This window comes from Acinetobacter sp. 24-47-67 (assembly GCF_056779735.1).
On the sequence record NZ_JBWYIK010000006.1, the window covers coordinates 57672 to 115342 of the forward strand.

Consider the following 57671-nt stretch of genomic DNA (forward strand, 5'->3'; position numbering starts at 1 on the left):
AAAATTATTGAAGCAAATACTTGGCTTTTTGGTGCTCAATACGAAATCTTAGGTGCAGAAGAAGATTCGTTTACCAAAATTGCTAAAAAGTTAAAAGAAGAAATCAAAGGTATAGATGATTATGATCTAGAAGATTTAGATTTAGATGATCGTAATGATTTGGTCATAGAGGGGCTTAATAGACAGGTTGATTTATTTCTAGCTAGAAAGAAAAGTACTCTAGATGCTTTGGGAAATCCAATTTATAAATGCGTTATTGTTGAGATCAAAAAGCCGAGTATCTCTTTAAATAAGAAACATTTAAATCAACTCACTGATTATGCCGAAATTATTGCTAAACATCCTAGCTTTGGTAGTGGAAAATTATTTTTTGAACTAATTTTAATAGGAAGAAAAATATCTAAGGATGATTTTTCAATTAAATCACACTTAGAGAATAACAAAAGTCAGGGTGAATTAGGTTTGGTACTCAAAACTGAGAAAATGAAATGTTATGTAAAAGATTGGTATACGATCTTCGATGAATTTAAATTGTCAAACAGCTACTTACTAGAAAATTTAAAATCTAAATATGAAGATTTATCAGCTGAATCGAAAATTTCGTTGGTTGACGATCTACAGGGTAAGCAATTAGCTAGTTAAAAATAACATATTAAAAAGCCCCTACATCGTAGAGGCTTTTTCCTACCTTAATCTAAAAATTAAGACACTTTATCACCCGGTTTCGCACCAGTTTCAGGTGAAATCACCCAAACACCATCGCCATTACCCGCAGCGAGTACCATACCGTTAGAAATACCAAAACGCATCTTACGTGGTGCAAGGTTTGCCACCATCACTACCAATTTGCCTTTAAGATCTTCAGGCTTATAGAACTCACGAATACCGCTAAATACGTTACGTGGCTCAGCTTCACCGACATTTAAAGTGAGTTGTAAAAGCTTATCAGAACCTTCAACGTGAGCCGCTTCAAGAACTTCAGCTACACGAAGGTCAACTTTCATAAAGTCTTCGATGCCAATAATTTCAGCTTCACCCACTTTAGGCTCAGATTTCTTCTCAGTAGCTTTCTTTTCTTTTTTCTTTTCCGCTTTTGGTGCTTCAGCAGGTACAGCTAAAGAATCTTTAGATGCATCGACCATAGCAGCAACCGCTTTCGGGTCTACACGTTGCATCAATGGTTGGAACAATGCAATTTCATGTGCAACCAAGATTTGCTTGCGAGATTCAAAGTTAAAGCTGTCTAATTGTAAGAACGCTTGAACTTGCTCTGCCAAAGTTGGCAATACAGGCGCAAGGTACACCGCCAATTGACGGAATAGGTTAATACCCACTGAACACACATCATGAACTTGTTGTTCTTCGCCTTCAATCTTCGCTAAAGCCCAAGGCTTTTTCTCATCGATGTATTGGTTGGCTTTATCTGCAAGCGCCATGATTTCACGAATGGCGGTTGAGAATTCACGTGATTCGTATGCTTGCGCAATTGAATCACCAGCATCAATAAAGCTTTGAACCAATTCAGGCTCTGCGCAAGTCGCAGACAATTTATTGTCAAATTTCGTGTTAATGAATTTCGCACAACGACTTGCGATGTTCACGACTTTACCCACCAAGTCAGAATTCACTTTTTGAACGAAATCATCAAGGTTTAAGTCAGAATCTTCAACTTTGTCAGAAAGTTTAGATGCGAAGTAGTAACGTAAATATTCAGGGTTTAAATGCTCTAAATACGTTTCCGCTTTAATGAACGTACCACGAGATTTAGACATCTTCTGACCATTTACAGTCAAGAAACCGTTTACGAATAGGCTTGTCGGTGTACGGTAGTTGGCACCTTCAAGCATTGCAGGCCAGAACAATGCGTGGAAATACACGATGTCTTTACCAATGAAGTGATACACCTCATTTTTAGAATCTTTTTTCCAATAGTCATCAAAGCTTAAGTCAGGACGTTTAGTTTTGATGTAATTTTCAAAGCTCGACATATAGCCGATTGGCGCATCCACCCAAACATAGAAGTATTTGTTTGGAGCATCAGGGATTTCAAAACCGAAGTAAGGAGCATCACGAGAAATATCCCAATCCGACAAACCTGCTTCAAACCATTCATCTAACTTGTTGGCAATCGATACAGGTAAACGACCTTCGTCACGTGTCCATTTTTGTAGGTATTCACCAAAGTTCGGTAGTTTAAAGAAGTAGTGATCTGAAGATTTCTCAACAGGAGTCGCACCGCTTAAAGTCGATTTTGGATTGAGTAATTCAGTTGCGTTGTAGGTTGTGCCGCAGACTTCGCATGAGTCGCCGTATTGATCTTCCGCTTTACATTTCGGGCAGGTGCCTTTAATAAAACGGTCAGACAAGAACATGCCTTTTTCAGGGTCAAACAATTGCGTTACAGGGCGCACCGCAATATTGCCTGCTTCACGGTTCTTAATATAAATCTCAGAAGCGCGAGCTTGGTTTTCAGCGCTGTTGGTTGAATCGTAATGATCGAAATCAACCTTGAAGCCGGCAAAGTCACGCTCATGTTCTTTTTGTACATTGGCAATTTGCTGTTCAGGAGTAATACCGTTGGCTTCAGCACGTAGCATAATTGCTGTGCCGTGAGCATCGTCCGCGCAGACATAAGTCACGTTATGACCCATTGCACGCATCGCACGTACCCAAATATCTGCTTGGATATAACCGAGTAAGTGACCCATATGGATCGGGCCATTGGCGTATGGAAGGGCGTTAGTGACTAAGATATTACGCACGGATCTGACTCTCTCATTCGTATTTTATGCAATGGGCGATAATTTTACATGAGATAGGCGAGACTTGCATAAGCCTTTTGATGAATTCTTATTTATTAACAAAGTTAGAGCACGTGGAAAGGCTACTTTGTTACAGACTTATCAGGGATAATAGGCATCCTGCTATTCACCTGAGTGTTTGACCATGTATGACGATTTTGATGATTATGAAGATGAGCAACCTGTAAAACGCATCAAATCGAATGTGCAGGGCTTACCAACTCTGGGTAAGCAAATTCTTAATCAGGCACAGGATTATCTTGATCAAATCTCGCAAGGTGAACATACACTTTTAGTCAATCATTTACGTGAACTTGCCCAGCAAGATGAATATTTTAATGTGCTTGCCGATCAGTTGGATCAACCTGTCGGTTCGAAAGTTGCCAATGATGCGTTAAACTTGATGCACTTTTGGCAACAAATTCATGCTTATGAAGATGTGCAAAGTTTTAACTTACTTGATGTTATTAACACTGAAGCTTTTCAAAAAGATGTGTTGACCGCTTTCGATGCTATGCAGATCGATGAGCAGAATAAAGCCTTGCGTCGTCCTGTGATTATCGAAGCTTTTAAAATGTATAAACTCGGCTGTTATGCAGGTTGTGTGCCTTTACTCTATGCACAGTTGGAAGGGCTGTTGACAGATGTACTGATTCAACAAGCATTCTTAAAACAAAACGGCACCAAGTTTGTCGATGTTTATAAAATTGTACCGGGTTTGAAAGGCAATGAAATTAAGAGCCTTTGGCATAAATCTAAGATAGCCATTGAGCTTAATCCATACTTTGCAGAACTCGCGGCTTATAAAATGGATTCAAGCTCGAATGTGACCGCGACACGTCATAATATTTTGCATGGCACGGATGTCGAGCATTTCACACAAGCACGAAGCTTTATTTTATTTATTTGGTTGTTTTCTGCATTGAACTTTATGTCGAGTATTCGCTCCTAAATTCATCATTTTAAACTCAAAAGTTACAGCGTAGTGTTGTTCTACATCATCATGTGAGAAATTGTAGTGATTCGAAACATTTACGATGAGCACTGCAAATCTTCGATATAACTTAGATTCACTATCAAAGCGATAAAGAGGATTGAAGATGTCGAATAATAAAATTGATGACTTAAAAAACAAAGCTTCAGAACTCGGCGATGATCTGAAATTGAAGGCGAAAGAAGCTGAGCTGAAAGGCGAGAAAGCATTGGATCAAGTGAAGCATGGTGCAGCAGAAGCCAAGCTTGAAGGTGAAAAAAAACTGAATGATCTTAAACATGATACGCAGCAAAATTCTTCTGAAGCGCATTCAACTTTAGATGATTTAAAACATAAAGCGGTAGATTTAAAAGAGCAAGCAGCAGATAAATTGCATGAACTGAAAGATCAAGCGAGTGAAAAATTTGCGGATCTTAAAGCAAAAGCATCAGAGAAAATTGATCAACTGAAAAAGTAAATTGATCACAAAAAAGCTCATCATCAGATGAGCTTTTTTTTAATTTTTTCTAATCCATTCGATTTTTCTAATTTCATTATTCACCACAGTAAAGGTGTAAATCAGATCATGAAATTCGTAGGTATAGCTATAAGCCGTAAAACGATTTTTTCCTTCTTTCCATTCATAATGTTGTGTTGAAGTCGGCGTCTGCTTCATGTGTGAGCTTAATTTTGCATAAGAGTCACCTAAGCTGATGATTTGTCCTGAAGGAGTACGAAAACTTCGGGATTCATTGGCGGCATAGCCTAAAATTGGTAGAAGGAGCATTGTGCTCATTAAGGCAGTTATTGAGCATGTTTTTAATTTAAGTTTCAGATTTCTTTGTTTTAAAGACATATCGAAGTGTTATCTTGGTTTTATATTCTTTTCAATTTTAATGTTAAAAAATTCGCTATTGTGTTGCTATTTGTTGAAAGCATGAATCACTTGCAACATGAATCAAGGCGTTTAACAGTGAAATCAAGTTTATAGAGTGTATCAATGACAGCATTCGCAATACGCCAATAAAAATAATAAAAAAGCTGACTAATTTAGTTGGAATTCGACTAACATATTTCTAATCAAACGGGGATCAATATATTGTTGCTTAACCTTGTTGATATTTCTCGTTAAACTATTCCTTTATCAGTTTCTGTCCAGACTTGGAGTACGGTATGTCGTGGCTTTCTTCACTCAAATCTGTTTTTTCACCCTCAAAGGAGGTGAATGAAGAGGCTGTACAACACGTATTACAACACTACGTTTTGCCGAATTCTGACAATTTTTTGAAAGATCGAATCACACAGGTCAATGTTGAAGGTGATGTACTGCAAATTACCATTAATACCGTGCCAAGTGAAAAAGATCAGTTACAGCAAATTCACGATGAACTCGCTGATGCTTTGGAAAAGTGTGGGATTAAAGAGCTGAATATGCATGTCATTCAGCAAAAAACAGGAAGTCATGCTCAACAACAAGGTGGTTGTGGGCACAACCATGCAGCAGGTGAAAGCTGTTCAAGCAAAAAAGCAGAAGCCCCAAAATCCAATCTGCCTCCTGTTGTAGATGCATCTGCAAGCCAAGATGCGGTAAAACAAGCGAATGCGAATTACCAACCTCAACAAGAAGAAGCACCGATTCAAAAAGCTGCACCACAGCAACGTGATGTACCTAAGCATCCACGTATCCAGAACGTGATTTTAGTTTCGTCAGGTAAGGGTGGTGTAGGGAAATCAACCACTACGGTAAATTTAGCTCTGGCATTACAAAAGCTCGGGCTGAAAGTAGGTGTGTTGGATGCAGATATCTATGGTCCAAGTATCCCAACGATGCTTGGCAATGCCGGTAAAACCCCAATGATCGAGGCAGAACATTTTGTACCGTTGGATGCTTTTGGTATGGCGGTGTTGTCAATTGGTCATCTGACAGGAGATCACAATACTCCTGTGGCTTGGCGTGGTCCAAAAGCAACAGGCGCATTGATGCAACTGTTCAACCAAACCCTTTGGCCTGATCTTGATGTATTAATGATCGACATGCCACCAGGAACAGGGGATATTCAATTAACTCTGGCACAACGTATTCCAGTGACCGGTGCAGTGATCGTGACGACACCACAAAATGTCGCATTGATGGATGCGACCAAAGGTATTGAATTGTTTAACCGTGTTCAAATTCCTGTGATGGGCGTGGTGGAAAATATGTCGACACATATTTGTTCAAACTGTGGCCATGAAGAGCAAATCTTTGGTACTGGAGGTGGCGATAAGTTATCGGAACAATACGATATTCCATTACTTGGACGTTTACCATTGAATGCGAAAATCCGAGAGCATGCCGATGAAGGTAAACCATCTGTATTGATTGGTGATGATGCAGCAGATAGTTATATTGAAATTGCACAGAAGATTGCAGCTGCATTGCCTAAAGCTGAAAGAGATCAAAGTCGGATTTTCTAAGTATTTGAAAAGACTCAATGTTAAACCTGTCTAAGTCTTACTTAGGCAGGTTTTTTTGTTGACCGTTCGTCGTTTTAGGATTATTTACTCTAATTTTTCTACCTAAAATATTTTGTGAAATTTCACGTTATATGGGTATAGAAATGCGTTCAATCACTGCAATGAAGATGGTTATGATTTCTCTCATTCTGTCAACGACAGCTTCTGCTGCCATTATTCCTTATGTTGATTATCCTGAAGAATTCCAAAAGAAATCTTTAAATATTCAGGTTCAAGAAGCTGAACAACAGTCAAATTAATGCTTGAACTCAGCATCACAGCGTGAATGGACTGTGATGCTGAATTTCATCGATGAAGAACGTGCTATAAGCATTTTTGCAAGAGTACATCATGTTTTTCGTTTCGATTACATCGTGTGACTTCAGAGTTATAATTTAAATGACAAACTAACCTGATGAAAAATATTACAAAAAAAAATTGTGTTTCATTCTTGAGAAATTTTCACACAAATAATATTTTGCCAATTGAAATAATCCTGATTAATCTGAGCGCATTATCAGCGAGGTCATCCTATGATTTCATGGCTCTTTATTGCGTTGGTTACCACGATTTTATTCACACCCGGACCAACCAATACTTTACTTGCATCTTCAGGCATACAGGTAGGTATTAAAAAGTCATTTCGCTTAATACCCGCGGAAGCATTAGGTTATCTTATTGCCATCACTGCATGGGGATTTTTAATTGGTCGTGTCACCACTCATTTGCCAATTTTGCCAGTGATATTAAAATTATTTAGTTCATTCTATATTATCTATCTGGCCATCAAATTATGGCGCACTGCCAACGTAGAACATCAGTTGAATCAGCCCACCATCAAAGCTTCTGAATTATTCTGTGCAACTTTACTAAATCCTAAAGCTTTGCTTTTTGCCTCGGCTATTTTCCCTGCAATTGTTTGGGTGAGTGTAGATTATTATATTGCGCACATGTTGATGTTTATTTTATTGATCCTACCCATCGCTTTTATTTGGACACTCATTGGGTCGCTGTTAGCCAATAATAAAATTAAGTGGGTAAACCAGTCCAATATGCAAAAAACAGCATCCTTAGTCCTGATGAGTTTCTCAATTCCAATGAGTTATTCTGCATTGTTAAGTCTTTAAGATGATTCACCGCAGCAGACTGAACAGGAATACAAATCGTGGGTTATTTCCATTGACGGGGTTTTCAGTTAAAGTACAGCGCAGTAATTGAATATGTATTCTGGGAATAAATAAATGGCTATTAAGTCTGATCGTTGGATTCGCGAAATGAGCGAAAAACACGGCATGATTGAACCGTATGCAGAAAACCAAGTTCGTTTAGATGAAAATGGTCAAAAACTCATTTCATATGGCGTTTCAAGCTATGGTTATGATGTTCGTTGTGCGCGTGAGTTCAAAGTGTTCACAAACGTTCACTCTGCTATTGTTGACCCAAAAAATTTCGATGATAAAAGTTTTATCGATATCGAAGCTGACGTGTGTATTATTCCACCTAACTCATTTGCGCTTGCTCGTACAGTAGAATACTTCCGTATCCCACGTAATGTCTTGACGGTGTGTTTAGGTAAATCAACCTATGCACGTTGCGGTATTATTGTAAACGTGACGCCACTTGAGCCAGAGTGGGAAGGTCATGTGACCTTGGAATTTTCAAATACAACCAATTTACCTGCACGTATTTATGCTGGTGAAGGTGTTGCTCAAATGTTGTTCTTTGAGTCTGATGAAGTGTGTGAAACATCTTATAAAGATCGTGGTGGAAAATATCAAGGTCAAACAGGTGTAACTTTACCTAAAACCTAAGTATTGAATTGTAAGACTTCATGCAAAAAGCAAACTCAATGAGTTTGCTTTTTTTATAAGTATTTGAAAAATTGAATTTATTCATTTATCGGAAAAAATGCCAACCCAATCGCAATTTTTTGCAAATTCTACTTCATTTATATACTATAAACTGTGATGTAATCTTAATATTAAAAGAGAAGCATGGAATTCTTCTCTGAACAATTAAAAATATAAATATGGTGCAAGGCATCGTATACGGGAAGGTCGAGATGGCACTTAATTATACGAACATATTTAATCAGACTTTACTTGCAAGTTTAATGACGCTTACTACGGTTTCGGTCTATGCATTGCAGCCTCTTTCGGATGAAAATTTAAGTGCGACGACTGGTGAGGGTGTCGCCATGATTCCTCAAGATGCTTATTTTGTTTTTCAAGGGGAAAATTCAACTGCGGCAGATTTAATGAATCGCCAAAAAGATACCGGATATATTCATCTCATTCCAGTGGGTCCTTTAACGGATGCGGCATTGGATACCAATAAAAATGGAACAGTAGGGTCAGAAGATCATTCCGTGGGTAAGGCTGATTTGTTCGTGTATGGTCTCGCATTATCTAAATCTGATAATAATCACAATACGCGCTTAGCTGCGACAGATAAAGATGCACGTATAGGATCATGGGGAACAGCAACCAATCCATGGCTACTTCGAGTCGGTACTGAAAATCAGGTTCCAAATTTTGATTTAAATAAAACATGTATAAGTAATGATCCTAGCTGTCAGGTTCCATTCTTGACGCTTGAAGCTCCATTAATGGACACAGTTCGTCCTACGGATGCAGCCAATGGTCTTGATGCTTACAGATTGAAGATGGCCATGTGGGCGGATGCTTTTGTTCTTGATCCATCTCGTAAAGAAGGGGATCCACTACTTTACCAATTGGGTGAAAAAGCAGGAACGAGTAATGCGGATCGTGCTAATCGACTTCGTTTACAGGCCATTTGGAATAATTTTTCCATTAATGGAAGTAATATAAAAATCTTTCAAACTTTAAATGGTGCAAGTAACCAAGCAGGCATGAGTGCATTTTATAACAACACCTTGGGTGTTGCTGGACTTGTGCGTTTGAACTCAGGTGATGGTCAAAATCTGACGACGGGGAATAAAACAGCCAATATTCTTAGACTGAGTACGCGTGAAACATCAGACACTCCTAATTTACAAACCCCTGCCATCAACAATACTCTGGCACCAGTATTTGATGCCAATGAGGGTATCTTTATTCATAATTTGAATGCTAATATCGTATTGGGTTCACTCTATCAGCCTTTGATTCTAGGCTCTGATGGTAAAAACTTTAGTTTGGAACTCACGCGTATTCCAAATAAACCTGAAATTTATAAAAAAATATACACAGATTATAGCAATCCAAACTCGACAGAATATGCGGGCTCAACCTGTAACTTTTATAAATGTGGTAACAATGGTTTGAATGGCTATCAAGGGACGAATGCAACACATAGCAGTATCACTATTGGAAGTACTTCTTATAACGCTGCGAATAATACTTTAAGTGCTTATAAAGGATCAGATGCAGTAGGTATAAGTTTTGGTGCAGTCAATCCAATTCCCCAAACGCCTAATGCCGCATTGCCAGCATCAAATTTTAAAAATATGGGTTCTGCGGTCATTGATGGTGTTCTTATTCAGCATATGAAAATCACCACAAAAGGATTATAGGAGAGCATTCATGAAAAATTCATTAGTCGCTGTCCTATTCAGTGTTATAGCATCAATGACTTATGCACTTGAGCCCATGTCAGATGAAGCTTTAAAAAATGTTGAAGGACAAGCTGGAGCTGATCTCTCATTAAAACTTTCTTTAAACCAAAAGTTAGTGACTGAGAATAATGTTCAACGTTATGTGTTTGATGATGCACTGTGTAAGGATGTGGAATATTGTCGTCTCGCGCTTGCTGTCAATAATCGCTATATCAAAGATGGTCAAGCAAGTAGTACAGATGGTTTTAAATTATGGCTTGTTTTTAAAGGGATTCAGGGCACTCTAAATATTCAAAAGATTGGCTTGGATGGTGTAGATCTCAGCTATAAAAATGATTCTGGTACTGATCAGCTTAAAGCAGCGATGCAACTGAGCTTTGATGCATCTAAGCCAATTCAAATTCGTAATTTTGGTTTTGATGCTTTGGCTTTTGGTCAGGATAAATTTACCAGCAATGCCACCACTGAGGGTGTAGGAACAAGTCCTGCTGACTATGGTTACCTGCAAGTGACACGTTATGATTCATCTAACGCTCCTCGTTCTGCATATGACCATGGGCGAGAAACTGGTTTTATGGGTTTAAAAATGAATGGTAATTTAGCTGTTCAGGGTAAAGTCATGATGTTTGGTTGTGACGGCAGTCACCAGCGTTGTTGAAATTAGACATGCATAAGGAAATGTGATGAACAATAAAAAATATAATCACAGCTCATTGCTGGTTATGAATGCATTAAGCCTGAGTATCTTGCTTGCAAGCGGTCATGCCATGGCTTTAGAAGTGATGCATGACGAAGCTTTGCGAAATGTCAATGGTCAAGATGGTGTGCATATCTCGACAACATTGACTGAAGCCAACATGGATCAGGTCTATTGGCAAGATCAAGCTGGTCGTGGCAGTAGTGGAGCAACCAATAATACATTGCAGGCAACAGCAGATAATGTCTCTATTCGAAAAAGTAATGTCACTAATCAAACATTAGGGGCAGATATTAAAATTAATGCTGGAAGCAATGCGAACCAAGCAGGTTTAGACTTCAATGCCAGTGTGACACCTGCTTTAGTGACCATGAATAATCTCAGAATTTGTGATAACGAGAGTTCAAGCCGTTGTAGTTTTTCAATGGGTCAATTGGCTTTACAAACCACTTCGAATACTGATTTATCGCTTAGAACGATTCACGGATTATTCAGCAAAGAGAATCTTAGCGAAATCGCACTAGGGATTAAAAATGCCAATATCTATTTAGGGCAGACTGACGCACGAAACCAACTCAACCAACTTGTTTTAAACAACTTCAATTTCAACTTCAAAGCACGTGGTGCCATGTTTGTGGATGAAGTTGAGGGATTGAGAATGCAGTCGAATACACGTACAGGGTCGACAGATAATGTTGCCGGTATGAGTAGTACGCCTAATGATAATTTGGGTTATGTGGATTTAAACCGTGTTGCAAATTCGGCTTCAAAAAAAGCAGGATTTATTAACACAGGAACCTATGGCAATGGTAAGTCAGGTGCTGAGGGTGAAACAACAAACTCAGGTCTAAATATTGAAGTAATGTTGAATAAGAACGTGAGTTCAAATGACCCATATGCTTTAAATAGCAATACGAATAATCCTCAAGGAGCTAAAGGTCTCATACGTGTAGGTGCCAGCGGGCGAATGGTCAATTCATCGTTGCAATTTCGTGGTACAAAAGGCAATGAAAGTGTTCTAGGAAATGCCAATAGTCCAACAGCTTCATCTAGTAATAGTGTAATTGGTGATTCTGGAATCGGATTCCGTATGAAAGCTGACTTTACCAAAGACAATGATTCAATGCTCGGAAGTGATGGACAAGCAACGACTTTAGAAATTGGTGGGGCAGGTCTAAATGCATACGGTTTTGAGTTTAGTAACTTAACAGGGTTAAGACCAAATACTCGAGCATCTTTTGACAGTGGTAATGTGTATCTCAATTTAGCCGATACAAAAACACTGCGCTTACCTGAAAACGAAGTGTTCCAAAAAAGTCGTTTTGGTAATGGAAGTTATTTAACCTTAGCAACTGATTATCAGCACCAAATTCATAATGCAGTAACAGGTGATAATCCATACAGCTTGATTGCTGCGATTCGTGGTGCTGAATTTCAGTCTATTTCCCGCCGTGGACGTTTTACCAATAGTGCAGGAACACCAGCAGCTAACTTGTTTGCGAATACAAATGTTAAAAATGAGTGGGGTTTGGCACTGCCTTTTTATAATCTGAATGCCAATCTTGCTCTATATGGAACATCAGTTCGTGCAGATCAAGCTTTTTATTACACTTTAGCAGGCTCCGATGTTGTTAAAAACATGATTGCTACAACGGGTAATACCTCAAGAATTGGTTTGTCTTTTGCAATGAGTACCTCTGGGGTAGACCGAGCTAATGGTCAAGCGCTAGGTAATAAAACCACGTCAATTTTAGTGGTTGATGGAGGTAAGGTAGGCAGTGGAGATACGGCAACATCAACCGATTACTATATGGGTTTACGTAATATTGATCTGTACGCGAAGGGTACAGGAAATATGGGCGTAGAAAATGGTAGTGTAAATGTCAGCTTGCGCGATATGTTGATTGTTCTATCAACAGAAGTTGCTGCGGGATATCTGCCAGGTACCATTTATAAAACCTGTAAATTAAATAGTGGAGCAGCAGGATGTGCTACGCGAAGTTCATCACCAGATAACAATTTTGCTTTAGCTGATGATGTGATGTTTGTGGTGAAATCACGTCTTGGTGGTGATGTTGATTTTTCTTTAATTCCAAATAATGCTGCTGAAGATGGTCAGAACTTATCTTTTGTAGGTGAATTAGAATTGAAAGGTGACAATAACACCTTGCAAATTACCGATCCTCATAATGGTTCAACACTTGGTTTAGACCGTTTGACAGGTAAAATTGCATTTAATAATGCATTGGTTGTTAGTAAAGATCAAAATGGTGCGGGACAATTAGGTGTGAATGCTGCCTTGATGTTCAATCCTCAAAAGACAACTTCGGGTGTTTTTAGAGCAAGAGACATCAACTTCTATCCTCCAACTGTAGGTGCTGGCGCTCGTTTAGGCGAATTGGCTATTACTGGCGGTCGCTTGAATAGTGAATTGCGCATTACACCTCGAAATTAATAAGTAAATATGGAAAGTTGAGGGATAGACTCATGAATATGATAAAAACAAAACGATTCAGTTTGCTTATTTTGACCACTGCGGTGGGATTCCCGTGTTTTGCTATGCAACCATTAGATGATCAGTCTCTTTCATCTACTACTGGTCAAGATGGGATCAGCATTGGTATTGGAATGGATAAGATCCAGTTCACACAGGCTGCGATCATTGATCAAGACGGAATTAAAGATCCAATATTAGGAAAAAATTATTCACAAGCTGCTGGCTTAGTGGTCGCAGGTCCAACTGGTAATCCAATTCAGGTTCAATTTTTAGGTCATACCCCTGGTTCGTCTACAATCAATGCAAAAATTGATACAGACGGAGGCAATGGCACGCCATATGCCAATATAGGTATCACTTTTGCGGAGCAAATTACTGGGTTTAAATTGAGTCCATTCGCACTCTATATCGCCAGCAGTAATCAGGTGTCTGGTACTACGCAAACTAAATCGATTTATAATGATCTGAAGCAATTGGTGCCTGGCGTCGCTAAAATTTTAGAAATAGGCAGTACTGATCGAAACTTTGAAATTACATTAAATCAATCCCAACGTCCTCAAATCAATGTTCAATTAGGCAATGTGCCACAAGGCTACATGGTCCAGTTTGGAGGCGCAATTCAATCAATCTGTGGCACAGGCTCAGGCTGTCCTATTGCATTTGTATCTGGTAATTCTTCTGCAAAATTCGATTTTCAGGCTAAAGCTACTGATCAAAACAATGGTTTTTCATTATCTGGTTTCCATGCAGGTGTTGCACCTTCAGGTATTTACATCGGAAATACAGGACAATCTAGTAAAATGAATGTTGGTCTCAACAATGTGATGTTGGGACGTGAGGGGGCGAGTAGTCCGACGGTCTTTAATGGTTTAGCGAATGGCTCAATGGGGAGCTTTGGGGCTATTGGTACATCTGTGAAAGATTTGAAAGTGAACATCAACGGTCTATAAAAAATCCCGCGAATAGCGGGATTTTTTATGCTCAAATTATTGGGCGATTTTAGCGAGTATTTCTTCTTTACTCAGGTTGCTTGATTCAGTATCAGAACGACCTTTGTACTCAAAAGTACCAGCATCTAAACCTTTTTCACCGATAACAATACGGTGCGGAATACCTGTTATTTCGATATCGGAGAATTTAACGCCTGGTCGTTCATCACGGTCATCTAAAAGCACGTCATAACCAGCAGCTTGAAGTTCTGTATAAAGTGCTTCAGCAGCCTCTACAGTACGAGGTGATTTATGAGCATTCATCGGAACGATTGCGACATGGAAAGGTGCGATAGCAGCAGGCCAAATAATTCCTTTTTCATCGTAATTTTGTTCAATGGCAGCCGCGACGACGCGAGTCACCCCAATTCCATAACAACCCATTGTTACAGTGAATGGTTTACCATCCTTACCTAATACTTTGCAGCCCAGAGCTTCAGAGTATTTTTGACCTAATTGGAAAATATGACCAACTTCAATACCACGTTTAATTTGAAGTACACCTTTACCATCTGGAGATGGATCACCCTCAACAACATTGCGAAGATCATAAACTTCAGTGAATTGAGCATCACGCTCCCAGTTCACACCCGTCGCATGTTTGTTTGCTTCGTTTGCACCTGCAACAAAATCAGACAAAACTGATGCTGCTCGGTCAACGATGACATTAATCCCTTTTTCGACTAAACCTTGAGGACCAACAAAACCAGCGGTTAAGCCTAAAGCACTCAGTTGTTCTTCAGTTGCAAATGCAAGTGGTGATGCAATCAGCGGATGTTTCTCAGCTTTGATTTCGTTTAGCTCATGGTCACCACGAAGGAACAGTGCCACGACAGGCGCAGTTTTACCTTCTTCAGCGACTCCTTGTACCAACAAAGCTTTGACAGACTGTTTTGCATCGGTACCTAAGAAAGCAGATACATCAGCTATAGTCTTTTGATTTGGCGTTTCAATAATTTTTAATTCTTGAGTTGGTGCAGCACGTTCACCTACAAGAATCGCTTCAGCCATTTCAATATTGGCTGCATAATCTGATTCAGTTGAGAATGCAATATCGTCTTCACCGCTTGATGCCAATACATGGAATTCATGCGAACCTGAACCGCCAATTGAACCTGTATCCGCCTGAACTGGACGGAAGTCTAAACCTAAACGAGTAAAAATACGGCAATAGGCATCGTACATCGTGTCGTAAGTTTCTTGTAATGAAGCTTGATCTGCATGGAATGAGTAAGCATCTTTCATCACGAATTCACGAGAGCGCATAACGCCAAAACGAGGACGAACTTCATCACGGAATTTAGTTTGTACTTGGTAGAAATTAGCGGGTAATTGTTTATAACTTTTGAGTTCGTTACGCGCTAAATCAGTAATGACTTCTTCATGTGTAGGGCCGAGAACAAACGGGTTGTTGTGACGGTCATTAAAGCGTAAAAGTTCTGGACCATATTGCACATAGCGACCAGATTCTTCCCATAAACTTGCCGGTTGGGTCACAGGCATCAATACTTGTAGTGAACCAGCACGGTCCATTTCTTCGCGAACAATCGCTTCGACTTTATTTAACACACGTACGCCCATTGGCAACCAAGAATATAATCCTGAAGCCAATTTACGAATCATACCCGCACGAAGCATCAGCTGATGAGAGATTACTTCAGCATCACTTGGGGTTTCTCTTAACGTTGCAAATAAAAAGCGACTCGCGCGCATGGAATTTGTCCTAATAATGAGCGTTAAAGCATAAGATTATACGATAAAAAATGAGGTGAGCATTTTGAATGACACCTCATGACAATTCTCTACATTATGACATGAATTTTCGTGTTTGACGCACCATAAAATTCTTAAAGTCATCTAAGTAAGTAAAGATAACGGGAACCACAACTAAGGTCAGCAGGGTGGATGTAATGACGCCCCCAATGACAGCATGCGCCATCGGAGCACTTTGTTCACCTCCTTCACCCAAGCCTAATGCCAATGGCACCATACCCATGACCATCGCACTCGTGGTCATCAGAATGGGTCTAAGTCGTGTTTTACCTGCAGCAATAATGGCATCAAAACGTGTCTCACCGCGATCAATAGCTTTCTTAATAAAGTCAATGAGGAGAATCGCATTCTTGGTTACTAATCCCATTAACATGATGATGCCAATAATGGAGAATAAATTCATTGTTGAGTTAAATAAGAATAATGCAAGGAATACTCCGACCAATGACAATGGTAATGAGGCCATGATCGCCGCAGGATGAATAAAACTATTGAATTGAGAGCCTAAAACAATATAGATAAATACAATAGAAAGTGTAACGGCTGTAACAGCGTACCCAATCGATTCTTCCATATCTGCGTTTGCACCTTGTGTTTCAAAACCATAGCCAGCAGGCATCTCGAAGTTATCTTGCAATGCTTTAATATCTCGACCAATATCACCTGCAGGTCGACCTGAAGTATTGGCTTCAACCATGACTTCACGTGCTAAATCACGACGGTTGATTTGAGATGCACCATAACTTTCTTGTGTGCTTGTTACGCTTGAGAGCGGAACCAAGATAGGTTGATTATTCGCATCCACTTTTTGCGATTTTAAATATAAATTATTGATGTCACTTGGAAGCGTACGTTGATCTTCAGAGAGGCGCAAATTGACATCATAGGTTTCACCTTTTTCGTCTTTCCACGTCGTTACATCATCACCAGCAAGGAGAGGGCGGATCACATTGGCAATTTGGCTGACTGATAATCCTAAATCGTTTGCAAGTACACGATTTACATGCACTTCAAGGGTAGGTTTAGGCTCTTTGAGCGAGCTTTCTAAATCGACGACACCATCAATTTTTGCCATTTCCACCATGAAACGATCAGAAATTTTTTGTAATTCATCTAGCTCAGGTCCTTTGATGGAAATCATGACAGGCTTTTGACCACCAGACACAGTTTCATCTGCTGAAGCAATAGAGGTGAGGGTAATACCCGCCACTGTTTGTAGTCGATCACGAAACTCATTGGTTAAATCAGTCAGTGTCTGAGAGCGCTCTTGACGAGGACTTAAACTGACTCGGATGCTTACATGGTTTTTCCCGCGATCAGTCACCCCATTAATAACGCCGTACGTTCCTTTAACTTCTGGATGCTGTCGAATAATAGATTCAACTTGTTTTAACTTTGCCTGAGAGTATTCGAGTGAAGCATCTACGGGCGTTTCAAATTTGATCCGAATTTCACCTTTATCTGGAACAGGTACAAACTCTGTTCCCACCATTTTCGATAGCGCTAGCGCGCCAAACAGTGAAGCAACAGCAACGACAATTGTTAGAAAGCGGAATCTTAGTGCCAGTTTTAGCAGCTTCTCGTACACTTCATTTAATGAATCAAGTTTATTTGAGATCCCATTGAAGAAGCGTTTCAATGCGCTCGGTTTTTTATTTGGATGATGACGTTCAGCCCAGTGAGCTGAGAGCATTGGATCGAGCGTAAAACTGACAAACATTGAGATCAGTACAGCGGTACTTACTGTCACGCCAAATTGGTAGAAGAAACGACCGATAATACCGCCCATGAATGCAACTGGTAAGAACACCGCAACAATGGTCAAAGTGGTTGCGAGAACTGCCAGCCCAATTTCTTTGGTTCCATCTAAAGCAGCAGTCACATGATCTTTCCCCATATCAGCATGGCGGACAATATTTTCACGTACCACAATTGCATCATCAATAAGAAGACCAATACTTAAAGACAGGGCAAGAAGAGTCATCATATTGATGGTAAAACCAAAAGCCCAAATGAACGTTAATGTGCCGAGTAGGGCGATTGGCAGGGTAAGGCCTGTAATAATCGTCGATCTAAATGAACCTAAAAACAGTAGAACGATGACAACCGCAAGTACACCACCTTCAATAATTGTACGGGCAACATCACCAATACTTGCTCGTATGCCTCGAGATGTATCGACAACTACTTTCAATGTTGTCCCTTGCGGGAGTTGTTGTTCTATACGGTTTAGTGTTTTATAAGCCGCATCTACAACATCAATTACATTTGAATCAGAGCTTCTGAGAATATCCAACGCGACAGCATTTTGACCGTTAATGAATGCACTCGACTCGAGTTCAGCTTGGCTGTCGTAAATTTCAGCTACTTGTTTTAAGTAGATTGGCGTGCCATTTTTACTCGCGACGATGAGATCCCCAAAGGATTGGGGATGAATTACTCTTGATTTAATTTCAACAACCAGCTCTGAATTTGACTGTTTGAGTGTGCCCCCAGGGACTTCAATGTTTTCGCCTTTTAGTGTGTTAATGACTTGATCAACGCCAACACCAAGACTTTGTAATTTTTGTGGATTAACTTCAATACGAATTTGACGCTGCGAGTCACCTAGCAGATTAACTGTACCTACCCCACGAACAGTTCTCAATTGAGGAACAATTTTTTGATCTAAATAAGAGCTGAGCTCTCGGAGTGACATATTCTCAGACTCAAATACCACCGACATGATGGCACCTGCGGAAGGGTCATAGCGCTCAACAATAGGATCAGTAATTTCATCACGAAATTCAGCTGTCACTGGCGCAATTTTGTCTCGAATATCTTGAGCTGCAACGGTTGAAGGAACATCCAAATTAAACTCAGTGATAATTGTAGAGAGTCCTTCACTCGACTGCGATATCACTTGTTTAACACCTGAGATCGTATTGATCTGATCTTCCATCTTTTTGGTAATTTCAGATTCAACAGTTTCAGGAGAAGCACCTGGGTAAGTGGTATACACGACCACAAATGGGAAATCGACATCAGGGAATTCTTCAACTCCCATTCGTTGCCATGATGATAAGCCCAATACCATCAGGCATAGCATCATCATGATCGTAAAGACAGGATATTTCACACTGATTCGAGTTAACCACATAGTACAGATCCTGTCTTACTTTGAAGCAATTGAGACTGTTTTATTTAAGTCATCATTATTAAACTTAATTCTACTGATGTAATCCGTTGGCTGAAGACCACTGATCATTGCAATATTCTCGTTGGGTTGTCGATCCAGAATTCGAATATTGGCTTTCTGAATTTTCTGATCACGGATGATCCACAGATAAGGTTTGCCATCTGCATCTTGAATAGTATCAAGAGGAACTTTTTGCCCCTGAATTTGTTTGTCATCTAAAATGAAACCTTCGACAAAAGCACCAATACTCAGTGAATTGATTGATTCATTCGGTTGAGCAAAAAACTCAACCTGACGACTGATTTGATCGGCCATAGGGGAAATGCGTGTTAACTTGGCAGTATAATTTTGGGTAGTCCCTTGAATTTTATATTCAATATTGTTTCCAATGTTGAGCGCATGTTGAGATTCGACAGGGAGTTTTGCTTGAATCTCTAATTTTTGTGGATCTACGATTTCAAATAGTGTTTGACCCATTGAAACGGTTTGACCAGGTTCAACTTGACGTTTGGTAATCACGCCAGAAATGGGGCTACGAATTAACCCATCAGCATCGGCTTTCAGTGCGATATCCACATTTGCTTGCTGAGCTCGTACAGTTTCGAGTTGAGCTTTATGCTCCACTTGACTTTGTTCATATTCAACCTTAGAAATAAATCCTTGATCATAAAGTCGTTTTTTTCGAGTAACCATATTTGAAGCTTGTTGTGCCTGCGCTTGTGCAGAAGCAAGATTAGCGCGAGCTTGTGCGAGTCGGGCTGCATTATCTTGATTATTTAAACGTACCAAGACTTGTCCTTTACTCACCCTTTCACCGACTTGTACATAGACTTGGCTAGCAGTGGCAGTCACTTGCGCTTGAATTGTACTTTGATTCACAGCGCGTATGGTGCCCGTGAAAGCAAATTTCAGATTTGAGACCCCATTTTCAACTTTGACTAAGTCCTGTTGTATTAATTCAATTTTTTGAGGGGTAGATGAGGTTGGCTGTACACTTTCGTCATTTTTTTGACAAGCGGCTAAAAGACAACTCGTACACAGCGTTCCTAATACGAGATATTTCTTAAACTGACTGCTGTGTCGAGTCGCATTCGGCATGTGATAATTCCTTTCCATTCAGACAAACTCTTCTTTATTCAAGAGTTTTTAAGCGCTTGATAATATTGTCGTATTGTGACTGAGTATTTCGATAGTTTGTTTGTAAAGATTCAATATTTTTTTGGATATTACTCATATTCTGCGCATTATAAGTGATTCGATCTTGTAAGTTTTTAGGGACAGGATTCCCTTTTTTGATATAGGTCTGTTCCTGCTTTTTAAACAATATTCGATCTTGCTCCAGTTGTTGGTACTGTTGTTTTTGAAAGGTGATTTGTTTGTTGATGTTTTTCAACATATCATCACGTTTGTTCGCAGCCACTTTACTAGAACCATAAGCACGTTTTAAGCGTAGATCTTGTTCATGTTGTTTGGCTTGTTGCGTACGTACACCACTTTGTTGCTGTTCTTTATCGGCATCATAAGGTCGATTTTTTTTAATCACTTGCATATTACGGTCAAGTGCTTCATAACCGTGACGAATATGCTCTGGTGTTACCGAACTACTAATATTAGCTACGCCATTTTTATCATAATAACGATACCAAGACGGTTTGGTCACTGTGGTATTAGCAATTGCTTCACTGATACATAAACCAAATGTCATCATGATCACTAAGAATGTTTTATGATGAAGATGCTTTAACCCAATTCTTGATTTGTGCGAAAGATTAAACATTGGAATTGGCCCCCGTGATATCAATTCAATTTTTTAATTTTTGCTTTTAATAACAAGCATTTTATGTGGTTTTGGTAAATTTATAAATATAAACCGTTAAATAATTTACGCTTAATCTGATTCACCCTTAAATTCTATGAAGCTTTGTGACACAATCTCTCCGCGAGTACTCAACTGCATTGAAAATCAATGTAATGTTATGTTAGAAAATAATGGTTATTCTCTAAATTAAGCGTTTCATTTTTCTTTAAATCTCATCTCAGGAAGGATCATTCAATGGATGATAATCTGCAAAATATTAAAGTGATGGTCATTGATGATTCAAAAACGATTCGTCGGACCGCAGAAACTTTATTACAGCGTGAAGGATATGACGTTGTAACTGCAGTAGATGGATTTGAAGCATTATCTAAAATTGCTGAAACTCGACCTGATATTATTTTTGTAGATATTATGATGCCGCGTTTAGATGGGTATCAAACGTGCGCATTGTTAAAAAACTCACAAAATTTCCAACATATTCCAGTGGTCATGTTATCCAGTAAAGATGGGATGTTTGATCAGGCAAAAGGACGAGTTGTTGGATCTGATGAATACCTCACGAAACCATTCAGTAAAGATGAGCTATTGAATGCGATTCGTAAACTTGTCGCTTCACGTTAAGTACTGGGAAAACAAAATATGACACGTATCTTAGTGGTAGATGACTCTCCAACAGAAATGTTTAGATTTAAAGAAATTCTGTCCAAAAATGGCTATGAAGTGCTAGAAGCAACCAATGGTGCAGATGGTGTTACCTTAGCGCAAGCAGAGCAACCAGATCTTGTACTTATGGATGTGGTGATGCCTGGTGTGAATGGATTTCAAGCGACGCGGCAAATTGCAAGAGCTGATGTAACGAAGCATATTCCAGTTGTCATTGTCAGTACCAAAGATCAGGATACGGATCGAATTTGGGGCAAAAGACAAGGCGCTGTCGACTACCTGATCAAACCTGTAGATGAATCAAGATTACTTGATGTCATTCAGCAATATTTAAATACAGGCACAGCATGATCATTCAAGATGAAAGTGATCAACAACACTGGTTAACGCAAGCCAGTAATGCTAATTCGGCTCAAGCAAATGAGTACCGTGATGTGCAAAATCAGGACCTCTGGTCTGGTGTATGTTTTAAAGTTGAGCAGCAGCAACTTATTACCCCACTTGGTGATATTGCGGAGGTTAGCCCTTTACTGAGCATTACCTCATTACCACTTACGCCGCCGTGGTATTTAGGTTTAGCGAATTTGCGAGGTCGAGTACTGTCCGTATTAGATCTAAAGCAATTTGCTTTGAGTAAATCAACACAATTACACGCTAATGTTAAAATTTTATGTTTTAACGTGGGGCAAGACTGTGTTGGATTGCTTGTGGATGAAGTCCTTGGTGTAAAACATTATAAGAATAATACCTATAGCACCAGTTCGGATTTGATCGCAGAACCATATAGATCGTTTTGCCAAGGTTATTTTCTCGATCATTCAACACCTGTAGCTGTGCTGATGATGAGTCTGCTATATGAGCATGATCGTCTAAAGCACATGTTCACATCAAATTCAATTTAATGTGTAGTCAGCAATAGTTTTTTGGGGGAGCTGAGTGAGTTTACGGTTAAAAAAGACCAGTCGGAATGTGAATGATTCAGATTCCAACACACAGGGATGGAAAGCTTCACTTAAGTTAAAACTTGAACAGTTTTCAGAGCTGTTTGGGAAATCTGCCCAAACGAAGTCTTATTTAATCATGGCTATTATTAGCCTCGTTTGTGCTTTTCTGATTTTATTGTTTCTTATGTTTAATCTCCCACGCACGGTAGAGCAAAGTCGTGGGGTGGGGGAACTGAAATATCTCAATCAAATGATGATTATTCAGACTCAACAGTTTGAGGATAATCCTACAGATTACACATTACAGATTCTCAAAAACTCTCAGCTTATTTTTAGTTCACAACTTGAAAATGTAAAATCAGTTTATTTTTATAGTCCGGCTTTAAATGAAGTAGATCGACTATGGTTAGAGTCTCAAAGCAATACCACGGAGTCTCAGTTACAAAAAATTCAAGTAGCCCTCAATGAAATTCGCACAGGTTCGACGTGGTTACTGATTTTACTGTCACTCTTATTGTTGATTAGTTTATCGAGCTTCACCTTTGCAGTGATTAGACTTTTTATTTTGAGAAGCCAAGAAGATCGTCTGCGTTTGATGGAGCTAGTGGATAAAGATAAGAAGAATCAAACCGCGATTTATCGGCTTTTAGATGAAATTGGGGATTTAGCTGAAGGCGATTTGACCAAATATGCTGCGGTTTCTGCAGATTTTACGGGGACAATCGCGGATTCAATTAATGTAGCGATAGATCATTTGCGTGATTTGGTGATGAGAATTAATCAGGCTTCTCAACAAGTTACCCAATATATTCATCAAACTCAGCACATGAGTTCACAATTGGCGCAATCTTCAGAGCTGCAAGCTCGTGAAATCCAAAATACATCGCTCGCCATTCATGACATGGCGGACTCAATTGATCACGTTTATGAAAATGCAGCGCAATCTGCAAAAGTTGCTCAGCGCGCTGTACTTATCGCAGCGAAGGGTGGGGAAGTGGTTGAACGATCAATAGATGGAATGGATCAAATACGAGGGCAGATTCAAGAAACATCTAAAAAAATTAAAAGGCTGGGTGAATCTACTCAAGAGATTGGAAACTTTGTTGCAACCATTGAAGACATTGCAGGGCAAACGCATCTGTTGGCTTTAAATGCAGCCATTCAAGCCGCAATGGCAGGCGATGCTGGACGAGGTTTCGCGAGTGTTGCTGATGAGGTGCAGCGTTTAGCTGAACGTTCAACTGCTGCGACCAAACATATTGAGATATTGGTAAAAAATATTCAATTAGATACGCATGAGGCCGTTCGCTCTATGGAGCAAACAACTTCTGAGGTGGTTAAGGGGACTGGACTTGCTCAAGATGCAGGAGCAGCACTTGCAGATATTCAGTTAATTTCAAAACAGTTGGCTCAACTGATTGCGAATATTTCAGCATCCTCAAAAGTTCAGTCAGCTGCTGCGGGTCAAATTGCGAAAACAATGTCGCTTGTGCAAGATGTCACACGAGAAAATCATGCTTCAACCTTAGATACTGCACAATCGATAGCAGAACTCACTCAAATGGCTGATTCTTTAAGGAAATCAGTTGCAAACTTTAAATTACCTGAGTGATTGAGCCATGAAAAATAATAATCCTAATAAAATACAATTATATCTTTCAGAAGCACTCTATCGTGCATATATAGATATGCAGCTTCCTCAGGATGAATCAAATTTTGAAGATGAGGAGCTTATTACCACCTTTGCTGAAGAGCTTAAGGAATTACTTCTAGAAATATCAGAAAATCTTCAAGTCTTATCGAATGATTTAGAACAGGTAAATATTTGGCAAGCATTGCGCCGTAATTTTCATACCTTAAAGGGTTCAGGTCGAATGCTTGGATTCAACTCAGTTTCTGAGCTTGCATGGACCGTTGAGACAATACTGAATATTAGGCTTGATCAGCAACGTTCATGGAGTCAACTGGTCCTTGAGTATGTTGAGGTGATCTCTCGTATATATCGCTACATCATTGTGCCTAGTTTAACAGTGAAACAAGCGATTCAATTAGATGTTAAACCTCTATTGCTTTTAGGTCGGCAATTAGAACATTCAAATATCATAGATCAATCATTGCATCCTTTGTTGGCGATCAACGCTCATCTCACACAGCTAGATCTAGATTTCAGGATTGAATGTCATTGTTTGAATGACTCAAATTCACTCTCAGCAACAGCCACAATTGAGAATACTCAAATATGGGATAACGAGGTTCTGCAAAGTTTTTATGCTGAAGCTTCAGAACAATTGAAATCCCTGCAAGATATGTTGGATAAATCCAATCAACAATTTCAGGTGGATACGCTTGCACGTGTTGTCCATTCTCTCAGGGGGAGTTCTGCAATTGTTGGACTTGAGAAAACTGAAGTATTGAGTCAGTCATTCGAAAAAATAATACAACGTAATCCATTTCTTGATACCAACAATAAAGAATTGCAAGCGCTCACAACACAGTATATTGATTTAATCCAGTATTACTTAGAAAGCTTGCAAACAACAGGTGACAACGTAACGAGACAACAACAGTTTCAGGCATTAGAGCATACTTTTTTAATCGCATTGAGAGACTTCTCAGAACAGATTACACAGAACGATCCAAATCTTGATCCGCAAGAGTTACTCAAGAAAATTGTAGATTTGGGTGTAGAAGATGTTTTCCTTATCGATACCTTTGTACAAGATGGTATTTCTAACCTATTTAGCTCTACACGTACTACTGAACGTTCGAGCTTACTGAGTCAACAACTCAGTTCAATTGCTAAAATTGCCATTAAAGTTGATTTTGATCTCCTTCAAAAAATTTCAGAAATTTTGAGTTCAATTCACTTCAACATTGCAAGAGAACCGAATTCAATTGCCTACTCAAATGTCCACCGAGTTTTACAACAAGGGCATGAAAAACTCTTAGAAATATTTGATGAACTCGCTATAGGTCAATTTGCTCAAAATAATGAAGCTTCTCAGCAGCTATTAGGTGATTTAAAACAACTTAATCATGAATACTTCAGCTTTTCCAATCAATCAAATTGCATTTCCACTATAGAGCAGGAGAGCGAAGTATCTGCTCGCTCCTTAGATGAAACAATTCTGACATTACTCAATATAGATTACGCACTCAAAGATTCAGCGAAAGCAAAACAGGGCTTAGATCGCGAAGTAAGTGGTTTTTTTGTCGAGGAAGCGGAAGAAATCTTGTCTCAAATCGAAGACTTGTTCAATACATGGTTAGAGTATCAAGAAGAGGCTACGTGTATCCAAAAAATTATGCGGCAATTGCACACGTTGAAAGGTGGTGCATACATGTTGCAAGCAGATTACTTTGCAAATCTAATCCATGAGCTTGAATCTTTATATCTTCAACTCATTTCAGAGCAACAAATTGATATAAAAAGTTTCATTATTTTGATTAAAGCCTTACAGCAGGATTTGGTACGGCGTGTCAATATCATTAAAGTTGAGTCTGTCGATTATCCGGTGGAGCAGGCATCAAGGCTTATTCAGAGTTTAATTGAGCTTGGATATTTAAATCTTAAGGGTAGTGACTCGAAGCTGAACTTAGTACATTCGATGCAAAATGATATCACTCACCACATGTCTTCGGATTTTAGTATTCATTCAACTTTATCAGCGGACCTTGAAACCAATTTAAGTGATTTAGTCACTACGCATAATAATTCATCAAAGTTTGACTCTTCTTCCATTCAGCAAAACTCACATCAGAATGAACCATCTAACGCTAATGAGAGTGTTTTACCGCCTCCAATGAGTGGTAATTTGCAAAAGTTTGTTCAATCTGCCGTAGCGAACGAGACACTTTCAGTCTCTACTGCTGTAATTGAAGCAACCCTTAATTTGATTGGGGAGGATTTGATTCAACGTTCGCAAGTCGAAGTAGAATTAAAATCATATCGGTCAAATTTGGTAGAAATGGATCAAACCATTCAGCGCCTTACTTCACAATTGAGACGGATGGAAGGGGAATTAGAATCCCAAATTTTATTACAACGTAGATCATATAATTCCGCCGAGCATGGATTTGATCCCTTAGAAATGGATCAATATTCATCACTTAATCAACTCTCAAAATCAATATCAGAGTCAACATCAGACTTGTTAGATATCAGAAACTCTCTGCATGAAAAGCTTCAATCTGCAGAAAGTATATTGATTCAGCAGGCAAGAATACAAAACAACATCCAACACTCGTTGATGCGTACTCGTGTCGTACCATTCAAGACGATACAAATGCGTCTTGAACGCTTATGCAAGCAACTTTCGATGAATCTGAATAAATCTGTTCAGTTACAGATTGAACATGCAGACATCGAATTAGATCGTAGTATTCTTGAAAAGTTGATCACCTCACTTGAGCATATTCTGCGTAATGCGATTGATCACGGAATTGAGTCAGTAGAACAGCGGTTGAAATTAAATAAACCTGAACAAGCAGTCATGCAACTGACATTGGTGAATCATCACAATGAGCTGAGTATTTTGATCAAGGATGATGGTCGAGGAATTGATTCACAAGAGATTAAGCAAAAAGCTGTTGAATTTGGTTGGCTCAATACTGAACGGGAATATTCTGAAACTGAACTATTACAATTGATTTTTAGACCAGGCTTTACCACTGCTGCAAAATTAACAACGGTTTCAGGACGTGGTGTCGGTTTAGATGTCGTAAAAAGTGAAATACAGGCACTGGGTGGGCATGTTCATGTTACTTCGGAAAGAGGACAAGGAACTTGTTTTGAAATCAGAATTCCTAAATCTTCAATTATTACTGAAGCGTTGATGGTAAAAGTTGCGCATCAATTCTTTGCCTTACCGTTACATCAAATACAACGTGTTGAAATGATTGATAGACATGATTTAAATCTCGCGAAGCAACAGAGTCAGTTGTTGAGGGTGCATGAAGCAAGTTATCAATTAAACGATTTGGCTGACTTCGTGTTGTTAAATCAAAATATAAAAAGAAACTCACCATATTCAGAAACCCAAAAAGTTCCAGTGATTTTGGTGAATATGCACCAGTCTCAACCTGTGGCTTTATTCGTTGATGAAGTCTTAGGAACTAATTCACAAATTATTGTGAAACAGACTGGGAGGCTGATCCATAAAATTGATTATCTCAGCGGTGTAACCATTATGGGTAGTGGGGAAATTTGCCCAATTTTAAATGTAAATCGTGTGGTTCAATATCTCACTCAGCAGGATTGGTCTATACATCTAGAGTCGAAGGCCTCTAATTTAGAGCATGACAATGAAGCACCTACGATTTTAGTGGTTGATGATTCGGTCACAGTTCGAAAAGTGACATCTAAACTACTTGAGCGTTATGGTTACCAGATTGTCGCAGCTACAGATGGCATTGAAGCACTTGAATATTTACAGCATTCAACACCTGCCTTAATGTTAATTGATGTTGAAATGCCAAGAATGGATGGTTTTGAAGTGATGCAATGGCTGAGAAATCAACCACATTTGCATAACTTACCTGTGGTTATGATCACTTCACGGGTGGGGGATAAGCATAAACAACATGCTCTTGAACTTGGTGTATCGGCTTATATGGGTAAACCTTTCCAAGAAGCAGTGTTGATTGAGCAGATCAATCAGCTTTTAAAACAGGATTGAAGTATTTTAAGCGAATTAAAAAAGGATGCATTCGCATCCTTTTTTATATTTCATTGCTCTTAAATTTTAATGTTATGCCAATAGCTCAATTAAGATTTTTTCATAAATTTCAGCCAAAGGTTCCAAATGTGCAATTTCAACATGCTCATTAATCTGGTGGATCGTGGCATTAAGTACTCCCAGTTCGAGTACCTGAGCTCCAGTTGGTGCGATAAAGCGGCCATCTGATGTACCACCACTGGTTGATAATTCTGTTGTCGTACCAGTCACATCCAAAATCGCTTTTTTGGCAGCATTGACGAGCTCTCCAACAGGGGTAAGGAATGGTAAACCTGATAATGTCCACTCGATATCATACTCAACGCCGTGGCGATCTAAAATTTCATGTGTACGTGCTTTTAATTCATCAGCAGTAACTTCTGTAGAATAACGGAAGTTAAATAATAAGTTCATCGTGCCAGGCACAACATTGGTTGCACCCGTTCCAGCAGAAATATTCGAGATTTGGAAAGACGTTGCGGGGAAATACTCATTGCCTTGATCCCATTCTGTCTCACATAATTCAGCAATTGCTTTTGAGGCTGTATGAATTGGGTTAATTGCCAAATGTGGATAGGCCACATGCCCTTGCTTACCTTTCACGGTTAAATTGGCATTGAGAGACCCACGACGGCCATTTTTAACAATGTCACCTAAAGTATTCGTACTTGACGGTTCACCGACCAAACACCATGTCATTTTTTCTTGGCGTGCTTCTAAAGTTTCTACAACTTTCACTGTTCCATTGATAGATGGACCTTCTTCATCTGAAGTGATCAAAAAAGCAATCGAACCTTTGTGGTCTGGATGCTTGGCAACGAAACGTTCAGAGGCAATTACCATGGCTGCCAACGCCGTTTTCATATCTGCACTACCACGCCCGTATAACTTTCCATCTCTAATTTCTGGGGCGAATGGATCGGAGTTCCACGCTTCTAGATTGCCTGTAGGAACAACATCAGTATGACCCGCAAAACAAAACACAGGTGATTCAGTGCCGCGACGAGCCCATAAGTTATCTACATCTTCAAAACGCATATTTTCAATGTTAAAACCAATCTTTGATAATCGATCAGCCATAATATTTTGACAGTTATGATCGACTGGAGTCACTGAAGGTTGGCGAAGTAATTGTAAGCTTAAATCGAGTGTTGCAGATTGGGTCATGGAAAGAAATCGAATTGGTCAAAGTCGAACTATCATAAAGTATGTTGAATTTGATGCAAAATATTAATCATTGAAGGGAATCAAATTTAAATAAAAAAAGCCCTATTAAAAAATAGGGCTTTTAGCTTCAACTTCGAATTAGTTGTTACGAATTTCGTTTGAAGTTTTTTCAGCAGTATTTGTTACAGTTTCCCCAGCTTTTGAAACGTCTTGTCCAAAACCTTTGAATGTATTACAACCAGTTAATACAAATGCAACTACGAATGAAGCGGCTAATACTTTTTTCATCATTATCTCCAATGATTGTAAATTATTTTGATGCTTAATCAGAATAAAAATTAATCATTTAGAAGAATATGAGAGTTTTATTATCAGAATGTTATTAATTGTATTCGATACATTTTTTTATTACACGAACTACACGTAAGGGAGCTTTAAAGCTGGTTGACGGTACATATAAAACTGATTTGTTTGTACATTGTGATAAAGCCCATTGCTCCACCAATGTGCTTCATTTGAAGTCTGACTTGCATTCGGACAAATCCATTCCTGTCTTTCCAGTCGATAAAAAGATGATCGTAATTGATGTCCCCATGTGCCTATACGACGATGTGGGCTGACCCAGTTAGGTAAGGTTTGAAGTTCGGTATGATACGGAAAGTAGAGTTGACCTTTCATCACCGCAATTTTTCGATCAATTTTATAAGTATTGGCTTGAGTAAATTGAAATTGCTTTTGCGTAAAATGATTGAGCTTTCTAAATAGAGTGTCGCTTCGATTTAATCCGTACCAATGTTGAAGTTGAAAGTCTTGTTCTGCTAAATAAAATTTCAGTGCAACTTCCCATTGTTCAATTTCTTGGGTGTGATGATTTAATATCACAAAGTCAATTTCACCCAAAGTATGGCGGCCGTCAATGATTTGAACACTGTGATCTAACAGCGAAAAATCAGCTTGATCGCGTTGATCATCTTGCAGCCAAAACCACATTAAATATTCAAAGCGCAAACCTAGACGCGTACTTTTAAGTTGCTGAATAAAATCAATCAGCTCTTGTGGGTTTTGATCTAGATCATGCAGTCTGGAGATATATTTTTCGTACTGAGTTTGCCAAAATTGTTCATGGTGCAATTCAAAAGGATGAACGATCGTTAATTCTTTAGGCGCAAAACGAATAATATTAGGACTTGCGATGACAAAAGCCAGTTGACGTACAATTGTATGATGAAAGTTCTGCCATGGCTCATAAAAATCAGATTGCACCGTTTCTCCAACTAGAATTCAAAACTGAAAATAAATTTACAATCAGACACTACCACAAAAGCATATATACTAGTGAGATTCAACTGAATGAGTTGCGGTATGAAAATCGTGTTTTGGCGGAGCTTAGTCATTATTTTTGTGACTCTAGGTTTTATTGGTGCGCTATTGCCAGGATTGCCAACCACAGTCTTTTTAATTCTTGCCGCATGGGCTGCTTCAAAAGGTTGGCCACAGGTTGATGATTGGCTACTCAATCATCCTAAATATGGACCAACACTGCGAAATTGGCGTGAGCATGGCACGGTTCCACGCAAAGCAAAATGGCTCGCCTCGATGATGATGTTGATCAGCGGTATTCTTATGCTTTATACCAATGCTCCTGATTTAGTAAAAATTTTTACGAATCTCACCATGCTAATTGTCGCGATTTGGTTGTGGTTAAGACCTGAATCAAAAAATATTGTTTAAATAAATGATTAAAAATAATTTAACGCTGAGTTTTGTATGAACCCAAATCTTGAAAGTTATACCCTAAGTCAGGCGGATATCCTGATTGATATGGCGAAACAAGTTCTATATGTACCATGTATGAAAAAAAGCTATTTGGTGTCTACTGGATTGAACGGTATAGGTGAACAGGAAAATTCAGGTAAAACCCCAAGAGGATGGCATCGCATTGAACAAAAAATTGGCGATGACCACCCAATCAATGCTGTTTTTAAAGCACGTCTTTGGACTGGGGAGATCTATGATGTGGAACTTGGCAAGCAATTTCCAGAACGTGACTGGATTCTAACGCGAATTCTTTGGTTAGCAGGTTTAGAACCTGGTTTTAATCAAGGGGAGGGTTGTGATACCTATAATCGATATATCTATATTCATGGTACGCCAGAGTCAGAACCTTTAGGCATTCCTAAATCACATGGATGTATTCGAATGCACAGTGCAGATGTCATTGAGCTATTTGATACATTTGACGAAGGTGCTTTAGTCTATATTTCAGAACAAGAGATCGAATTGGATCAAATTTAAATCAGAATCGTAAAATGTGTTGTGATAAAAACTTTGAATAAAAATAAAAACATATATCTAATCAGGCAAATAATAGACAAAAAAGCGATTTTTTAAGAGAAATGATCTATTTTTTAATCATTCAAACTGAAAAACTGAGAAACCTGTAGAAAAGCGTTTGACAGTATCTGAGGATTCTCTATAATGCACCACACAAACGATGAAGTCGTAAAGGGCGCTTAGCTCAGTTGGTAGAGCGTCTGCCTTACAAGCAGAATGTCGGCGGTTCGATCCCGTCAGCGCCCACCAAGCCTTTACGTTAAGTTTTAGTGCAGCGGTAGTTCAGTTGGTTAGAATATCGGCCTGTCACGCCGAGGGTCGCGGGTTCGAGTCCCGTCCGCTGCGCCACTATTAAACTTAATAGATTGTTTGTACTTTAATAGAGATATTACATAAGTGCAGCGGTAGTTCAGTTGGTTAGAATATCGGCCTGTCACGCCGAGGGTCGCGGGTTCGAGTCCCGTCCGCTGCGCCACTTTATGTAATGACCTTATTAAGGGCGCTTAGCTCAGTTGGTAGAGCGTCTGCCTTACAAGCAGAATGTCGGCGGTTCGATCCCGTCAGCGCCCACCAGATTTTTTGTGATGCAGCGGTAGTTCAGTTGGTTAGAATATCGGCCTGTCACGCCGAGGGTCGCGGGTTCGAGTCCCGTCCGCTGCGCCATCCTAAAAATCAAAGCCTAATAAGGGCGCTTAGCTCAGTTGGTAGAGCGTCTGCCTTACAAGCAGAATGTCGGCGGTTCGATCCCGTCAGCGCCCACCATATTCAAGCTGAAAAGCTTATATGACCCTAATTGCGTAAGCAGTTACCGTTGCAGCGGTAGTTCAGTTGGTTAGAATATCGGCCTGTCACGCCGAGGGTCGCGGGTTCGAGTCCCGTCCGCTGCGCCATTTTCTAGATCCCTTGTCTAGATATGATGGTTTCAATCAGCTCAGCAAGATTTCTTTCTTGCATCTTAAAAATAGCGATGCTATTTTTATTCCTCAAGGGCGCTTAGCTCAGTTGGTAGAGCGTCTGCCTTACAAGCAGAATGTCGGCGGTTCGATCCCGTCAGCGCCCACCATATTCTTTCTATAAAAAGTCTTTTAAGTTTCTATAATTTATATAAAATATGATGAATTCATGTTTATAATAGAATTATGAGAAATCCATACCAGCGTAAGCCTTCAAGTACCTCTATTGCCTCTACAGTTGTCTCTCCAAAAGAACAATACCAACAATTTATGGAAACAATTGTCGCTCAGGCTAAAGTTTATAGTTTATATAATGATGGCTGGGCATTGTGCTCCACTCCATCTGGTCAGCGCACGCTTGCTGTTTGGCAAAGTAAAGGTATGGCACAATTATTGGTTCGTGATAAGTGGGAAAAATATCATGTGGAGGAAATCCAACTGATACCATTTATTGAACAAGTTGTTCCTTATATTCGACAACACAATACTCATTTGTCACTTAACTTGATGCCAGAAGGTCAAAATGTTTTGGTATCGGGGCGACAATTTCTAATTGACCTAAAAGCTTATCTATACCAGTTATCGATCGATCAACCTGAAAAATTAAATAGAGAAGGGGTTCCTTCTCCTCGAAAAATCCGAATACATGATAAATAAAAAATTTAGTATTCTTTTAAGATCCAGCCACTAATATAAGCAAAATATTCTCTAAGCCATGCGTTATATCGTGTGGTTAAAGGAGTTTCAGCACTGACTGATGTGATTTGGGTATAACCTTGAAATCGGGCAACTGCTGCAGCACGTGGGGTATGAAAATCACTGGTGACAACCACAATATGACTATCTTGGTTTAAGCCTATTCTGTTTAGAAGCGGAACACTGTTTTTTAGATTGAGTTCGGTGTTGGTGCTTTGACTTTCTTCAACTATACGCTGTGGGTGAATACGATACTTGTCGATCAAATATGCTTTCATCACTGCAGCTTCAGTAATTTTCTGATCAAAACCTAAACCGCCAGTTACAATAATAGAACTACTGGAATATTGAGCGGCGATCGTTGCACCTTGGTCTAATCGAGCCTGAAGCGTTGGGGAGGGTTGGTTATTGATTAAACCACTACCCAAAATAATAATCGCATCAGGTGGTGTATTCATGATGGGGGAAAGATTTGATTTAGCTAAAAAATTAAAAAAAATAGCCAAGCTGATTAACCAGATGGAAAAAATTGTCCATCCCATTTTCCAAAACAAGTTAAAGTTAGAATGATTCAAACGGTAGAGTTGGATTTTCTTATTAAAAAACAGACATACAATAATCATTATGCCAATAAATGCTGGAAGTACAGTACCCAAATGAATTTTATTTTGACTCATTAAAATGATTCCATCGATTAATAGTATCAATGCTATTAACCAAGCGAAAAATTTTAAAATCCTTATATACATTCGATGTCATCACTAGTGGGAAATGAGAAAAAGTATATCGCATAAAAAAACCGAGCAGATTAAATAAAAATCGTGCTCGGTTTTGATCATAATAACCGTGTTAGTAAACGTCTCTACGGTAGCGACCAGCTTGTCTTAATTCATCTACAGTAGTTTCACCTAAGATTTCAATTAAAGCTAGATCAACATCGCTTGCCATACCATTGATACTGCCGCACACATAGATGACAGCACCTTGATGAATCCATTTAACGACTTCATCCGCATTTTGACGCAGAATATGGTGTACATAGACTTTTTCTGGTTGGTCTCGAGAGAACGCAAGATCAATACGCTTTAACATCGCTGTATTTTGCCAAGCTTCGATTGTTTCTTTATAAAAGAAATCATGTTCGCGTTGGCGTTCACCGAAGATGAGCCAGTTGTCAGTGTAGTCCAAACGTACGCGAGCTGAAATTAAGCTCATTAGCCCTGCGATTCCTGTCCCGTTACCGATACAGATAATCGGTCGATTATCATCAATTAAATGGAATGATTCATTGGTTCGAATACGAAGTTGTACCTGAGCACCAACCGTAACATGATGTGTTAACCAGCCTGAGCCTAAGCCGAGTTGCTGCTGTTCATCACGTTGTTGACGTACCACCAAGCGCATCATGCCTTGAGTTGGAATACTTGCGATCGAATATTCACGAGTAGGTAAATTTTCAAGCTGCTCAACGAGTTCCTCAGCTGTAGCAAATGGCTGAATCTCGCTATTTAAATTTTTATTCCACAGGCTTTCAACTAAGGTTTGACCTGTAGTTGCGAGAACTAAAGCCTCATCTAAGTTGTGCTGTTGTAAAAATGCTTGAATACGTTCAATGCTATTGCCGGGTTGAATTTCCGCAATATCTCCAGCTTGCCAGATCGCGTCGTGATCAGACTCAAGCTCTAAATTATAAGCTGGTTGACCCAAACTGTTTGGATTAAGCAGTGTACGTTTTTGAAGTTTCCATTGATCAAAGACTTTATCAATAGATAGTGTTGCTAATTCCAATTGAGCAGCTTGTGCGAGTGCATCTGTCCAATTTTGAATATCGTGATTATTGGCATTGTCCACTTCAATCACATTAAAGAGGGGAGTTGCACCAGATGCATTGAACCAGTCATAAATACGATGACCAAAACTACAATAAGTGTCAGGATATTCACGTGAACCAAGTGCCATAACTGCGAATTGAGCATGACTTAGATTCAGTGGATGAGACATCAATTTCTTTTCAAAGCTTGCAGCTAAGTCTGGAGCTTCACCTGTACCGTAAGTACTCGCGACCACTAGAATTTGAGATGCTGTTTGTAGCTCATTAGTGGTCAGGCTTTGCACTGATTTAACAGTGACGGGTTGGCGTGCTGCTTGCAGAATTGAAGCTGTACGCCAAGCCAATTGCTCGGATACACCAGTTTGACTTGCATAAGCGATGAGCCAAGGTTTGGCATTTGGATCAACATCAACCACTGCTAAATTTTGCTTCGCTTCACGGGTCAATTTTTTTTGCTTGCGGCGTTTGAGGTAGAGCATCCAACCCGTCACAAAGAATAACGGCATAGCGAGTGCAGCTAACATCGCGAAGAACTGGTAAATAGGACCAAAGAAGCTGCCACGGTGTACAGGTAACATGCTGCTCATGATTTTTTCATTGAGTTTTTTGTCTTCGTACAATTCAACATCTTTCAATTGATTCGTATTTAAGTCGACAGTCGCTTTGTTACGAGCACGTTCATGTTGCGGAACAGGATCAACGAAACTCAGTTCTAATTCACCGTTTGCACGTTTAGGAATGGTGAAGGTTACGGAAGAAAATTGATTTTTAAACTGTTGATTAAAAGTAGACCAAGATTGGTTGAGCGCAAAGTGAATCTGTTCTGTTTGGAGTGATTTACGCTCTTCACGTCCTTCACGTTGAGCATTTGGTCCAGCATTTGAACCAGGACCTCCCGCTTGCATTTGGGGTTGCGGGCGCTCAACACCAAGCACTTTAAACATGCCGTTGCGCCACCAGTCATATGACCAATATAAACCTGTGCAAGCCAACATGAGATAGAAAATGGCCACCCATGTTCCAATGACTGCGTGTAAATCCCAAATAAAGTTTCGACCTTTTAATTTGGGTTTAACTGAAAACCATTGTTTGAAACTGTGTTTTTTCGGCCAACGTAGATATAAGCCACTGAGGACAAAGAAAATAAGAATCAGTGTACATGCACCGGTAATTTGTTTTCCAACTGGTCCGACTGTCAAGTTACGATGTAGTTGTTGTACGAATGCGAAGAATTTTCGACCTTTAATTTCAGGTAGTAATTCAGCACTGTAGGGATTGATCATCATGGTCAAACCACGACGTTCGCCTTCTTTCGCAACATTGATACTCGATGAGTCAGTAGGTTGAGCAGCAATTGTAATGCTATTGATTTTAAGATCAGGATGCTCCTGCTGGAAATATTGATAAATTTCAGCTGGTGTTAATTTTGGGTGTTGTTCAGCAACAACTGTATAACTTTCCTGATTGATCAGCTTGATAATTTGCTGCTCATAAGAATATATCGCCCCAGTGACACCCATAAGTGCCAAAATAAGGCCTGCTGTTATTCCGAAAAACCAGTGTAACTGGAAAAATATTTTCTTGAACATAAGGGTCTGAGTGAATTGGAATTTTTGAATGGTGCGATTATAACCTAACTCAAAAAAAGTGGAATGTATTTGAAGATAATATTTATTCTCATTCTCATATAAAAAATTGTGATAAAAAAACCTCCAAAGTTGGAGGTTTTAATATAAAGCCGTATTTACAGTGATTTTGGCTCACCAACGCTTTCTTTGAGATGTTTACGGATGGTCTCGAAAGAGAAATTTTTGCTGTTCATTCGTTTTGGCAAGATATAAGCGCCTTGCTGACCTTTAACTTTAAAGTTCACCAAAATGAAATCTGGCGTGTTATACCACTCATAGATATCTTTCCAACCAATTGAACCTACACCTTCTTGTAGTCCCATTTTTTGACGCATCACGATACCATGAGGCTGAACACCTAATTTAATTCCAGTAATTTCTTGTACTGGAAACTCATTCATTTTACGTTTAGCGTACCATTCTAGTCCAAACTTTCGCACTAAAAAGTATGTCAGCACACAGACTAAAGCCACCCAGCAAAATACAGTAGAGTAATTTTTAATAAAAATTAGACCCAAAATTGCAAGCGCAGTAATTGCACCCATAATAGCCCAAGCTTTAGTTCCAATTTTATTTGTGCTGCGCCAGATTGCGAGTTGCGCATGGCGTTGTTCAGCTTCAGTAACCTCGTAAGGAACGGGTTGTAAAGTGTAGGCGTATAAGTTTTTTGCAGTCATAGTTTCGTTAACAAAATGTGTATATCTGAGCAGAGTTTAGCATTAAATTAATACAATCAGGGAGTATATTGTACTAATTTACTGCCTTGAAAATTCAACATTTACAGTGATGCCAATGCGCTGGATTGAGTATCATGTTCATGACTTAAACTTTGTTTTAAGGTACTCAATCGTCTTAATACACCAAGCATTAAAGAAAGTTGCTGTAAAACAATCAATGATTTATGTGAATCCTGATCATCTTTATTCAAACGTTCACGAATCGCGGACTCCAAATTTGTCAGATTTAGCTCAGGGAATTCATCTCGCAAAAAAGCACCTTGGATATCATTTAACGCTTGCTGAAGTAGCTCTAATGTTGACTGATCTTGAATTTTTTCACGGTGTGCACCTAGCGCAGCAATATAGCTGATAAATGTATGATTGAGACAGAGGAACTCAAATGCTAAAGCTTTTTGTGTTGGATCAAAATCAGGTTCTGTTGCTAATGTCGATATGAGTGATGCAACATCAGCATCACGATTATGTGCAGTGCGGCGGACTACGCGGTAGTTCAAACTGTTATTACGTCCATGATGGTACTGTTGGACGACTTCAGTAAGATACTGGCATTGAGCTTCAAGTGAACGTCTGATTGAATGGGGGAGTCGTCTGAATTTCCAATCTGGAAAAATAAAGCTCACCCCAAACCATGCCAATGCACAGCCAATTAAAGTATCTAACATTCGAGGAAATGCCGCTTGAAAACCTAAACCGTCCAAATTGAAATTAATTAAGGCTAAGATCGTAATAAAGGCAGTGGCTTGCGCATATTGCTTACTGCGTAATTCAAAAAATAGGACACCACTCACAATTAATAATAAAAGTTGACCTTCGACAGAAGGAACGAAATACAGAATTGCAAAACCAAGAATAATGCCACCAAGTGTTCCCATGATCCTGAGTCTCAGTCGACGTTTTGTGGCGTTGAAGTTTGGTTGACTAACAAATAGGGCTGTTAACAGTACCCAATAACCGTATTCGATATTGGTCACTTGAACAAAAACATATCCGATGAAAAGTACGATGGAAACACGAATTGCATGTCGAAAGAGTACGGATTCAGGGGTTAAATTTTGTTTGATACGAGAAACGATATCTTCCCAACCTTTCAGATCGTCATCTTTAAGTTGGTTTTCTAAATGTTTAGTGCGGTCAAATTTAATATGCCGTTCAGTTTCAAGATTTCGTAATTGAGCATCGATGGCTTTTAAGTTCTGGAGTAAGGCAAAAAGAGCATTAACCCAGATAAGATCATGTTTTTGTTCATCACGGATTTTTTCTAATGACTTTCTGAGATTACTAAATGCATGTTCAAAACGTGGATTATGCTGGTAAGTTGTGCGATTTAAGATGCTTTCACTTAAATCTTTACAGGCTTTTGCTTGCAGTGTAAGAATACGTTGGAAGCGAAATAAAATATCACTATGTTCAAAGGCTTTGGTTAATTGTTGATAATCAATATGTGCCGAGTCAGCGCGCTCGTGAATGTCCTGTGCAATAAAATAATATTGTAAGCTGCGACGGGTATCACTTTGACCACGATCTCCTTTTAATCGGGTAAGGAGTGTGGTTTTCATATCATTAAAGATACCTACTAGTTTCCCATTTTCCAGCGACAAGCTGATCATACTTTTTTGGTAGCTATTCGCTGTCATATCCACATCAAAGAGATTGGATTTAGCAAAAAGGAAATCACCGAGTGAAGAATAGCTTTTCGAGAGTTGATCTTGAACTTGTCGAGCTGGAAAAAGCAAGAAACTAAGCGTAGACAAGATCCCATACCAAATGGCACCAATCACCAAAAGACTGGGTTGCATGTACCATTCGTCAAAAATATCAACACCTAGCATGGCATAGACAGAAATTACTAAGCAACCATATGAGATGGTGGCATAACGTCTGCCTAATGAGCCTAGTAAAATGAGACCAATACAAGAGATGATCAGGCCTGAAGCAAAAAGCACAGGATATGAGAATAACAATTGAACAGAAGCTGCCGCAATAAAGAACCCAATATAGGTATAAATCAGATTCATGATACGTACTGAGAAGCGATCATCGATGTCGCTCAGCCCAGCAGCAACAACCCCTAATGTTAATGGAATCGTCATCAATTGCTGATCTAACAGATAGGGAATAAACGCGGTACCTGCGAAAGCCACAATCATCCGCAGGTTATACATGAATGAAGTATTATAGGTTGCTTTTTTAAGCTGAATCAGCCATTTGTTCAAACCAGAACCCTTTATAAATAGAGGATAGGGATAGATGAATATTAGTTGAATATTCATCTAATTTAAATTGGAATTATATGCTTGAAACTGACTGTTTGTCTGTATTAAACCACTCAAACTGGATGAGTGTTTTAATCCTTAAAAAATCAGTCTTCCAAGAAAACAGCAAACTCTTCAACTGGAACTCGAGGTGTTCTAAACGTATTTACAAGCGCATCGGTGTCGGCATAGCCTAAAGCCATTCCACAAACGAGCTCTTCGTTGGCAGGAGCTTCAAGAACATCAGTGACGATTTGATGAAAATGATTCCAGGCCGCTTGAGGGCATGTGTCTAAACCACGTGCTTTTGCTGCTAGCATAACATTTTGAATCATCATGGAAATATCCATTTTAGAGCCAATGCCCATGGCTTTATCCACGGTAAAGAAAATGCCAACAGGTGCATCAAATAATTGATAGTTTCTAAGATGTTGTGCAGCCATCTTATCCTTTTCACCTTTTTGAATGCCCAGCAATCCATAAAGTCCCCAACCATTTTCACGACGACGATCGATATACGGGGAAATCCATGTTTCTGGATAATAAGCAAAAGTCTCGTTGTATTGTTGAGCAAGTTCAGAGTTTTGATAAAGTTGCATTTGTGCATGACAAACTTGATCAATTAAACGTTGACGACGTGCGCCTGTCACCACATAGACTTTCCAGGGTTGAGTATTTGTGCCAGAAGGTGCTCTTGATGCGACTTCTAAGATTTCTTGGATAAGTTTTGTGTCTACGGGGTGATCTAAAAAGGCACGTATAGATTGGCGGCCAGTGATCACTTCATCAATGGCTTGAGTATGTTCTGTGGACATTGCAACTCCTATTTGAATAATTTTGGATGATCCATGATGTCTCTACGACTAAGGTATAATTTTGAATATGCTTTTAAATAAAGATTTTATAAATTATACAGATATAAACTTTTTTCAATTCATCATCAGAAATTGTGATTGAGAAAATTGGTTTTGACAATAAAAAACATTTAATTATGAAACATAAGTTGCTAGATTAAGTTACAACGAATACACATTATGTTACGTATTTATTTTAATCAATTCATCAAATTTTAAAAAAAGCAGTTTAGTGCATCGTTGATTATTTTAAATTAATCAAACGTTGTGATTGGGATTCAGCAGGTTGACCAAGCATATATGCACGGATGTAAGATGAAATAATTGGAGATTTTTAATGAGTCAATCAAAACATCAAACATTTTTAAAGAAAAGTTTAGCAATCGCAGTTGCAACTTTTGCAGTTTCTACTGCACAAGCAGCGACTGAAAAAGATGAAATTCAAAAATTACGCCAAGAAGTTGAGGCGTTAAAAGCTTTAATTCAACAGCAACATCAAGTACAACAACAGCAGCAAGTACAATTGGCTGAAGTTAAAGCTCAACCAGTAGCAGCAGCGCCTACAAACTTGAAAACTAAAGCAGGTGCTGAAGTGAATTTATATGGTTTTGTACGTGGGGATGCGAACTATATCATTGAAGGTGCTGACAATGACTTTAATGCTGTAAACAGCGTTGGAACGAGTAATAATCCGTTAGTTGAAGATAAATTACGTGCAACTGCAAAAACAACACGTCTTGGTTTAGATTTCAAATCTAAAGTAGAAGGGGCAGACGTTGGTGGTAAAGTAGAAGTGGACTTTGCAGGCTCAAATGAAGCATTACGTATTCGTCATGCGTATTTAACACTAAATAATTGGTTATTCGGTCAAACTACTTCAAACTTCTTGTCAAATCATGCTCCAGAAATGATCGATTTTGGTACCAACATTGGTGGCGGAACAAACCGTTTACCGCAAGTGCGTTGGTCTCACAAATTAGCGCCAACAACTCAATTATTTATTTCAGCTGAAGAGGGTAATTCTACTGGAGATGGTATTAAATACCGTCTTCCAACTTTAACTGCAAAAGTCACGCAAGCTTATGCAGAGGGTAAAGGTAATGCTTCAGCTCGTGCCTTAATCGAAAATTATAAATCTGATACCGCTGGTGATGATAAGACTGGTTTTGGTGTAGCGATCGGTACAAATTACCAAATTAGCGAACCACTCAAAGTATCTGCTGACGTGTCTTATGTAAAAGGAAACAGCAACTATTTATATGGCTCAAATAGTGCTTATGTTGTCGATGCAAATAACAACATTGAACAAAATGAGTTTATTGCAACGCAAGTGGGTGCTACATATAAGTTCTCACCTCAGTTACGCTCAACACTGGCTTATGGCGCACATTATGCTGATGACAGCACGGGATATGCTAAAACTAACCCAAGTGCAAATGAAACTGTTCAACAAGCCTGGATTAACTTCATTTACACACCTGTGAAACCTGTTGATCTAGGTGTTGAATATATCAATGGTAAGCGTGAGACTTTCGCAGGTCAGAGCTATAATGATGACCGTGTAGGCCTAATGGCGAAATACAGTTTCTAAGCATGATTTATAAAAAACCGAGCATAGTCTCGGTTTTTTTCACTTGTCATTCATCAGTTCAGACTAAAGAATATCTGAATTTTGCTGATTGAATAAACAAAAGTAATGCGAATTATAAAAAAAAGTGCATAATGTTCGGCTTAAACAGTGAGCAGTCCTGATCATCAGGAATTTCTTAATCATTTTAAGTTCACTAAAACATATTTAAGTGTTTGTTTGAGCCATAAATCAATTGTATCTAGCAAAACGCATGTCTAAGAATAGAGTGCGTTTTGTGCTACTGATTTATTTTGAAAAGTGTATGTTTTTTATTAACAAGATTGAATCCAATGAAATCGAGGAATTAATATATTGTTACTCAATTAAAAATTTTATCTATTCTTTTAGATAATCAATATTGAATAAGGATATGTTTATTTTTGGATGTGAGATTCGAAATAAATCTTATTGATTAAAAAACAAGCATAATATGAATTAACAGTCATCTGTATTTGCTGAGAATTAATGATGGAATTTACTTTTAACGCTTTTTACACGTTAATTGCTGCAGTAATAGTTTTATTGCTTGGCCGTTTTCTTGTCAACAAAATCGACTTCTTAAAAAAATATAATATCCCAGAGCCTGTAGCTGGTGGTTTGGTTGCTGCCATAGTTTCGTTAATTGTTCACAATTTGTGGGGCTACAGCATTACCACGAGTAGTGAATTGCAAACCAGTTTCATGTTGGTGTTTTTTGCCTCGATTGGTTTGAGTGCAAACTTCGCCAAACTCAAAGAAGGTGGTATGGGACTGGTGATCTTCCTGGTCTGTGTCGCATCATTTATTATCGTACAAAACTTTGTCGGTATGAGCCTTGCAACGTTACTTGGTATTGATCCACTTATTGGTTTAATTGCAGGTTCTATTACCTTAACGGGTGGTCATGGTACTGCTGGTGCATGGGGTGAGATTTTAGAAGTAGAGCATGGTATTCAAGGTGCTTTAGCACTGGGTATGGCAAGTGCGACATTTGGTTTGATTATTGGTGGTTTGATTGGTGGTCCATTAGCGAAATTATTGATTAATAAGCACCAGCTCTCATCACCAGTGACTAATTCGGTTGAAAAAGACACACGTGATGCGAATGCAATTGCAAATCCGAATGATCAAGGCGAGTTTGTGCCTTTTGAAAACCGTAATCAAGTTCGTTTAATCACTGCGGATAATGCGATTACCACATTAGGTTTATTTGCTGCGTGTTTGGCATTTGCTGAATTTATGACAGGTTATAGTAAAGGCACTTGGTTTGAGCTTCCAACTTTCGTTTGGGCATTAGGTGGTGGTGTTATCCTGCGTAACATCCTCGAAGGTCTCATGAAAGTGGAAATCTTCGATCGTGCAATTGATGTATTTGGTAATGCCTCTTTATCCTTATACCTAGCAATGGCACTTCTTTCACTTAAGTTGTGGCAATTGGCTGATCTTGCAGGCCCATTGGTTGTAATCTTAACAGCTCAAACCTTAACTATGGCTTTGTACGCAGCATTTATCACTTTCCGTGTGATGGGTAAAAACTACGATGCAGCAGTTCTTGCAGCAGGTCACTGTGGTTTCGGTATGGGAGCAACACCAACAGCTGTTGCAAACATGCAGGCGATTACAAATATGTATGGTCCTTCACATAAAGCATTCCTCATTGTACCTTTATGTGGCGCATTTTTTGTTGACTTAATTAATGCAACTGTAATTCAGATGATTTTAAAATTCTTTGCTTAACATAAAATCTTCTTAATAAAATGTCATGTACAAAAAGCCCCGCATCTGGGGCTTTTTGTCATAAAAAATTCATACAGACGACTTGTCAAAGATATGCTTTCATTCAGTTTTGATTTTTAATTTCTGATGCAATGAAGAAGTTTGTACTCCTGATTTCCCTCTTACCTTTGATTGGCTTACAAGCCTGTCAACAGGTTGTAGCCAAAGCTCAGCTTTCAAAATCTGTGTCTACACCTTTGGTGAATGCTTCATCTCATATCATTAAAAATAAGCATAAGAAAACTGATGCTCCAAGTATTGCATTGGTGCTTGGTAGTGGGGGAGCGCGAGGCTATGCGCATATTGGTGTCATTGAAGTTTTAGAGCAACGTGGAATCAAGCCTGATTTTATTGTTGGTACCAGCGCAGGGAGTATAGTCGGGTCAATATATGCCAGTGGAAAATCAGCAAAATCGTTACGTGAAGTTGCATTAAATATGCAAGTCAATGATGTACGTGATTTTAACATTGGTATTCAAGGATTTTTTGATGGCGCTAAGGTTGAGAACTATGTCAATAAACAAGTGGACTTTATGCCCTTAGAACAGCTTCCTATTCCAATGTATGTGGTGGCAACAGAGTTAAAAAATGGAAATTTAACAGTATTTAACTATGGTAATACTGGGCAAGCAGTGAGAGCTTCTATCTCTATTCCAAGTATGTTTATTCCCGTAAAAATTGCTGATAAGGATTATGTTGATGGCGGTTTAGTGAGCCCTGTACCAGTCAATGTGGCGAGAGAATTAGGGGCAGATATTGTCATTGCTGTTGATATTTTGGCCCAGCCAGAGCACACGGAAACCTCGAATGTGTGGGGGATGTTTAATCAAAATATAAATATTATGCAAAATAAGATCGCGTATAACGAGCTAAAAAATGCAGATATTGTGATACAGCCAGATCTAAGAGAAAAAGCACATATCTTTGATGTTAAGGGTCGTGAAAATACGATTCAAGCAGGTATGACTGCAGCATTGAACAAAGTTAGTTTATTAGATCAGATACGTCATCGGACGATAGGACAATATGATGCTCATCAGTATCCTGCCCATGATGATAGTAAAAGAGCTGTTTGTTTAAATTGCTAAATTGAATCAGATCTTAATTGTCTCATAAAATATATATAAAAAATAAGTAAAATCATTGTTATAAATTGAATGATTGTTATATTGGGGTCATAAAAATGAGGGTTAGTACTTTATCTAACCCTTAAAAAGATGAAATATAAATTAAGGTGTAGTGTGTCAGTTTTTCAAGTTGGTCAAATTGTTTATTTAGCGTCAAATTCAGATATTACATTCGAAATAATACGAATTAACTATGATGAAACCTATGAAATCCAAGTCAAGAATCAAGCATCGTTAAAGTTAAAATACGATAATATTTCTGCTGAGATGCTTCGTTTAGTCAAAGATGAATAAATTTTAAGCAAATTTATCATAGTTTCTGAGAGTGAATGATTTCCTCTGATACTTTTAAGCTATCAAGTCTTGAAATTATTGGAGTTTGTTTCTGATTTAAACATTTTATAATCAAGAAAAAAGTTATAATAGTGTATTAAATCTCCTGTCATGATTGAGTTCTAATATTTATGTCCGAATTTAACCAAGCGTTACCGCTTGCAGATGATCAGTCTGAATTAACGATGTCTGTATTAATGACGCCGGATATGGCGAATTTCTCAGGTAATGTACATGGTGGAACAATTTTAAAGCTGCTTGACCAAGTTGCTTATGCGTGTGCAAGTCGATATTCAGGTTCTTATGTGGTAACTTTATCTGTTGATAAAGTGAACTTTAAAGAACCAATCCACGTGGGTGAGTTGGTGACTTTTTTAGCCAGTGTGAATCATGTGGGGCGTACCTCAATGGAAATTGGGATCCGCGTTGAAGCACAAAATATTCAAAAACGTACGGTACGACATACCAATAGTTGTTATTTCACAATGGTCGCTGTGGATGAACATGGGAAACCAAAACAAATTCCACCGCTAAACCTAGATAATGACTGGAAACGCTGTCGTTTTGAAGCTGCTGAGCATCGTAAAATTGCTCGTTTGAATGAAAATCATCATCCTTCTTGCAGCATATATAAGAAATCGGTTTAAGAAAAAAGACTTCACATGGTGAAGTCTTTTTTTATGGATTTTGTAGCTTGGCGAGGGTATGTCCATTGACAATCATGTACCAATTCCCTTGTGCATCCTTGTAGGGGTGACGAGTGACAATAAATTTCGTGTTGATAGGACCTAAACCTGTTTCAAATCCAGTATCTGAAAACTGTTTAATTGGAGCTGAAACGGCGGTTTTTTTACTGAGCTGATTGTTACTATATTCTATACGACCATTAGCAGTAATATTCAATTGAACACGACTGTCAGCGCTAATCCAATGTCCTACATAATCCAGTTTATCCTCTGGTAAAGGTTTGGAACATGCAACCAGCCATAGGCTGAGTATAGCTATCCCAAGAAATTTCTTCATTTTCATGTCACGTGCTTAGAATTAAATTGGCTTTTTGGTTAAAATATGTGATTTATTTGTCATTTATATCGTTTTATAATAATTATGTATATGTGTTTATCGTAATTTATAGAGAATCATTCAAAAAAACAGGCATAAAAAAGTAGAGCTGTAGCAAAGCTCTACTTTTAATCAGATCAAGCCATCGGCGGAAGACTCGGTCTAAAATTCAGTCAATTTATTTTTGATTAATTACTGAGCAGGTTGAGCTACAGGAGCTTCAGTACCTTCTTCAGCTGCAACCTCTGTACCCGGTTGAGCAGCTGTTGGTTGACCAGCAGCAGTAGTTTCAGCATTCACTGGTTGTTCTTGAGAAGAAATCAACACTTCCTGTTTTTTTTCATCTTTTGCTTCTGTTGCAGCAAATGTTGAGAAAGCTGTGAAGGCAAGTGTAGTTGCTAATAAAGTTTTAACTAAATTCATGAGTGGCATCCTTATTCAATAAAATAAATTAGAATTTAATCTCATAAGCTTTCCGAGGAGAGAAGCGAATATGAAATTAAATCTAGATCATCGTGTAAAATGTTAAAAGCTGAATCGCCTCTAATACGGTTAGCGAGTCAACGAAATTCATCCTAAGTCCAGAAGCTCAATTGGGCAATCAATGCAACAAAGTGAAACACGATAGTTAACGCACGACTAACAAACCAAGGTGTAATGTATTTTTTTTGTCTCAATGAGAGTCAATATGCCTCATAAAGTTGTCAAAAAATATGTCATGGTGAAGAAAAAAACAGCAATTTTTTTACTTAGTTTTACATTTGAAAAGGTTCGATTAGAAAATCAAAATTGAAGTTTTGAATTAAATTCAGAGTAATGATCTGTGAAATAGATTTACATATTTTTAATTTTGATTCAACAGTTCACTTATCCTATTTAATTCCAATCATTTAGTCTTTTGAATTCATGCATTCATATACATTATGAGGAAAATTATCCTAGACTTGTTTTTTAGATAAATTCCGACAAGAATCCGTACACCTCTTCAAATTCAGAGATCCATTTTGAAAGTACTTGCAACTCAGTCAGTGCCTACACATATCATTACAGGTTTTTTAGGTGCAGGGAAAACCACGCTTTTACAACAACTTCTCAAATTTAAACCTAAAAATGAGCGATGGGCTGTATTGATGAATGAGTTTGGTCAAATTGGCGTTGATCAACAGTTATTGCCAAATAATGATGGCTATGAAATCAAAGAGCTATTGGGTGGATGTCTGTGTTGTACAAGTCAATTGCCAATGCAAATTGCATTGTCTCGGTTATTACAAGAATCTCACCCAGATCGGCTATTTATAGAGCCGACAGGGTTGGGTCATCCTGCACAGTTGGTTGAACAACTGACTGAACCACATTGGCAACATCTAGTTGCCATGCGTTCTGTAGTGACCGTGATTGATGGATCTCGTTTACATGACTCTGATTGGATGAGGCAGAGTTTATATCAAGATCAGTTAAAAGCGGCTCAAGTTGTGGTTGTGTCTCATGCTTCGGACATGAATGACATGGATCGAAAAAAATTGGCTGGTTTAAAACAACAATATTTAGCTTATATTCCACATTGGCTTGAAGCTGATCAAGGCAATATTCGCTTAGAACAAATTGATTATCCTTATGTGGGAATTCAGCGTTCAATGCAACCCTTATTCAAGGTTCAGCGACAGTTCAAAGCTGAGGAGGAAATGCCAGTTGTAAAGCAACTTCCATATCATTACGTCGAACAGGCTCAAGGGTATATTGTGGCAGGATGGAAGCTTCCAAAACGTTGGCAGTTTGATTTTTATGAATTATTAGACATCCTTTGTGAGCTAAAACACTGGGTACGTATTAAAGGCATCTTCAATACCAACCAAGGTTGGATGACATTCAATTTTAATCCTGATCAATTCAATTACAAATCTGGCGAAGAGAATACTGATAATAGGATTGAAGTGATAACCCAGCAGAATCAAGATTGGGAGCATTTAGAGCAATCAATTCTTAAGGCGCGAATCGATGATCAATAAAATCGTTAGATCATTCAACTCAGAATACAGACGGATTGAAAAGCATTTTCTCAATGTACGCTGAATCGGGTATGCTTAGCACCAAATTTGAGGATACCCCTTATGGCGTTAAAAGCGACGATTTATAAAGCAGATTTAAACATAGCCAATATGGATGTTCATCAATATGGCGACTATCAGTTAACGATGGCTCTACATCCGTCGGAAACGATTGAACGTTTGATGGTTCGAGTATTGGCATATGCTCGTTTTGCAGATGAGCATTTAGAATTTACTAAAGATTTATTTGAAACTGATGAGCCAGCATTTTGGCAGAAAGATTTAACAGGTCAGTTAGAAAAATGGATTGAAGTGGGTAGTCCAGACGAAGATAAAGTAAAAAAAGCGAGTGCGCGTTGTAAGGAAGTTGCGGTGGTCACTTATGGATCATCAGTGGATGAATGGTATAAGCGCAACAGTAAATTGAAAACATTGAAAAATGTGCAAATCTGGCAACTCAGTGAAAAAACAACGGCACAAATCCAAGCATTGTGCGAACGTACAATGCAACTGCAATTAAATGTGATGGATGGCGAGTGGACATTGATTTCAGATCAAGGTCAAGCTGAGATTGAGTGGACTCAATTACAGTAAGCCACTAAGATTTTAAAGATTAAATTTGGAGTAAGCACATGACGGCTGAATTAGAAATTATTGACTTGGTGGTAGGTGAAGGTAAAGAGGCTGTAAAAGGTGCTTTAATTACCACTCATTATACTGGTTGGTTGGAAGATGGTACGAAGTTTGATTCATCATTAGACCGTGGTAATTACTTTGAGACTGTGATTGGTACAGGTCGTGTCATTAAAGGTTGGGATCAAGGTATTATTGGAATGAAAGTTGGGGGTAAGCGTAAACTGATTGTGCCTGCACATTTGGCTTATGGTGAGCGTAAAATGGGGAATATTATCCCAGCCAATTCTAATCTAATCTTTGAAATAGAATTGTACGATGTAAAAACTCGCGATTAATTAAAGTCGATGAAAAGCCCTGCATTGCAGGGCTTTTTTATGTTACAAGAATGCTGAGCGTACAATAGATATAACAAAAAATTTCTAAAAAACGCACCGACTCAGCAGAATTAGGATTACTATTCAAAAAATTCATTCAAACAAAATTAGGGATATAAGCGCTGAATGTTTAAGTCATTTTTTCCGAACCCAAAGTGGTTTTTTCTCTCTGTTGTCTTATGGTTTTTTATTAATCTCGCTTTATGGTTTTTTGCGGATGGAAAACAATGGGGCGAATATTTAGGTTTTCCTCAAGGTTATGCAGAGGCTGAACTTGCGATTAATATCAGTCGTTTTTGGTCACCGCAATTTTTGTGGTTTTATCTATGGTTCTTGGTGGCGACCGCCTTATTTGCACTGTTTTGGAAAATAAAATCAGACAATCCGTGGCAGCGTTGGTCAGTATGGGGATCTGCATTTATCCTTTTTAATATTTGGTTAACAGTACAAGTCAGCGTTGCTGTGAATGCATGGTATGTACCATTTTGGGATTCTATTCAACAGATTTTAAATTCTGGTGGTGGTGAGGTGGATAAACTCTATGCGGAATCATGGACTTTTATCAGCTTGGCCAGTATTTCAGTGACATCAGGCGTCATCAGCGCTTTCTTTACCAGTCACTATATTTTTAGATGGCGTACAGCAATGAACGAATACTATGTTCAGCATTGGGAGAAATTACGTCATATCGAAGGTGCTTCGCAACGTGTACAGGAAGACACCATGCGTTTTGCAACGATCGTTGAGGATTTAGGAGTCGAGTTAGTCCGTGCAGTACTGATGTTAATTGCCTTTCTTCCTTTATTATTTGCATTGTCTGCGAAAGTGCCTGTTCTACCGTTTATTGGTGAGTTGCAATATTCTTTAGTATGGGCTGCGATTGGATGGGCGGTATTTGGTACTGTCTTATTAATGGTGGTGGGTATGAAACTGCCAGGATTAGAATTTAATAATCAAAAAGTGGAAGCGGCATATCGTAAAGAGTTGGTATACGGCGAAGACCATGAAAATCGTGCGCAACCTGCAACCTTAAAACAACTTTTTAAGAATATTCGTGCTAACTATTTTAAATTGTATTTCCATTATGCCTATTTCAACTTGTTTGCACGTTGGTATGGACAACTGGATAATCTCTATATGTTATTTGTGTTGTTCCCCGCGATTGCAGCAGGCCTGTTGACACTGGGATTGATCCAACAAATTATGGGTGTATTCAATCGTGTTCGTGAGTCATTCCAATACTTGGTGAGTTCGTGGAAAACGATTATTGAGCTACTTTCTATCCGTAAACGTCTAAAAGCATTTGAATCTATTTTGGATAAGTAGTGCCCATCATGGATTTAAATTATTAAAAAAAGGCTCGTATATACGAGCCTTTTTTATGTCTGAGTGAGAACTTAGAGCGTGCTGAAAATATTTTTTAGAATCTTACAAAACCACTTACGTGCGTCTAAGTCATCCTTATGGTTATACCAGTTAACACTGACATTGAATGGGCGAACTTCAAAAGGGAGTTCAAAAATTTGGATATCCGTATGCTGCTGATAAACCTTCGCGGCTCTCGAAGGCAAAGTAACCAGAAGTTCTGAGTGTTTTACCACGTTCTGCAAAACACTGAAATGTGGGACTTCAAGCATGATCTGACGAGAATGACCAAGTTCTTTTAAACGCTGATCAATTTCAATATGACCAGTACTCGATTTGATCGCAACATGTTTTTCCGATAAATACGCTTCCATGCTGAGCTTTTGCTGTATGCGCGGATGCTCTTTTTTAGCGATACAGACATAACGTTCCTCAAACAAATTTCGAGATTCAATTTTGGGCATAATGGTGTGACTGCTATTAAAAACAGCCACATCCAAAAAGCCTTCAACCAGCCATTCCTCTACTTTTTCTGAGTGAATTTCCTCAATTTCAAGTTTGATATTGGGCGCATGTTGTTCTAAATATTCAATCAGCGAGGGAAGTAAACAAATTTCTCCTAAATCAGAAATGCCTAAACGAAATACTTTTGAAGAGGTTAACGGGTCAAAATGCTTGGCAGAATCAATCGCCATATCAATTTTAACAATCGCTTCGTAAAAACTTGGATAAAGACTTTGTGCAAGCTTAGTGGGTTTAACACCAAACTTGTCACGTACAAAAAGCTGATCATTCAGCATTTTCCGCAGTCGATTTAAATTATAGGTGACGGAAGGTTGACTGAGATTCAAACGCTCTGCGGCGTGACTGATATTTTGAGTTTGATAAATAATAATAAAAACTTTAATCAGACTTAAATCGATCAACTTTACATTCCTTGTAAATATTTAGAGACAGTCGCTATATCGAATAACCACTGTAACAAAAAAAGAGAGAGTTAACTCTCTCTTTTATTTTTAATGACTTACATGTTGTTGATGAATCATCTACTCATAAGCCACGTTTTTAACGCCGTTTGCTGCGCCTGCAATTTTTTTATTGCGCAGATGGATCGCAGTCACACTGATCACTGCAATCATACAAGGGATAGATAAGGCAATGAAATTATATTGCACTGGCAAATTAAGGCTAAGTAACCATCCACATAAGATTGGACCCAAAATTGCGCCTAAACGACCTACGCCAAGTGCCATACCTAGACCTGTCGCACGTATGTTAGATGAATAATATTGTGACATATAAGCCAACAATAAAATTTGTCCGCCAATCGATGCTGCACCTGCGACTGCTACACAGAAGTAAAGCACCATGGTTGGTAAGTTATAGCTTAACAAGAATAGGGAAATTGCGCCGCTCACAAACAAGGTGCAAAGAACTTTAGGTAAACTGAATTTATCAGCAAAAAAACCACCAAAAATTGCACCCAGCATACCACCAATATTGAGCGCAAATAGGAACACTAAACTGGTTGAGAGGTTGTAGCCAGCTTCCATCATCAGTTTAGGTAACCAGTTACCAAGCGCGTATACCAATACCAATGCCATAAAGACACTTGCCCAGAATAGAACAGTGGTTACTCCACGACTTTCAGTAAATAAGTCTTTCACTGGTGATTTAGACGATTCTTGGTTTTCTTGATGCAGACTAATGCGCATATCAGCAGGAATTCTTAGATTTGTGTCAATTTGTTCTAAGATGTGAGCAGCTTCTTTATGCTTATTTTGACGAACCAAGTAATCGATGGATTCAGGCAATAACTTCCAAATGATTGGCAATAGAATGAGTGGAATACCTGCAATCATAAACATGATTTTCCAGCCAAATTGCGGTACTAGCCACATGCCTAAAATGGCAGAGCACATTCCGCCTACAGCGTAACCACTAAACATCAATGACACTAAGGTGGAGCGTAAACGTTTAGGCGCATACTCCGTCATTAGTGTAATAACGTTCGGCATCACGCCACCAAGACCTAAGCCAGCAATAAAGCGATAGATCCCGAACTCTTGAGGATTGCTCGCTAGGCCACACATCACGGTAAAACCACTAAAAATGACAATACAAACTGCAATCAGTTTCTTACGGCTAAAGCCATATTTTTCAAGTTTGTCACTCATACTGCCAAAAATGATGGCTCCAAACATCATGCCAAAGAGGGCAAGACTTCCTAAGAAGCCCGCCGTCATTGGATCGATTGCCCATTCTTGCATGAGTTTAGGCAATGCCACACCGTAGATGACTAAGTCATAGCCATCAAAAATAATAATCAATGCGCTGAGTAAGATGACTCGCCAGTGAATGGCTTTGAGTTTGGCATGATCAATAATTTCATTTGCATTTAACGTATTCATGGAGACCTCCCTGGTCAATGAATCGGTTGATAACAGTCCTGTTAGTGTTTTTGCTTATTTATATGGCTTCAGCCACAAGATTTTTCTCGATTGCTTGGCCTAAGCGTTGTTGTGCAAGTTCAACGTCTTTCTCTAAATCGTGTTGCCATAACCAATCAAAACGGTGTGCCAAATGTTGACCTACACTGTCAAAGTCTGGATACAGGGGTGAATATAATTCGTAAATCTCACCAGATTCTCTTGACGTGTTTTGTACACGGATGGCACGCTCTTTGCGCAGTTGCTCATAGACATGAGAGAGTTGTGCAAGGTCTTCAGTGCAGATTTGCGCTGAGTGATGTTCCAGATGTTTGAATAATGCAGAAAGAATTAAAGCATCTTCAAGACCCTGACCAGCACCAGCTCCTTGGTGTGGCAACATGGCATGTGCTGCATCACCAATCAAAATGACATTGTGTTCGCTGTTTTGATAGGTCTTAAGTGGCTCAATCTCATGAAGCGCCCAGATGGTAGGTTTTTCAATTAAGTTCAGTAATGCGCGACAGCTCTCACTCCAATCCGCAAAATCAGCCAGCATTTCAGTATTGGTTGTTGGTCGTGTCCAAGGAGTCCCTTCTGGCAGAGTTGTATTCTTGCGATCTGACTTAAAGGCAACAATATTGATTTCTTCACCTTTACGAATAGGGAAAGTTAAGATGTGTTTGTCTTTACCCAATAACATTTGTGGGACATCTGCAAGTTCAGGATCGTGTCCAAGTTCTGCAATGACCTGTTTAAAATCTAAATATTTGATAATGCCGCGATAAGCCCATGTTCCTGAAAATTGAGGATCGACTTTTGGAAGTTGATGCGATGCCAATACATGATCACGCACAACAGAATGGATACCATCACAACCAATCACGTAATCTGCTTCAACCACTTCACCATCTTGGAAAGTTAAATGAACACCAGCGCTTGAAGCTTCAACAGATAGTACACGTTTATTGAAATGTGCATTTTGTGAAGGAACGAATGGAATAAGTGCATCAAGAAAATCAGCACGATGCACAGAAGATTGACCGACTTGAGGTGCGATCGAAGCTGATAGGTATTCATCGGTATAGCCATTACGCCATTGGAACCAGATATCTTGATAAGGTGCAGCAACTGTATCCGCAATGGCGTGATATTCTTCACCCAAGCCTAGAAGCTCAATTGCTTTAACAGCATTGGCACCAAATGAAATGCCTGCACCAATTTCTGAAAATTGTGCTGCTGACTCATATAAATGCACATCAAATTTTTTATTTTTTACTAAGTTGGTCATTAAAGCTAATCCAGCAATACCACCACCAATGAGCGCAATCTTAATTCTTCTTTCCATGATTCAATTCCGAGTTTTTTGCCCTGAATAAGATCATTACTGATTTTTAACTACTTATCCAATTTATATATTTTGGTGAAAACTATTTAAAAAATTGATAGTTTGAATTTGACATCTATTCCCACTGGTTTTGAAGCTTTATTGTCAATATATGAACATTCATGTGCATGATTTAGCAAATTTACTACCTAAATTTTCATGTGCTTACTTGTTTTACAGTGTATCTGTAGGGAAATGCGTTCAGGATGTGATACAACAAAAACATAATGACAACGATGAAAATTGAGTTTAAGTGATGACATTAAAAATGAATAAAACTGCTTTACGTACACTGTGTGCATCGGCTTTGATCATGGGCGTATCGACATTTTCGAATGCGGGAGCAGCTGTAGATCAATTGAGTGATTGTTTGGTCAAGTCGACGACCGCTGCTGATAAAACGACAGTACTACAGTGGACATATTCAGCACTGTCTACTCATCCTGATTTAAAAGGCTTTAGTAATGTCAGTGCTGAGCAACGTACTGCATTGGATCAAAAGTTAGCGCAAGTCTTGCAACGTGTGATCGTAGAGCAATGTTCAACACAGACTAAAGCGGTGATTCAAGCTGAGGGTATTCAAGCTGTTGGTGAAAGTTTCCAAGCATTGGGTCGTAGTGCAGGGGAGGAAATCATTAAAAATCCTGAAGTGAATAATCAGCTGAAAGGGGTGGTGCGTTATATTGATTTAAATAAATTGGTGACAACATTCCTCACCCCAGATATTTGGAACAAGCTTGGGATCACTCGTTAATCTCTTATTCTAATAAATGGTAATTAAATAAATAAGTTATCGATTGATGAATGTAGGGTGGCGTTACTCAACATCATAATTCAAACTAGAGAAAAGGCAGGATGATATCCTGCCTTTTCACATTGTACACACAGAAATTATTTGAATAACAGTACGCTTTTACCTTGCGTATGACCCTCTAAAATGTCTCGATAGGCTTGCTGTGCTTCTGTAAAAGGATATTCACGACTGACTGTCCAATTGAAGGTATTATCTGCAACGCCTTCGACCACATGTTTTAAATTGGAAACATTACGTTTAACCCAGACCGCTTGAATTTTAGCGGATGACAGTTTGCGTCCTGCAATCGTGCCCATAAATCCGCCATTTTTTACTGTTGCCAATGAGGCTTGAGTGGCATCCTCGTTACCTGCCATATCAATTGAAGCATCAAATTGATCTGGATGGGCTTGTTTCAGACGCTCAATCAATCCTTCGCCGTACACGACAGGAATCGCCCCTAAACTGCGGATATAGTCTTGGTTTTTTGCTGATGCCGTTGCTACGACGGTAATGCCACGACTCACTGCCAATTGGATAGTGATCGAACCAACACCGCCTGACCCACCGTGTACCAATAAGCTTTGCATTGGGCCAATTTCATCTAAAATGGTCATGGCAGTTTGAGCTGCTCCTGCAATCGAGCCTGCAATCGACCATTCTAGATTTTTAGGTTTTGCGACTAAATTTGAGAGGGGCACGTCTATCACTGTAGCATGGGTAAATGCTCCACCAGAACCCAACACTTCGTCACCGACTTTCCATACACTGTTTTCAGGTAGGTCTACGATTACCCCTGCAAACTCAGTTCCAAAGGTTTGTGGGAGTTTTGCATGTTTGAATTCACCTGTCATGCGACGTGCATCAATGGGGTTAATCCCTGCGGCTTTGACTTGGATGCGTGCCATGTCAGGGTTTAATGGTGGGAGTGTGTAGTCTGTAAATTCAAGGACTTCGGGTTGTCCGTAGCTTTGGGCGTTGAGTACTGTTGATTTCATGATTTGTTTCATTCTTCTTGATGATGAAATCAGTATAGAAGAGTGAAAGCAGGCAAATGAAGATCGAAAAATAGAACAGTGTTTTCTGATGTTTAGATTTTTTATTTTAAAAGATGCCTCTCCCTTGCGAACTCAAAATATATTTTGAGGATTCTCATCACTTGCGCTTCGATTTAAAAGCAATGCTTTAAATGTTGCTCAGGAGAGGGAACATCTATTACTAAGTACATGACAGAGTTTGAATTGCAATGAAAGCTCTTTCTCCCACTGGGATGAGAAGCATTGCTTCGCAAGGGGATGAGGGTATTAGAAATCACGCATAAAAAAAGACTTTGAAAGTTGAATACGTCCTAAGTGTTCGAGTTTGGGAATAGAGGATACTTTTTTGATGGTCATATTGTTTTTGGTGTGAAGTATTTGGTTGATTGTATGACTAAAATTTTAAATTTAAAAAATATCCTATACCTCAATTTCTATTTTAATAAAGCATAATAATCACGGTTATCTATTTCATGACACAAAAATCCTTACCTAATTAATAGGTTGTTGTGAAAAGTGGAGTTAGAAAATGCATAATTTAATTATTTTTATGTGATTAAAATATTGTTTTTTTACGTTTATTTTTATTATTATAAGTTTGAAATTTTTTTGTTGTTAATCTAATGGAAAATATTTTTAAAGAAAATTTAAAACAATTACTTTCTGCATACTTTCAAAGTATTAAAGGAAAGAAAGATTTTAATTTAAATGATATTGAAAAAACTTACCAAATTTCATGCAATTATTTAATAAACGAAGTTAAAGTAGATAAAGATAATCAAAGTGAAAAAGACGAAAAGAATTTCTTTTTAGAATATTACAAATATCTCTTTGTAATTTGTAAGGAGGCAGTAGATCCATTTCTAAATGAAGAGTTTATACAAGAAGAATTTAAATCAAATTTATTTAAGAATTTACTGCAACTATGGATGTATAAGAATGAGTTATTTAAAGATAAAGTTTTTTCTAAGAAATATAAAGAAATAGTGGAAAATGTCTTTATGGCAGACTTTATGGGACTACAATATTTTTTCGAATATAAAATTACTAAGCATAATTATAAAAAAATAGAGACATTGTTTTTATTGGGTATAGCAAGACTACTCATTCTAAACGTAC

At 38.7% G+C, this 57671-nt stretch carries 48 protein-coding genes, 8 tRNA genes and 2 pseudogenes (2 of these 58 cut by a window edge); 38 read left to right on the forward strand and 20 right to left on the reverse strand.

Going from position 1 to position 57671, the window contains the following annotated elements:
• Window positions 1–642 carry the final stretch of an ATP-binding protein gene (locus AC1M9K_RS08955; RefSeq protein ID WP_481589078.1) on the forward strand. Its footprint begins 1353 nt before the window's first position, so only the last 642 of its 1995 coding nucleotides appear in the window; its start codon lies off the left edge, out of view; its stop codon occupies window positions 640–642.
• Window positions 643–701: 59 nt separating this feature from the next.
• Here AC1M9K_RS08955 and metG read toward each other — a convergent pair whose 3' ends face one another.
• Window positions 702–2762, reverse strand: a complete 2061-nt coding sequence (gene metG, locus AC1M9K_RS08960) for a methionine--tRNA ligase (protein WP_481589079.1) — start codon at window positions 2760–2762, stop codon at window positions 702–704.
• Window positions 2763–2946: 184 nt separating this feature from the next.
• Here metG and AC1M9K_RS08965 point away from each other — a divergent pair, with 184 nt between their 5' ends.
• Together AC1M9K_RS08965 and AC1M9K_RS08970 are read left to right on the forward strand one after the other, a co-directional pair.
• On the forward strand, window positions 2947–3753 hold the full coding sequence (locus AC1M9K_RS08965; RefSeq protein ID WP_481589080.1) for a hypothetical protein: 807 nt from the start codon (window positions 2947–2949) through the stop codon (window positions 3751–3753).
• A gap of 148 nt (window positions 3754–3901) precedes the next feature.
• Window positions 3902–4252, forward strand: coding sequence for a hypothetical protein (locus AC1M9K_RS08970; protein WP_481589081.1), 351 nt, complete (start codon window positions 3902–3904; stop codon window positions 4250–4252).
• Window positions 4253–4291: 39 nt separating this feature from the next.
• Here AC1M9K_RS08970 and AC1M9K_RS08975 read toward each other — a convergent pair whose 3' ends face one another.
• Window positions 4292–4561 carry a hypothetical protein gene (locus AC1M9K_RS08975; protein WP_051586621.1) on the reverse strand — a complete coding sequence of 90 codons (270 nt, stop codon included), beginning with the start codon at window positions 4559–4561 and terminating at the stop codon, window positions 4292–4294.
• 386 nt (window positions 4562–4947) lie between these two features.
• Here AC1M9K_RS08975 and apbC point away from each other — a divergent pair, with 386 nt between their 5' ends.
• From apbC to AC1M9K_RS09015, 8 genes and pseudogenes are all read left to right on the forward strand, one after another.
• Window positions 4948–6231: an iron-sulfur cluster carrier protein ApbC gene (apbC, locus tag AC1M9K_RS08980; protein WP_481587283.1), complete on the forward strand. Its 1284-nt coding sequence runs from the start codon at window positions 4948–4950 to the stop codon at window positions 6229–6231.
• A 143-nt stretch (window positions 6232–6374) separates the two neighbouring features.
• The gene (locus AC1M9K_RS08985) at window positions 6375–6530 is read left to right on the forward strand and encodes a hypothetical protein (protein ID WP_179999384.1); all 156 of its coding nucleotides are present in this window, start codon (window positions 6375–6377) and stop codon (window positions 6528–6530) included.
• Window positions 6531–6803: 273 nt separating this feature from the next.
• Window positions 6804–7397, forward strand: coding sequence for a LysE family translocator (locus AC1M9K_RS08990; protein WP_180028060.1), 594 nt, complete (start codon window positions 6804–6806; stop codon window positions 7395–7397).
• A 114-nt stretch (window positions 7398–7511) separates the two neighbouring features.
• Complete coding sequence (gene dcd / locus AC1M9K_RS08995; protein ID WP_004694514.1) at window positions 7512–8081, forward strand: dCTP deaminase; 570 nt, start codon at window positions 7512–7514, stop codon at window positions 8079–8081.
• A gap of 218 nt (window positions 8082–8299) precedes the next feature.
• Window positions 8300–9709 (forward strand): annotated as a pseudogene (locus tag AC1M9K_RS09000) (hypothetical protein); the annotation flags it as partial.
• 106 nt (window positions 9710–9815) lie between these two features.
• On the forward strand, window positions 9816–10505 hold the full coding sequence (locus AC1M9K_RS09005; RefSeq protein WP_179999378.1) for a hypothetical protein: 690 nt from the start codon (window positions 9816–9818) through the stop codon (window positions 10503–10505).
• A gap of 25 nt (window positions 10506–10530) precedes the next feature.
• Window positions 10531–12999 carry a DUF6160 family protein gene (locus AC1M9K_RS09010; RefSeq protein WP_481589082.1) on the forward strand — a complete coding sequence of 823 codons (2469 nt, stop codon included), beginning with the start codon at window positions 10531–10533 and terminating at the stop codon, window positions 12997–12999.
• A 32-nt stretch (window positions 13000–13031) separates the two neighbouring features.
• Window positions 13032–13991, forward strand: a complete 960-nt coding sequence (locus AC1M9K_RS09015) for a DUF6160 family protein (protein ID WP_228133288.1) — start codon at window positions 13032–13034, stop codon at window positions 13989–13991.
• 36 nt (window positions 13992–14027) lie between these two features.
• On the opposite strand, the gene AC1M9K_RS09020 is transcribed toward AC1M9K_RS09015, so the two are convergent.
• The 4 genes from AC1M9K_RS09020 to AC1M9K_RS09035 all read right to left on the reverse strand — a co-directional run bounded on the left by AC1M9K_RS09020 (window position 14028) and on the right by AC1M9K_RS09035 (window position 20758).
• The gene (locus AC1M9K_RS09020; protein ID WP_481589083.1) at window positions 14028–15743 is read right to left on the reverse strand and encodes a proline--tRNA ligase; all 1716 of its coding nucleotides are present in this window, start codon (window positions 15741–15743) and stop codon (window positions 14028–14030) included.
• Window positions 15744–15837: 94 nt separating this feature from the next.
• Window positions 15838–18942 (reverse strand): efflux RND transporter permease subunit, encoded by a 3105-nt coding sequence (locus AC1M9K_RS09025; RefSeq protein WP_481589084.1) that lies wholly within the window; start codon window positions 18940–18942, stop codon window positions 15838–15840.
• Window positions 18943–18957: 15 nt separating this feature from the next.
• The gene (locus AC1M9K_RS09030) at window positions 18958–20079 is read right to left on the reverse strand and encodes an efflux RND transporter periplasmic adaptor subunit (RefSeq protein ID WP_481589085.1); all 1122 of its coding nucleotides are present in this window, start codon (window positions 20077–20079) and stop codon (window positions 18958–18960) included.
• 34 nt (window positions 20080–20113) lie between these two features.
• On the reverse strand, window positions 20114–20758 hold the full coding sequence (locus AC1M9K_RS09035; protein ID WP_228143102.1) for a hypothetical protein: 645 nt from the start codon (window positions 20756–20758) through the stop codon (window positions 20114–20116).
• Window positions 20759–21034: 276 nt separating this feature from the next.
• Here AC1M9K_RS09035 and pilG point away from each other — a divergent pair, with 276 nt between their 5' ends.
• From pilG to AC1M9K_RS09060, 5 genes and pseudogenes are all read left to right on the forward strand, one after another.
• On the forward strand, window positions 21035–21421 hold the full coding sequence (pilG, locus tag AC1M9K_RS09040) for a twitching motility response regulator PilG (protein WP_035269072.1): 387 nt from the start codon (window positions 21035–21037) through the stop codon (window positions 21419–21421).
• Window positions 21422–21439: 18 nt separating this feature from the next.
• The gene (locus AC1M9K_RS09045; RefSeq protein WP_035269071.1) at window positions 21440–21814 is read left to right on the forward strand and encodes a response regulator; all 375 of its coding nucleotides are present in this window, start codon (window positions 21440–21442) and stop codon (window positions 21812–21814) included.
• Window positions 21811–22365, forward strand: a complete 555-nt coding sequence (locus AC1M9K_RS09050; protein ID WP_481589086.1) for a chemotaxis protein CheW — start codon at window positions 21811–21813, stop codon at window positions 22363–22365. Before AC1M9K_RS09045 ends, AC1M9K_RS09050 begins: the two co-directional genes overlap by 4 nt.
• Window positions 22366–22894: 529 nt before the next feature.
• Window positions 22895–24019 (forward strand): annotated as a pseudogene (locus AC1M9K_RS09055) (methyl-accepting chemotaxis protein); the annotation flags it as partial.
• Between the two features lie 7 nt (window positions 24020–24026).
• Window positions 24027–28085, forward strand: coding sequence for a hybrid sensor histidine kinase/response regulator (locus AC1M9K_RS09060; RefSeq protein WP_481589087.1), 4059 nt, complete (start codon window positions 24027–24029; stop codon window positions 28083–28085).
• Between the two features lie 72 nt (window positions 28086–28157).
• On the opposite strand, the gene dapE is transcribed toward AC1M9K_RS09060, so the two are convergent.
• The 3 genes from dapE to AC1M9K_RS09075 all read right to left on the reverse strand — a co-directional run bounded on the left by dapE (window position 28158) and on the right by AC1M9K_RS09075 (window position 30554).
• A complete protein-coding gene (dapE, locus tag AC1M9K_RS09065) occupies window positions 28158–29291 on the reverse strand; it encodes a succinyl-diaminopimelate desuccinylase (protein WP_035269063.1) in 1134 nt (377 codons plus the stop codon).
• Window positions 29292–29429: 138 nt separating this feature from the next.
• A complete protein-coding gene (locus AC1M9K_RS09070) occupies window positions 29430–29582 on the reverse strand; it encodes an entericidin A/B family lipoprotein (RefSeq protein ID WP_092766976.1) in 153 nt (50 codons plus the stop codon).
• Window positions 29583–29708: 126 nt separating this feature from the next.
• Window positions 29709–30554, reverse strand: coding sequence for a DUF1853 family protein (locus AC1M9K_RS09075; protein WP_481589088.1), 846 nt, complete (start codon window positions 30552–30554; stop codon window positions 29709–29711).
• 99 nt (window positions 30555–30653) lie between these two features.
• Between AC1M9K_RS09075 and AC1M9K_RS09080 the strand changes: the two genes are divergently transcribed.
• The 11 genes from AC1M9K_RS09080 to AC1M9K_RS09130 all read left to right on the forward strand — a co-directional run bounded on the left by AC1M9K_RS09080 (window position 30654) and on the right by AC1M9K_RS09130 (window position 33235).
• On the forward strand, window positions 30654–31022 hold the full coding sequence (locus tag AC1M9K_RS09080) for a YbaN family protein (protein ID WP_035269059.1): 369 nt from the start codon (window positions 30654–30656) through the stop codon (window positions 31020–31022).
• A 36-nt stretch (window positions 31023–31058) separates the two neighbouring features.
• Window positions 31059–31586: a cell wall-recycling L,D-carboxypeptidase ElsL gene (gene elsL, locus AC1M9K_RS09085; protein ID WP_481589089.1), complete on the forward strand. Its 528-nt coding sequence runs from the start codon at window positions 31059–31061 to the stop codon at window positions 31584–31586.
• Window positions 31587–31798: 212 nt separating this feature from the next.
• Window positions 31799–31874, forward strand: a tRNA-Val gene (locus tag AC1M9K_RS09090).
• Between the two features lie 22 nt (window positions 31875–31896).
• A tRNA-Asp gene (locus tag AC1M9K_RS09095) sits at window positions 31897–31973 on the forward strand.
• Between the two features lie 50 nt (window positions 31974–32023).
• Window positions 32024–32100: transfer RNA gene (locus AC1M9K_RS09100), tRNA-Asp, on the forward strand.
• Window positions 32101–32122: 22 nt separating this feature from the next.
• A tRNA-Val gene (locus tag AC1M9K_RS09105) sits at window positions 32123–32198 on the forward strand.
• A gap of 13 nt (window positions 32199–32211) precedes the next feature.
• A tRNA-Asp gene (locus AC1M9K_RS09110) sits at window positions 32212–32288 on the forward strand.
• A 23-nt stretch (window positions 32289–32311) separates the two neighbouring features.
• Window positions 32312–32387, forward strand: a tRNA-Val gene (locus tag AC1M9K_RS09115).
• A 51-nt stretch (window positions 32388–32438) separates the two neighbouring features.
• Window positions 32439–32515 (forward strand) — tRNA-Asp (locus tag AC1M9K_RS09120).
• 97 nt (window positions 32516–32612) lie between these two features.
• Window positions 32613–32688 (forward strand) — tRNA-Val (locus AC1M9K_RS09125).
• Between the two features lie 76 nt (window positions 32689–32764).
• The gene (locus tag AC1M9K_RS09130) at window positions 32765–33235 is read left to right on the forward strand and encodes a DUF2750 domain-containing protein (protein WP_035268330.1); all 471 of its coding nucleotides are present in this window, start codon (window positions 32765–32767) and stop codon (window positions 33233–33235) included.
• Window positions 33236–33240: 5 nt separating this feature from the next.
• On the opposite strand, the gene AC1M9K_RS09135 is transcribed toward AC1M9K_RS09130, so the two are convergent.
• From AC1M9K_RS09135 to AC1M9K_RS09155, 5 genes are all read right to left on the reverse strand, one after another.
• The gene (locus AC1M9K_RS09135; protein ID WP_481589090.1) at window positions 33241–33951 is read right to left on the reverse strand and encodes a YdcF family protein; all 711 of its coding nucleotides are present in this window, start codon (window positions 33949–33951) and stop codon (window positions 33241–33243) included.
• Window positions 33952–34123: 172 nt separating this feature from the next.
• Entirely contained in the window at window positions 34124–36694 is a 2571-nt protein-coding gene (locus AC1M9K_RS09140; protein ID WP_481589091.1) for a PepSY domain-containing protein, read from the reverse strand.
• Between the two features lie 155 nt (window positions 36695–36849).
• Entirely contained in the window at window positions 36850–37410 is a 561-nt protein-coding gene (locus AC1M9K_RS09145; RefSeq protein WP_035268336.1) for a YcxB family protein, read from the reverse strand.
• 101 nt (window positions 37411–37511) lie between these two features.
• Complete coding sequence (gene yccS / locus AC1M9K_RS09150) at window positions 37512–39686, reverse strand: YccS family putative transporter (protein ID WP_481589092.1); 2175 nt, start codon at window positions 39684–39686, stop codon at window positions 37512–37514.
• A gap of 146 nt (window positions 39687–39832) precedes the next feature.
• Window positions 39833–40540 (reverse strand): nitroreductase, encoded by a 708-nt coding sequence (locus AC1M9K_RS09155; RefSeq protein WP_481589093.1) that lies wholly within the window; start codon window positions 40538–40540, stop codon window positions 39833–39835.
• A 376-nt stretch (window positions 40541–40916) separates the two neighbouring features.
• On the opposite strand from AC1M9K_RS09155, the gene AC1M9K_RS09160 reads away from it, so the two are divergent.
• The 5 genes from AC1M9K_RS09160 (at window position 40917) to AC1M9K_RS09180 (ending at window position 46071) form a co-directional block, all read left to right on the forward strand.
• Window positions 40917–42170, forward strand: a complete 1254-nt coding sequence (locus tag AC1M9K_RS09160) for a DcaP family trimeric outer membrane transporter (RefSeq protein WP_481587266.1) — start codon at window positions 40917–40919, stop codon at window positions 42168–42170.
• A 507-nt stretch (window positions 42171–42677) separates the two neighbouring features.
• A complete protein-coding gene (gene gltS / locus AC1M9K_RS09165; protein WP_481589128.1) occupies window positions 42678–43925 on the forward strand; it encodes a sodium/glutamate symporter in 1248 nt (415 codons plus the stop codon).
• Between the two features lie 131 nt (window positions 43926–44056).
• Complete coding sequence (locus tag AC1M9K_RS09170; RefSeq protein WP_481589094.1) at window positions 44057–45052, forward strand: patatin-like phospholipase family protein; 996 nt, start codon at window positions 44057–44059, stop codon at window positions 45050–45052.
• Between the two features lie 153 nt (window positions 45053–45205).
• The gene (locus tag AC1M9K_RS09175; protein ID WP_035268348.1) at window positions 45206–45385 is read left to right on the forward strand and encodes a hypothetical protein; all 180 of its coding nucleotides are present in this window, start codon (window positions 45206–45208) and stop codon (window positions 45383–45385) included.
• Between the two features lie 170 nt (window positions 45386–45555).
• Window positions 45556–46071 carry an acyl-CoA thioesterase gene (locus AC1M9K_RS09180; protein ID WP_035268353.1) on the forward strand — a complete coding sequence of 172 codons (516 nt, stop codon included), beginning with the start codon at window positions 45556–45558 and terminating at the stop codon, window positions 46069–46071.
• A gap of 31 nt (window positions 46072–46102) precedes the next feature.
• Here the strand turns inward: AC1M9K_RS09180 and AC1M9K_RS09185 are convergent, their stop codons facing one another.
• Both AC1M9K_RS09185 and AC1M9K_RS09190 read right to left on the reverse strand, forming a co-directional pair.
• Entirely contained in the window at window positions 46103–46453 is a 351-nt protein-coding gene (locus AC1M9K_RS09185; RefSeq protein WP_481589095.1) for a hypothetical protein, read from the reverse strand.
• A gap of 225 nt (window positions 46454–46678) precedes the next feature.
• Window positions 46679–46909, reverse strand: coding sequence for a hypothetical protein (locus AC1M9K_RS09190; RefSeq protein WP_035268355.1), 231 nt, complete (start codon window positions 46907–46909; stop codon window positions 46679–46681).
• A 581-nt stretch (window positions 46910–47490) separates the two neighbouring features.
• Between AC1M9K_RS09190 and AC1M9K_RS09195 the strand changes: the two genes are divergently transcribed.
• The 4 genes from AC1M9K_RS09195 to sbmA all read left to right on the forward strand — a co-directional run bounded on the left by AC1M9K_RS09195 (window position 47491) and on the right by sbmA (window position 50867).
• The gene (locus tag AC1M9K_RS09195) at window positions 47491–48492 is read left to right on the forward strand and encodes a CobW family GTP-binding protein (RefSeq protein ID WP_481589096.1); all 1002 of its coding nucleotides are present in this window, start codon (window positions 47491–47493) and stop codon (window positions 48490–48492) included.
• 102 nt (window positions 48493–48594) lie between these two features.
• The gene (locus AC1M9K_RS09200; RefSeq protein ID WP_481589097.1) at window positions 48595–49125 is read left to right on the forward strand and encodes a YaeQ family protein; all 531 of its coding nucleotides are present in this window, start codon (window positions 48595–48597) and stop codon (window positions 49123–49125) included.
• Window positions 49126–49163: 38 nt separating this feature from the next.
• Window positions 49164–49502 (forward strand): FKBP-type peptidyl-prolyl cis-trans isomerase, encoded by a 339-nt coding sequence (locus AC1M9K_RS09205; protein WP_035268363.1) that lies wholly within the window; start codon window positions 49164–49166, stop codon window positions 49500–49502.
• A 165-nt stretch (window positions 49503–49667) separates the two neighbouring features.
• Window positions 49668–50867, forward strand: coding sequence for a peptide antibiotic transporter SbmA (sbmA, locus tag AC1M9K_RS09210; RefSeq protein ID WP_481589098.1), 1200 nt, complete (start codon window positions 49668–49670; stop codon window positions 50865–50867).
• Between the two features lie 71 nt (window positions 50868–50938).
• Here the strand turns inward: sbmA and AC1M9K_RS09215 are convergent, their stop codons facing one another.
• The 3 genes from AC1M9K_RS09215 to salA form a co-directional block, all read right to left on the reverse strand.
• A complete protein-coding gene (locus AC1M9K_RS09215) occupies window positions 50939–51829 on the reverse strand; it encodes a LysR family transcriptional regulator (RefSeq protein ID WP_228143106.1) in 891 nt (296 codons plus the stop codon).
• A 123-nt stretch (window positions 51830–51952) separates the two neighbouring features.
• Complete coding sequence (locus AC1M9K_RS09220; protein WP_051586596.1) at window positions 51953–53317, reverse strand: MFS transporter; 1365 nt, start codon at window positions 53315–53317, stop codon at window positions 51953–51955.
• A gap of 58 nt (window positions 53318–53375) precedes the next feature.
• Entirely contained in the window at window positions 53376–54683 is a 1308-nt protein-coding gene (gene salA / locus AC1M9K_RS09225; RefSeq protein ID WP_481589099.1) for a salicylate 1-monooxygenase, read from the reverse strand.
• A gap of 307 nt (window positions 54684–54990) precedes the next feature.
• Between salA and AC1M9K_RS09230 the strand changes: the two genes are divergently transcribed.
• Window positions 54991–55476 (forward strand): hypothetical protein, encoded by a 486-nt coding sequence (locus AC1M9K_RS09230; RefSeq protein WP_481589100.1) that lies wholly within the window; start codon window positions 54991–54993, stop codon window positions 55474–55476.
• 137 nt (window positions 55477–55613) lie between these two features.
• Here the strand turns inward: AC1M9K_RS09230 and AC1M9K_RS09235 are convergent, their stop codons facing one another.
• Complete coding sequence (locus tag AC1M9K_RS09235) at window positions 55614–56513, reverse strand: NADP-dependent oxidoreductase (protein WP_481589101.1); 900 nt, start codon at window positions 56511–56513, stop codon at window positions 55614–55616.
• Window positions 56514–57175: 662 nt separating this feature from the next.
• On the opposite strand from AC1M9K_RS09235, the gene AC1M9K_RS09240 reads away from it, so the two are divergent.
• Window positions 57176–57671 carry the beginning of a DUF2971 domain-containing protein gene (locus AC1M9K_RS09240; protein WP_481589102.1) on the forward strand. The gene runs 944 nt beyond the window's last position, so 496 of the gene's 1440 nt are visible here — the first part of the coding sequence; it begins with the start codon at window positions 57176–57178; the stop codon falls past the right edge of the window.

Excerpts from the sequence above, each read along its gene's own strand:
- AC1M9K_RS08965 (WP_481589080.1), top strand. The coding sequence starts at position 2,947 with ATGTATGACGATTTTGATGATTATGAAGATGAGCAACCTGTAAAACGC.
- AC1M9K_RS08970 (WP_481589081.1), top strand. The coding sequence starts at position 3,902 with ATGTCGAATAATAAAATTGATGACTTAAAAAACAAAGCTTCAGAACTC.
- AC1M9K_RS08975 (WP_051586621.1), bottom strand. The coding sequence starts at position 4,561 with ATGCTCCTTCTACCAATTTTAGGCTATGCCGCCAATGAATCCCGAAGT.
- apbC (WP_481587283.1), top strand. The coding sequence starts at position 4,948 with ATGTCGTGGCTTTCTTCACTCAAATCTGTTTTTTCACCCTCAAAGGAG.
- AC1M9K_RS08985 (WP_179999384.1), top strand. The coding sequence starts at position 6,375 with ATGCGTTCAATCACTGCAATGAAGATGGTTATGATTTCTCTCATTCTG.
- AC1M9K_RS08990 (WP_180028060.1), top strand. The coding sequence starts at position 6,804 with ATGATTTCATGGCTCTTTATTGCGTTGGTTACCACGATTTTATTCACA.
- dcd (WP_004694514.1), top strand. The coding sequence starts at position 7,512 with ATGGCTATTAAGTCTGATCGTTGGATTCGCGAAATGAGCGAAAAACAC.
- AC1M9K_RS09005 (WP_179999378.1), top strand. The coding sequence starts at position 9,816 with ATGAAAAATTCATTAGTCGCTGTCCTATTCAGTGTTATAGCATCAATG.
- AC1M9K_RS09010 (WP_481589082.1), top strand. The coding sequence starts at position 10,531 with ATGAACAATAAAAAATATAATCACAGCTCATTGCTGGTTATGAATGCA.
- AC1M9K_RS09015 (WP_228133288.1), top strand. The coding sequence starts at position 13,032 with ATGAATATGATAAAAACAAAACGATTCAGTTTGCTTATTTTGACCACT.
- AC1M9K_RS09020 (WP_481589083.1), bottom strand. The coding sequence starts at position 15,743 with ATGCGCGCGAGTCGCTTTTTATTTGCAACGTTAAGAGAAACCCCAAGT.
- AC1M9K_RS09025 (WP_481589084.1), bottom strand. The coding sequence starts at position 18,942 with ATGTGGTTAACTCGAATCAGTGTGAAATATCCTGTCTTTACGATCATG.
- AC1M9K_RS09030 (WP_481589085.1), bottom strand. The coding sequence starts at position 20,079 with ATGCCGAATGCGACTCGACACAGCAGTCAGTTTAAGAAATATCTCGTA.
- AC1M9K_RS09035 (WP_228143102.1), bottom strand. The coding sequence starts at position 20,758 with ATGTTTAATCTTTCGCACAAATCAAGAATTGGGTTAAAGCATCTTCAT.
- pilG (WP_035269072.1), top strand. The coding sequence starts at position 21,035 with ATGGATGATAATCTGCAAAATATTAAAGTGATGGTCATTGATGATTCA.
- AC1M9K_RS09045 (WP_035269071.1), top strand. The coding sequence starts at position 21,440 with ATGACACGTATCTTAGTGGTAGATGACTCTCCAACAGAAATGTTTAGA.
- AC1M9K_RS09050 (WP_481589086.1), top strand. The coding sequence starts at position 21,811 with ATGATCATTCAAGATGAAAGTGATCAACAACACTGGTTAACGCAAGCC.
- AC1M9K_RS09060 (WP_481589087.1), top strand. The coding sequence starts at position 24,027 with ATGAAAAATAATAATCCTAATAAAATACAATTATATCTTTCAGAAGCA.
- dapE (WP_035269063.1), bottom strand. The coding sequence starts at position 29,291 with ATGACCCAATCTGCAACACTCGATTTAAGCTTACAATTACTTCGCCAA.
- AC1M9K_RS09070 (WP_092766976.1), bottom strand. The coding sequence starts at position 29,582 with ATGATGAAAAAAGTATTAGCCGCTTCATTCGTAGTTGCATTTGTATTA.
- AC1M9K_RS09080 (WP_035269059.1), top strand. The coding sequence starts at position 30,654 with ATGAAAATCGTGTTTTGGCGGAGCTTAGTCATTATTTTTGTGACTCTA.
- elsL (WP_481589089.1), top strand. The coding sequence starts at position 31,059 with ATGAACCCAAATCTTGAAAGTTATACCCTAAGTCAGGCGGATATCCTG.
- AC1M9K_RS09130 (WP_035268330.1), top strand. The coding sequence starts at position 32,765 with ATGAGAAATCCATACCAGCGTAAGCCTTCAAGTACCTCTATTGCCTCT.
- AC1M9K_RS09135 (WP_481589090.1), bottom strand. The coding sequence starts at position 33,951 with ATGAGTCAAAATAAAATTCATTTGGGTACTGTACTTCCAGCATTTATT.
- AC1M9K_RS09140 (WP_481589091.1), bottom strand. The coding sequence starts at position 36,694 with ATGTTCAAGAAAATATTTTTCCAGTTACACTGGTTTTTCGGAATAACA.
- AC1M9K_RS09145 (WP_035268336.1), bottom strand. The coding sequence starts at position 37,410 with ATGACTGCAAAAAACTTATACGCCTACACTTTACAACCCGTTCCTTAC.
- AC1M9K_RS09155 (WP_481589093.1), bottom strand. The coding sequence starts at position 40,540 with ATGTCCACAGAACATACTCAAGCCATTGATGAAGTGATCACTGGCCGC.
- AC1M9K_RS09160 (WP_481587266.1), top strand. The coding sequence starts at position 40,917 with ATGAGTCAATCAAAACATCAAACATTTTTAAAGAAAAGTTTAGCAATC.
- gltS (WP_481589128.1), top strand. The coding sequence starts at position 42,678 with ATGGAATTTACTTTTAACGCTTTTTACACGTTAATTGCTGCAGTAATA.
- AC1M9K_RS09170 (WP_481589094.1), top strand. The coding sequence starts at position 44,057 with ATGAAGAAGTTTGTACTCCTGATTTCCCTCTTACCTTTGATTGGCTTA.
- AC1M9K_RS09180 (WP_035268353.1), top strand. The coding sequence starts at position 45,556 with ATGTCCGAATTTAACCAAGCGTTACCGCTTGCAGATGATCAGTCTGAA.
- AC1M9K_RS09185 (WP_481589095.1), bottom strand. The coding sequence starts at position 46,453 with ATGAAAATGAAGAAATTTCTTGGGATAGCTATACTCAGCCTATGGCTG.
- AC1M9K_RS09190 (WP_035268355.1), bottom strand. The coding sequence starts at position 46,909 with ATGAATTTAGTTAAAACTTTATTAGCAACTACACTTGCCTTCACAGCT.
- AC1M9K_RS09200 (WP_481589097.1), top strand. The coding sequence starts at position 48,595 with ATGGCGTTAAAAGCGACGATTTATAAAGCAGATTTAAACATAGCCAAT.
- AC1M9K_RS09205 (WP_035268363.1), top strand. The coding sequence starts at position 49,164 with ATGACGGCTGAATTAGAAATTATTGACTTGGTGGTAGGTGAAGGTAAA.
- sbmA (WP_481589098.1), top strand. The coding sequence starts at position 49,668 with ATGTTTAAGTCATTTTTTCCGAACCCAAAGTGGTTTTTTCTCTCTGTT.
- AC1M9K_RS09220 (WP_051586596.1), bottom strand. The coding sequence starts at position 53,317 with ATGAATACGTTAAATGCAAATGAAATTATTGATCATGCCAAACTCAAA.
- salA (WP_481589099.1), bottom strand. The coding sequence starts at position 54,683 with ATGGAAAGAAGAATTAAGATTGCGCTCATTGGTGGTGGTATTGCTGGA.
- AC1M9K_RS09230 (WP_481589100.1), top strand. The coding sequence starts at position 54,991 with ATGAATAAAACTGCTTTACGTACACTGTGTGCATCGGCTTTGATCATG.
- AC1M9K_RS09235 (WP_481589101.1), bottom strand. The coding sequence starts at position 56,513 with ATGAAATCAACAGTACTCAACGCCCAAAGCTACGGACAACCCGAAGTC.